Here is a 56,968-nt window from a genome sequence, read left to right on the forward strand (position 1 = left end):
GCGCGGTGATGGCCGCGACCGAATCCTCCGGCGGCGCCTCGCTCAAGGAAGTGGTGACGACGGCGCATGAACTGTCGCCGTCGTGAACGAACGGGAACCGACTGAATGTCCGCATTCGCCGAAGCAACGGTCCTGATCACCCACGCGGTGGGGCTGCATGCGCGCCCTTCGGTGAAGTTCACCAAGCTCGCCAAGACGTTCGCGGCCGAGGTGGAGATGGCGGTGGCCGCCAACGGCCCCTGGTTCGACGCCAAGAGCATCGTCAAAGTGATGGCAGCCAAGGCGCCGAAGGGGACGCTGCTGCACATCCGCGCCAAGGGCGACGGCGCGACCCAGGCGGTGAAAGCGCTGGTCGATCTGGTGCAGCGTGACTTCGACGAGGATGCGGATCATGCCCGATCCGCTTGAGACCGATCTGAATGTCACAAGGCCGGCAAGGAAAGCGGGTCATGCGGGTTGACGGTATCCCCGCCTCTCCCGGTTATGCCGAAGGCCCGCTGTTCGACCTCGACCAGTCTCCGGCCAGCTACAAAGCCAAGGCGAGCGCCGAGGAAGAACAAGCCGCACTGGCGAGCGCAATCGGCAAGGCCGTCGGCCGGCTGGCGGCGCTGATGGAAACCGCCGACGGCGATGCCGCCGGCATCCTCGAATTCCACATCGCCATGCTGGAGGACGACGCATTGAGCGGTCCGGCCCTGGCCGCGATCGACTCCGGACAGCCGGCGGACGCCGCGTGGCGGGCCGCGCTGGACAGTGAGATCGCCGGCTACGAAGCGTCGGACCAGGACTATTTCCGCGCCCGCGCCGCCGATCTGCGGGACATCCGCGACCAGGTGCTGCGAGCGCTGAGCGAGGAAAGCGAGGCCGCTGCGCCCCCGGGCGCGATCCTCTATGGCGAGGACATCGCGCCGATGCGCTTCCTCGAAACCAATTGGAGCGAAGGCGGCGGCATCGCGCTCAAGCGCGGCAGCACGGCTAGCCATGTCGCCATGCTGGCGCGGTCGCGCGGCGTGCCGATGGTTGTCGGCCTCGGCGTCGCATCCGCACCGATCATAGGCGACACGCTGCTCGATGCCGAACACGGCGCGATCATTTTCTCACCGTCGCCGGCCGAGACCGAAACCTTCCGGCAATCGGCCTCCTCCTTCGCCGACCGCCTGGGCTCGGCGAGGACATTCCTGACGGCGCCGGCCGTGACCAAGGCCGGCACCGCGGTGCGCGTGCAGGTCAATATCGCCTACCCTTCCGATGTCGAAGGCATCGATGTCGAGAGCTGCGACGGCGTCGGCCTGATGCGTACGGAATTCCTGTTCGGCAAGACACTGCCGGACGAGGAGACGCAATACCACGCCTACCGCAAGGTGCTGGAATGGGCCGGCGGCAAACCGGTGACCATCCGCACCGTGGACGCCGGCGGCGACAAGCCGGTGCCGGGCTTCACGGTCGAGGAGACCAATGCGTTTCTTGGCCTACGTGGCATCAGGCTGTCACTGGCGCGGCTCGATATCTTCCGCGTGCAGATCCGGGCATTGCTGCGTGCCGCCATCCACGGCAATCTGAAGGTGATGTTCCCGATGATCGCCACGCCTGACGAGTACAGCCAAGCGGCCGCGCTGTTCGCGCAGGAACAGGCCGCGCTTGCCACGCAAGGCGTCGCGCACAGGCTGCCGCCGCTCGGCATCATGGTCGAAGTGCCTTCCGTCGCGCTGGCGCCAGAGGATTTCGCCGACGTCGCCTTCTTCTCCATCGGCTCCAACGACCTGACGCAATATGTGATGGCGGCCGCACGGGATAACGCAGCCGTGGCGCATCTCAATTCCGTCCGTCACCCGGCGGTGCTGCGGCTGATCGAGGCGGTTGCCGGCTTCGGAAGGGAGAAGGGAATTCCGGTCAGCCTCTGCGGCGATGCCGGCGGCGACCCTGCAGCCATCCCGGCGCTGCTTGAGGCCGGCCTGCGCGACCTCTCGGTCGCCCCTGCTCAACTGGCGATGGCCAAGGCGGCCATCGCTGACGTTGCGGCGTAGGCGCGGCATGGGCAAGACTGCCAAGATACAAGAAGTCGGTTCCGAAGACGCGATCCGCGCCTATAAGACGATCCTTTCGCAGGTCATCGACCAGCGTCCCTCGGGCATGCGCCAGCGGCTTGCCGATGCGCTCGGCAAGCACCGCAGCTTCGTCACGCAGATTTCCAGCCCAGCCTATTCGATCCCGATCCCGTCAAAGCATCTGCCTTCGATCTTTTCCGTCTGCCACTTCAGCCAGGCCGAGCGCGACCAGTTCATGGCCGCCTATCATCGGGCCCATCCCGGCAAAGCGCCCGCGGCTTCGGGCCAGCGCAAGACGCGCCACGTTTCGCTCATTGTGCCGGATTTCGGCGACGACAAGCAGAACGCGGCGCTCGACCGGGCGATCAACGACTTCATCCAGAAAATAACCAGCATCGCCGGCAAGGGCAGCGGCTAAAGCGGGAGCATGGGAGGACTGCCATGAAGAAATTCATCAACTCTGTGGACACGGTGCTGACCGAAACCCTCGATGGCTTTGCGGCGGCTCATTCCGATATCCTCGTGCTTGGAGAGGGCCACAAATTCATTCGCCGCAAGGAACTGAAGCAGGGCAAGGTGGCGCTGATCTCCGGCGGCGGCTCGGGCCATGAGCCGCTGCATGGCGGCCTTGTCGGCCACGGAATGCTGGACGCCGCCTGCCCCGGCCAGGTCTTCACCTCGCCGACTCCGGACCAGATGCTGGCCGCCGTTGAGGCCGTCGACACCGGCGCCGGCTGCCTGTTCATCGTCAAGAATTACGAAGGCGATGTGATGAATTTCGACATGGCGGCTGAGATGGCGGATGGCGTGCTGCAGGTCGTGACCAATGACGACGTCGCGGTCGAGAACTCGTCCTACACGACCGGACGACGCGGCGTTGCCGGCACGCTGGTGGTAGAAAAGATCGTCGGCGCGGCGGCGGAGCAAGGCATGGCGCTGTCCGCGCTCAAAGCGCTGGGCGAACGTATCAACGCCGCGACGCGCTCGATGGGTGTGGCGTTGACCAGCGGCACGGTGCCCGCCGCCGGCAAGCCGACTTTCGAGATCGGCGACGGCGAGATGGAATTCGGTGTCGGCATCCATGGCGAGCCCGGCCGGCGGCGCGACGCGCTGAAGAGCGCCGACGCCATCGCCGAGGAGGTCTGCGCGGCGATCGCCGGCGATCTCGGCGACCGCGCCAAAGGGCCGGCGATGCTATTCGTCAACGGTTTCGGCGGCACGCCCTCGATGGAGCTCTATCTGATGTACAACAGCGCCCGCATAATCTTTGAAAAGCACGGGATAACGATCGTCCGCTCGCTGGTTGGGTCTTACGTGACGTCCCTAGACATGGCCGGCTGCTCGATCACGCTGACCATGCTGGACGATGAGATGACGAAGTTGTGGGACGCTCCTGTCCACACCGCAGCACTGCGCTGGGGCATTTAGGGGCGCAATGAAAGGCTGCGAACTTGGCTAGGCCGCTGGTTTTGAGGTGACGGCTACCACGGCGGACAGCTTGGCCGCCTTGCGCAGAACTGGCGCTTGATACTGCTTCTTGGTCATTTTCATGTCTCCGACTCCCGCTTTTGAGAATGCGGCAAAGCTATTCGCACTGTCAATTCATACGTGAGCTTCGCCCTCGCGCTGCTGGCGTCCCTGGTGCTTTTCTGCAACGATATCTGTGTTGATGACCGAATCCGACCAGAATGATGCTGCCGTCTCTTGTTCCTGCCGATGAAAAACTGCTGCTGAGCTTCGCCGACCCCGACGCATCGGTTGCCATTGGCATTGGCCTTGCGGCCGAGACCTTGCTGGCGCTGCTCGCCAATGCGGAGTTCCACGGCGTTCTGCCGATTATGCTGCGCAAGCTCCGGGAGATCGGCGACGCTCGACTGCCGCGGGACGCGGCTCTGCAGCTGAAATTGTCCGATTTGCGCGACGCTGCGACGATGGCAACCGGCCAGTCGATGTTGCTACAGTACCATGGCGACCGCATCATGAAAGCATTGGCCGCGAAAGGCGTGCCGGCCCGGATCGTCAAAGGACCGGTGTTCGCACGCAAGCTTTACAGCCAGATTGCGGACCGTCCCTTCACCGACATCGACATCCTCGTCGATCCCGCCGCAATCGACGAAGCCAACAAGATCATCGGCGAGTGCGGCTTCGTGCTCGGCAGCGGCGAAGCCGAGTCGCACGCGTTGCAGGAATTCAAATGGCTGGAGAAAGAGAACTCCAGCCTGCTCGTCGAATTGCACGGCAATCTGGTGCACGACACCGGCATGCGCAGACGCTTGTCGCTCGGCTTTCGCGAGCTGCAGGCGATCGACGGCGGCGAAACCGATACGCCGGCCGCACTTCTGACCATTGCCATCGTTCACGCGGCCGGCGGCCACAAGTTCCATCGGCTGCAGCTCTGCGTCGACGTGCTGCAAGGCGTGCGGGCGTTGAAATCGCCGGAAGACGAAGCGCGCCTGCTGGAGGCCGCCCGCATGACCGGCATCGAGCTCGAGCTTGCGACGGTCCTCAACGTGACCGGGCGCCTGTTCGGCGCGCAGCGCGCGATCGAGTTGGCGAGCCGCATCAAGCCGGACCTCTCGATAAGGCTGGCGAAATGGCTGATCACCGGCAATATGCTGCTTCAGGTCAATTCGCGAGAAAAGCTGCGCTCGCGCCTCAGCCGCGATGCCTTTCGATGGGTGCAGAGGCTGGCGCGGCCGCGGCCGTATCCAGCCTGAACCCGGCATGGAGAAACAGCTCTCGGCCGTATTCGTTACCGAGGTTTCTTCCGTCACCGCGCCCATGCTTGCGCGTTGGGCAGATCGCGGCCACCACATCGCCGCCGTCGTCGTGCCGGGCCCACGTGCCGGCAAACGCTTCAGCTTCAGTGTGATCCGCCGTCGCCTGCGGCGGAGGTTCGCGTTGAGGTCTCATCCTGGACACGCCACGCCCTCGCTGATCGAATTCGGCCCGCCCTATGACTGGGATACGCTCGGCACGCGGCTCGGCGCATCGGGCGCCGATCTTTTGATCTGTTTCGGTTATGGCAGACTGATTCCGCGAACCGTGCTGGAGTTGTTTCCAAACGGCGGCCTCAACCTGCATCCCGCGCTTCTGCCGCACTATCGCGGCCCGCATCCAATCCACCGGCTGGTCATCGACCAGATGCATGAAGCGCATGGCGGCGTGACCTTGCACAAGATGACGTCCTGCTTCGACGAGGGGGACATCCTTGCGCAGGTTGGTTTTACAGCGGAGAATTGGCGTTCGGCCGCAACCGTCAACAGGGCCTTGGCTGACGCGATTGCTGTGCTAGCGGCAGATGTTGCGCCCGAATATTGCCTGGGCAAACTTGCCGGAATGCCTCAGCCGGATGGGGCGTATGGGTGGGCGCAGATCGAGGGTGGTCCGCTGATCGTCGGGGCGCGATCGTCAAGCGAGCATGTCGCCCGGTTGTGCCGGATCGTCGGGTCGAGCGTTCCGGTCAGCGCCTTGATCAATGGAAGACCTATTCGGCTTGCTCATCCAATCCGTCGCCTGGGACCACCCACAGGCGAAGCGGCGAAACGCCGATGGGGACTGGTGGCGTTCGACTGCGCTGACGCGCGCGTCGTCTACCTGGCTTACAACAAGCTGTCACGGCTGCTGCTGCGATGGCAGTCGAAACCCCGCCAAGGCCGGCCGGAGCGGCGCTCCTTCGACATCCGGCGTTTCGGCGCAAAGGATTGAACGCGCCTCAGCCGTGCAGCGTAGCCTGAATCAACGCGGCCGCATCCGCCGGGCTTGCTCCGACTTCCAGCGTGAAGGTCGGCACCGTCTTGACCAATGCTGCGATCGTCGCCATTCGCCTTTTCTGCAGCGGCAACAAGCCGGTCGTGCCGGTCCTCACATTGTCGGCGGCCAAAGCCACCATGGCATCGGTCCTCGGCATGGACACGAGCCTTGTCTCGCCATCCGCCGAGCGGGCAAGATGAAGAAGAGCCGCGATCGGCCTGGCGCGAACATCCTCGACACGGATGATCTCGGCAAGGCGATCGAGCGACACGGCCTGCTCGCCCTCCGCATTCCATGTTTCGCCAAGGCAAGGCGACACGAAAGGCAGCATCGCTGCGGTGTTGCGATGGATCTTCACTTTGCGCGGCATGCCCCAGGCCGTTACACCATCCTGTGTCGCCCTGAGGATCATGACGTCGTCGGAACAGAGGCCGAAGCCCTGCGAGGCGAGCGCCAGCGACGTCGTGGACTTGCCCGTGCCGCTCGGCGCATGGACCAGGACGAGCGCCTCGCTGCCCGGCAACGTCAGGCCAGCCGTGTGCAGCATGTGCTGCCCTCCGGCATCGAGCGCTGCATCCAGTAACATCATCAGCAGCGTCCATTTGATCTTGGTGTCCGGATGAACGCGGATTTCGGCGCAGCCCTCCTTGTCGCGGATCGACAGCGTCTGCTGGCCTGGAAAGACGAGGTGGAAGACGTCTCCGGCGTCTATCATCCGGCAATGGCCATCGAAGGGCACTTCGCCGTCGAAAGCCAATACCCCTTCAGGGTTTTCCTGCAGATCAAGCGTTTCGATGATGTCGACACGAAAGCCAGGCTGGGCGGCCTCCTCCACGCGCAGGGTGCCGAGCATCAGGTCGAAGCTCGGCCAGAGGTCGGCGCGGGCGGTGGTCACGCTTAGGACCTGCCCTTTGAGGTCGTAGAAGAAAGTCTGGTCGCTCAAGCAGCGGACGCCTTCACGCTGGGCGGGTGGCGGTAGATTTCCACCATGCCGGGCTGACTGTCGCTGACCACCGGCTTGCCGTCGAGGCAGACCCAGCAATGCGCCGACAGGCGGGGCTCGTGCATCGATTTGACGTCGACGCCGAAACGCAGCTCCGGGTCGAGACCGGCCATGCGCAGAAAACGGAAGCCGAGCAGACCCTCGCGAAGACATCTGCGGTCGCGCATGAACCAGGGCCGCCGCACCGTTCGGTTGACGCGCTGGACGATGTAGGTCCAGGGCAAGTCACGATAGGGCGCGGGCGAGCGCAACGGCGCCAGTTTCAACACGCTTTCGAAATCGCGCCGGCCGACCAGCACCGGCAGCAGGCGGGCGCTGAGCCACAAATGGGCGCGGAACACGGCGCGCAGGACCGGTCCGTCGGTCATCACACGCCTGGGTCGGCGAGGATGCCTTCAGCCACCAACTCGGCGGCCAATTCGGCCATATCCTGGTCGAGCGTTGCCTTGTCGACCTCGAATTCGTCCGCCAGCAGGTCGACGATCTGGTTGAGATTGCGCGCGCCGTTCACCTTTTCGAGAAAAGCCTCGGTCGTGTCGTTGCAGGTGTAAAGCTGTCCGCTGCGCGCCAAAAGCACGACGGCGCCATCGCCGACATGCTGCACGGACGCATCGTCCGCCATCCGAAGCACCGTTTCAGAGCCGATTTCCGCCATCCGCCCGCTCCCTTCGCTGGAGAGCAATTAGCGCGGCGCCGCGAGACTGTCCATCGGCATGGATGGCGAAGGGGCCAACCGGCCCTGCAAGCATGACCGTCGCGGGCGAATATTAGCGAGATCTTGCCTTCCTGCCCTTGCGTAAGCTATGAGTCCGCCGGGCTTTGGGGAGTGATTGTATGCGTTACAATTGGGAACGGGCTCCGACGGCGTTCGAACGCCATCGGAAGGCGCTTGCGGCGGCTATCCTGATCGCCGGTGGCGTCGGATTGATGCTGGCGGCGCTGCCGCTCTAAGCCAGCTTATCTCACCGACGGTGACAGCGACGCCTCCACCGGAGGCGCCGAACAGGGACGTTTGCCGGCGATGTCGACCAAAATGCAGGAAGACATGGCCGCCACACGCGGCTTAGTCTATGGCAGGCTGCAGAACGTTTCTTGGGAGGAAGGCGGATGGCCTCACGCTATCACGAAGTCTATGAGGGCTGGAAACGCGACCCCGTAGGGTTTTGGGCCGAAGCGGCCAAGGCGATCGACTGGTACAAGCCGGCCGAGAAGGTCTTCGATCCGGCCCAAGGCGTCTATGGCCGTTGGTTCGTCGGCGCATCCTGCAACACCTGCTACAACGCAATCGACCGCCATGTCGCCGGCGGCCGCGCCGACCAGCTGGCGCTGATCCATGACAGCGCGATCACCGGAACGATTCGGAAATTCACCTATGCCGAATTGAAGCGCGAAGTCGTCGCGCTGGCCTCGGTGATGAGGCATCGCGGCGTCGGCAAGGGCGACCGCGTCATCATCTACATGCCGATGGTGGCTGAAGCGGCGGTTGCGATGCTGGCCTGCGCCCGCATCGGCGCCGTGCATTCGGTGGTGTTCGGCGGCTTCGCCTCGCATGAGCTCGCCACCCGTATCGACGACGCCAGGCCGAAGCTGATCGTCAGCGCTTCCTGTGGCCTGGAGCCCGGTCGCGTCGTCGCCTACAAGCCGCTGCTCGACAAGGCGATCGAGATGTCGAAGCACAAGCCCGACGCCTGCCTCATCCTGCAGCGCGAGCAACTGCGCTGCGAGATGAAGGACAATTACGATATCGACTATGCCGACGCGGTCGCCCGCGAGCGCGCCGCCGGCGCCAATGTCGACTGCGTGCCGGTGCTAGCCACCGACCCGCTCTACATCATCTACACCTCCGGCACGACCGGCCAGCCGAAGGGCATCGTGCGCGACAATGGCGGCCATATGGTGGCGCTGAAATGGACCATGGACAATGAGTTCGGCGTCAAGCCCGGCGAAGTGTTCTGGGCGGCTTCCGACGTCGGCTGGGTGGTCGGCCATTCCTACATCGTCTACGGGCCGCTTTTGCATGGCTGCACCAGCGTGCTGTTCGAGGGCAAGCCGATCGGCACGCCGGACGCCGGTACCTATTGGAGGGTGATCTCCGAGCATGGCGTGGTGGCGCTGTTCACGGCGCCGACCGCCTTCCGCGCCATCAAGGGGCAGGACCCCAAGGGCGAGTTCGTGCCGAAATACGACCTGTCGAGGTTCCGCACGCTGTTCCTCGCCGGCGAGCGCGCCGATCCCGAGACCATCAAATGGGCGGAACAGAAGCTCGACCGGCCGGTGGTCGACCATTGGTGGCAGACCGAGACCGGCTCGCCGATGACGATCAATCCGGCGGGCCTCGGGCTGTTGCCGGTGAAATACGGCTCGCCCGGCGTGCCGATGCCGGGCTACGACATCCGCATCCTCGACGATGCCGGCCATGAGGTGGCGCGCGGCACGCTCGGCAATGTCGTGGTCAAGCTGCCGCTGCCCGCCGGCTGCCTGCCAACGCTGTGGAATGCGGATGCCCGCTTCCGCCAAGCCTATCTCGAGGAGTTCCCAGGCTACTACAAGACGGCCGACGCCGGCATGATGGATGAGGACGGCTATCTCTATGTCATGGCCCGCACCGACGACATCATCAACGTCGCCGGCCACCGGCTCTCGACGGGCGCCATGGAAGAGGTGCTGGCCGCGCATCCCGATGTCGCCGAATGTGCGGTCATCGGCGTCGCCGATGCCATGAAGGGCCAGGTGCCGCTCGGCTTCGTCGTGCTCAATGCCGGTGTGGCGCGCGACAGCGGCGCGATCGAGAGCGAGGTGGTCGGGCTGGTGCGCGAGCGGATCGGCCCGGTTGCCGCCTTCAAGACCGTGGTGACGATCAAGCGGCTGCCCAAGACTCGTTCCGGCAAGATCCTGCGTGGCACGATGCAGAAGATCGCCGACAAGGAGGAATGGACGATGCCGGCGACCATCGACGACCCCTTGATCCTAGACGAAATCACGGCGGCGCTGAAGGGCCGCGGCATCGGCGTTTAGCCGCCCGGTGGCCCGACGCGTTAAGAAGAAATTAGCCAATTTCTCCCGCACTCCAATCGCTTGTTGTGCGATGCAGCATCAGTCTTTAAAGTTTGCGTGGGGGGCCATACCGAAGGCACGGCATGGCTCAGCTAGAGACGACATCCGGCGGCGTCGACGCCTTGCGTTTCCTGGCTGCCATCTGTCCGCTTTATCCGGTCCACGATGTCGTCTTTGCGGCGATGCTCGGAGCGATAACGCGCGCCGGCGTACCCCGATCTGGCCGCGATTGCCGTTGTTGGCGCTGTCGTTATCGCAGTGAGCTGGCTGGCCGCCGCAGAGGCCGAGCAGCGCATCAGACTGCTCTTCAACCACACCCTGTCCCGTTATCGATTGAAGGCCGCCTGAAGCGACTGCCGATCGCGCCGGTGTGGAATTGTTCGCATCCGGCATGATATCGAGGCGCAAATCAGTGCGAGTATCCGAGCCCCAATCCGTGAGAGTGTTCCAACGATCGAAACGCCCTCGACCCGCGCCGCGCGAGCGCCTTGTCATGGATATGCGCGACACGATCGTCTACGCGATCGGCGACGTGCATGGCTGTCATGACGAGTTGAGCGCGCTGGAACAGAAAATCGAGCTCGACGCACAGCAATTCCTCGGCCGCAAGATCATCATCATGCTGGGTGACTATATCGACCGCGGGCCGCATTCGCGGCGCGTGGTCGACCATCTGATGGCGCCGCCGCCGAGGGGTTTTCAGCGCGTCTGCCTCGTGGGAAACCATGAAGTCGCGCTGCTCCTCTATCTGGACGGACATCTCTCGCGTGAAACTTGGCTCGGCTATGGCGGCCGCGAAACCCTGTTCTCCTACGGGGTCGACCCCGACCGGCTGATAAGCCTCTACGGTTCGAGCGCCGAGGCGGACGCGCGCATACGCGAGGCCATTCCTGACAGCCATGTCGACTTCCTGCGCACGCTGCCGGCGATGGTCTGCTCCGACCAATTCGTCTTCGTGCATGCCGGCATCCGGCCCGGCATCGCGCTGGAGGCGCAGGATGAGGGCGACCTCCTCAACATCCGCGAGGAGTTCTTCGAAGCGGCGCACCAGCTCGACCGCTGGGTCGTGCACGGGCACACGATCGTCGACGTCCCGACGCTCGACGGGCGCCGGCTCGACATCGACACCGGCGCCTTCCAGACGGGGCGGCTGACCGCGCTCAGGATCGTCGGCAAATACGGCCGGCTGCTGTCGTCACGGGATTAGGCGGTTCGTCATTTGGGCTGAACCGCCAGATCCTGTCTCCGCCTCAAGCAGCCTGCTTGGCGCGCGCTTCCGACTTTTCCAGATAGTAGCTCGAGTAGCGGTCGAAGAACCGTTCCGAACCGCCGAGCGAGCCGTATTTGGCAAGCTTCTTCAGGTCGACCTTGTTGAGCACCGCCCCGATCACCTTGTTGGCGATATAGGGCTCCGATTCCAGCATCGAGCGCACCATGTTGCGCGGCGTGCGGCCCCATTCGGTGACCAGCACGAAGCCGTCGGCCAGCGGCGCGAAAGCCTTGGCGTCGACGACGGGTCCGAGCGGCGGCAGGTCGACGATGATGTACTCGAACGTCTCCTTGGCGTTCTCGATGAAGCGCCGCATGCCGGCCGAGCCCAGCAGTTCGCTGGTGTGCGAGAACTGGCCACGCAGCACGGCTGGAATGATAGCGAGCTTGGTCTGGCGGTCGACCTTGCCGACCGACTGCCAGGTCTGGCCATTCACCACCGCTTCCATCAGGCCCTGTTCGGCCTCCATGCCGAGGCTGCGGCTCAAGCCTGGATTGCGCAGGTCGCCGTCGACGAGCAAGGTCTTGGCGCCATTTGCGGCAAGCAGGCCGGCGAGGTTCGCGGCCACCGTCGATTTGCCTTCGCCCGGCAGTACCGAAATGACGCCGATGACCCGGCTGCTGCGGTCCTCCATGACGACGTCGAAGGCAATCTTGGCGTTGCGCAGCGTCTCGGCGAACATCGAAGCCGGAGCATCGATGCTGACGCGCATGCGCGCCCGCCTCTCGGCCGAGGAGAGGCTGGCCACCTTGCTGTCGGCCGGCAGGTCGTCGGCCTTGGAATCCTTGGCCCTGCCGCCGCCGATCGTCGGCAGATAGCCGAGGAATTTGAGGCCGGCGCGATCACGAATATCCTCGCCCGTCCTGAAGAAGCGCTCGTTGAACTCGTTGAGGCCGCCGAAGCCGGCGCCGAGCATCAGGCCGAGCACCAGCGACAGCGCCAGCACACGCATGGTGCGAGGCCCAGAGGCCGCCAGCGGCATAGTCGCATCGGAAATGATGCGGACCTTGCCGACCGGGAAGGACTGCTGCTGCGAGGCTTCCTCATAGCGGCTGAGGAAGGTCTGGTAGAGCGTGGTCAGCGCCTGCGCCTGCTGCTCGAGCTCCTTCAGCTTCACCTGCGACTGGTTATCGATCGAGCTCTTGCCGGCGGCGGTGGAAATCTTGTCGCGCAACGCCTGTTCGCGCGTCTGCGCGACTTCGAAGTCGTTGCGGTAGCTTTCGGTGATCTGCTTCAGCTGCCCGAAGATCTGCGCCGAGACATCGGCCTTCTCCTTGGCCAGCGCGACTGCCTGCGGGTGATCCTTGCCGAAATTGGTCTCGACGTCCTGCAGGCGCTTGGCAATCGCCAGATAGCGGGTCTTGAGCCCGATGATGACCGAGCTGCTCGGCTGATCAGCCGCTATGGCCGAATCGTTGAAGGCGCTTTCCGACCCGCTGTCGACGATCGCCTTGTACTGCTGGTAGCGGGCGCTGGCGCGAGCCGTATCGGCCTGCGCGACGATGAGCTGGGCGTTAAGGTCGGCGAGTTGCTTGTCGCTCAGCAACTGGCCGTCGCTGTTGGCGGAAAGGCCGTGCTCGGCCCTGAACTTCTCGACCGCCAGGGAAGCGGCCTGCGAGCTTTCGCGCAACTCGGTCAGCCGACCTTGCAGCCATACGGCCGCGCGCTCGGTGGCGTCGAAGCTGGCGTTGAGCTGGTCGGCGAGATAGGCGTCCGCGTAGGCCTTGGTGATGGCCGTGGCGAGTGCCGGGTTTGTCGCCTGGTAGCCGATGCTTATGACATTGGAGCGGCTGACGCGATCGGCCAACAATCCTGTCTGCAGCGTAAGAACCGCGTAGTCGTGGGTCGCGGTCTTGATCATGGCTTCGCGCGTGGCGGCATCGACATTCTCGATGCCGGGAAGTTGATCGGCGGCATTGCCGCGGAAATAGGCGACGATGCCGCGCACGAACCCGATGCCCTTGGCCAAAGCCGATTGGGGCGGGTTCATGAAATCCTGGTTCTGGTCGAGCTTCAACTTGTCGACCACCTCCGACGCCAGCCGCGCCGAGTTGAGGATTTCGATCTGGCTGAGGATCGTCGCGTCGGTCTGCTGCGTTGCGCTGGCAGCCGAGATGTCGTCCATGACCTTGTTCATGCCCTCGTCGATCAGGACGCTCGCCACGGACATATACTGCTTGGGCGTGGTCTGCAGATAGATCACGCCCAGGAACAGGCCGATGGCGGCGCAGACCGCCACCACCTTGGCTTGACGAGCGGCCATGCCAAGCAGACGCTCGACATCGATGAAGTCTTCACCCTTTTCCTGGTCGGCACTGGGCAACGGCACCCTCTTGTCGATAGGGAAGTTGGCATAGTTCATGTTCGGTCCAATTCCAGGTTGCAGGCGCTATCGGCCTTGGTAGATCGGCGTCGTGACCAGAAAAGACCGCGCAACGTTGGTGCCAGGATGCGCCGGGCCGGAAGGACCGGGCGCCTGAGTGGCTGTCGCGCCATCGCGAAACCGCATATGCACCCGAAAGATGGGCATTATGCGGCTACTTCCCGGCGCTCATGCGACCGGACGAATTGCTGCAGCATTTCGAGGACAGGGCCTTTCATGTCGTCGCGAGCCAAAGCAAAGGCGATGGTGGCCTCGATGAAGCCTTCCTTGGAGCCACAGTCGAACATGCGGCCGTCGAAAGGCTGGGCGTAGAAGGGCTGGCTCTGGGCGAGGCGCACCATGGCGTCGGTCAGCTGGATCTCGTTGCCGGCGCCGCGCTGCTGATTGCCGAGCAGCGCGAAGATTTCCGGCTGCAGCACATAGCGGCCATTGATGTAGAAATTCGACGGCGCCTTGGCGGGCGCGGGCTTTTCAACCATCTCCGTGACCTGGAAGCCGGAGCCGACCTCGTCGCCACGGCCGACAATGCCATATTTGCTCGTTTCGGCGGGATCGCAGCGCTCGACGGCGATCACATTGCCGCCGGTCCGTTGATAAAGATCGACGGTCTCGGCAAGGCAGCCGCGCGCGCCGAAGGACACCATGTCGGGAAGCAGCAGCGCGAAGGGCTCGTTGCCGATCACGTCGCGCGCGCACCAGACAGCATGGCCGAGGCCCTGCGGCGACTGCTGGCGGATGAAGGAGGTGGCGCCGGCAACCGGCAGCAGGCTTTCCAGCGATTCGAGCTGCGCCTTCTTGCCGGTCTGCTCCAGCGTGCCGATCAGTTCAGGATGCAGGTCGAAATAGTCCTCGATAACCGCCTTGTTGCGACCGGTGACGAAGACGATGTGCTCGATGCCGGCCTCGAACGCCTCGTCGACGGCATATTGCACGACGGGCTTGTCGACGACGGGAAGCATCTCCTTCGGCATGGACTTGGTCGCCGGCAGGAACCGTGTTCCGAGCCCCGCCACCGGGATGACTGCCTTCCTGACTTTCTGCATCTGGTCTTCCTTCTGAGAGAAAAAAATTTCTACCTGTCGCCGGCTATCAAATCGGCCGCATGCTTCATCTCCCCGCCCCGACGGCGAACTTGCGCCGCAACCCTTCTGAGCCGGACCGCGATCGGCATCGACATATGCCCGATCGCGGCCGGATCCCTGAGCGCCGTGCCTATCGCCTTGAGCGGCGCGCGCGCCTTGATGTGCTGGACCAGGGACAGGAAGGACGCAGCCTTGCGCAGGCTGCGGCTGCGCCTCGCGAAGGCCATCTGGGCGCCGCTGTCCATGGGGTATGCCGCCGCGAACGCGGCGTCGGCGCGCATCATCGCCTCGACGTGGTGCAATTCGAGCACGCGCGAGATCGAGCCGGTGCGGATATGGTAGACATAACCGACCGTCGGCTCGACAGCGCAACGGCCACCGGTGGCAAGCGCGCTTGCAAGCAGGATGTAGTCCTCACCGATGCGCAGCTTCTCGTCGTAGCGCAGCCGGTTCTCGTCGAGGAACCGCCGCTGGAAGGCCGGCTTGAGATAGCCGAGATTGAAGCGCGATTCGAAAACCAGATTGCCGTCGATGTAGTCGGCCAGCGAGATTTCGCGCAAAGCTTCGAGATAACCGGCCGGGAACATGGTGTCGTCGGGCGTGCCGTCCTCGCGCACGACCTGGACATTGTCGACAGCTATCTCGGCGCCGGCCGCTTCCGCCCGCGCGATCATCGCAGCCATACGGCCCGGGAGAACGGCGTCGTCGGAATCCAGCACCGCCACCCAGCGGCCGCGCGCGAAATCGAGACCGGCATTCCTGGCGCCGCCTGGGCCGCGATTCTCGGGTAGCGCCACCACCTTGACGATGTCTTCCGGGTAAGCTCGTGCCACACCCAGCGTGCCGTCGCGCGACTGGTCGTCGACGACAATGACCTCGACGGTGACGCCAAGCTGGGCGATCGCGCCGGCGATGGCGCGGTCGAGAGTGGTCTCCGCATTATAGGCGGCGATGACGAAGCTGACGTCAGGCTGCACGCTTGTTCCCTTGCTCTGGCGAAGTGAGGCCGTACTGGCGGATTTCACGGACGCCGACCAAACCGGAGACGACACCAACGTGCATAATGCCGCGCAGCACGCTGCGGTTCCGTCGCACAGGGCTGATCGCGGTCAAAACAGCCATGCCGAAGCAGTAAGCGGCCTTGGCTGAAGCCAGCCCGACCTGGCCGGCGCGGCGGATGCCGCCGGTGCCGCGCCCGATCAGGTGGCCGTGCGTCTGGCCGAAGCGGAAGCGGCGGCGGCGCAGCCAGTCGAACGCGGCCCTGGCGCGCGGCACGACCTCGTCGACAAAGGCTTGCGGCGCGAAGGCGATGCGGCCGCCGGCCTTGACCATGGCATCGAAGAACTCGGTATCCTCGCCGCCGGTCTGGCCGCGCGCCAGGCTGAAGCGCCGCCCGCGCAGGCTCGCATCGGTCATTCTGAGCAGGACGTTGCAGGTGTAGCCCGTGCGTATCTCGCCGCGCACCCAGACCGGCAAGGTCGAGTGGAAGTCGCCCTTTTGCATCCAATCCGGCGCGTCCTGGCGATAATGCGCCCGCACCGGCCCAAGCACCGCTGCGGCCCCGGTGGCATCGGCCGTCGCCATCAACTCGACCAGCCAGCCGGGCGATGCCGTCTCGTCATCGTCGATGAAGGCGGCGAAGTCCGACACGCTGGCGTCGAGGCAGGCGTTGCGGGCGATCGAGATGTTGCGCGCCGGCGCGTGGCGATAGCGGACCGGCAGCTTCAAATCCTCGGCCAGCGCCTTCACCAACTTCTGGGCGCTTGGTTCATCATCATTATCGGCAATGACTATGCCGACCTCCGAGCCTTCAGGCTTCTCCAGGGCGGCGACGGAGCGCAGCGTGTCGGCCAGTTCAGGCCGGCGGAAGGTGCAGATGCAGACGTCGATCGAGCGGCCGGCCATCACGCCACCTTGCGCTGCGAGCGCGGCGTCAAAAGCTGCTGCCAGAAACCGACAGACCAGCCGAAATGCATGACCATGGCCGAGACTCCGGCCAGCGCGATGCTGGCGTTGCGCTGGCGTACCGCCGTCGCCAGGCCGTAGCCGAGGCACACCGTCGCCCACAAAAGGAACGGCACCGCCGCCAGCCAGAGGACGAAGGAGAACAGGCCGAGCAGCACCACGGGCGCCACCAGCAGCGGGATCATCTGGCGGATCTTAGGCACCATGCGGTGCTTGAGCACATTCCGGGCGCGGCCGCGGCCATAGCCGAGATACTGGAAATAAAGGCTCTTCAGCGTCGAGCGCGGATAATAGACCATCTGCGTCCGGCCGCTCATCCAGATGCGATAGCCGGCCTTGCGCAAGCGGTAGTCGAGCTCGGCGTCCTCGTTGTGGCTGAAGCTCTCGTCATAGCCGCCGACATGCTTGAAGGCGGCGATGTGCATCAGCGCGTGGTGACCGTGGTCGACCCACTCGCCCTCGGACATGTGCCGGTGCTTCGAGCCGCCGGTGCCAAGTTTGGAATTCTGCGCCGCCGCCACGGCCTTCTGCACGGCCCCGGTGCCGGCGGTCAGCATCGAAACGACGACCGAATCGGCGCCGGTCGCAAGCGCCTCCTCGACCAGCCGATCGCAGTAATCGTCCGGATAGCCGCCATGCGCGTCGATGCGGATGAGATAATCCGCGCCTTCACCGAGGCGCGCGACCGCCAGATTGATGGCAGCGCTTTGCAGGCGCTTCGGATTGGCGAGCAGGACAACCCGGGGATCCTTCGCCACGATCTTTTCGACGATGGCCTGCGTGCCGTCGGTGCTGCCGCCGTCCGCGACGACGATGCGGCCGCCGAGCCGTGCCGCCGCGGGCCGCAACTGGCCGAGCAGGCCGCCGATATGGTCCGCCTCGTTGAGGCAGGGAATGACGATTAGGATCGATTGATTTGCCTGCGTCACCGGTCTTTGCGCGTCCTTTGCCATCATGCCGCCGCCGCAAAAGCCGAAGGCATGGCGGTGAGGCCGCGCAGCTTTTCGACAAAGACCGCACAGTCGCTGCGGTCGTAGCTCCAGGTCCGAGGATTGCGCGCCAATACCCCCGACTTCAGGGCGCGGTATCTGTCCTGATCCATTCGGCCGAGCATCGCCTCAAGTTCCTCGGCCGTCGCCTCGGACAGAAGCACGCCGATATCCTGCCCTTTGAGGAACCGGCCGGTCTCGGTGCCGGCCATCGAGATCGGCACGGCGCCGAAGCGGCAGCCCTCGTAGAGGCGGTTGGGAAGCAGCCATTCGGAATTCTGGCCGGCTTCGAAGAAATCGATCGCCCAGGAGAAGTGCACTTGCCCGTAGATTGCCGCCATATCCTCCGGATTGCGGTAGGGCCCCTCGAACGAAAGCCACGGCTCGGCCTCAACGAAACCATGAAAATCCGGAAACTCGGACAGTGCCGGGCGGCCCCTGAGCACGACCTCAAAACGCCCCGCCTGCCGGCGGGTGAAGTCCGCCAGCAGTTCCAGCGAGCGGCGGCAGCGCAGGGCGCCGAACCAGCCGATCCGCCAGGGTGGCGTCGCCGGGCTGTCGTCCTCGAAAGAGTGCGCTGCGACAACGGATGCCGCCTCGAAATATTTGTTTTCGATCAGCTCGACTGGTGCGCCGATCTGGCCGAAGGGCTCGAAATAATTGGCGATGAAGGCTGGCGAGCTGGTCACCAGAAGCTTCACGTCGCGGGCGAGATGACGCTCGGCGCCGCGCAATGTCCGGCCGACAAAATCGTCGCGCAGCACCAGGCGATGGATGTCGAGGCATTCATAGACGATGGGCACGTTCGCTCCGAGGGCGGCATTGGCGCGGCGGGCAAGAGCCAGCATTTCGAGGTTGCGCGCGATTATGAGATCGGGCCTGAGCATGGCGCCCAGCTTCGCGCCGATCGACATGGCCGCCTTGGCGACCGCCCCGAGACGCTGCGCGAATCGGCCGTCGCGTGTCGCGCCGAGGTCGACAGGCTTGATACCCTCGATCTCAGCGACCGGACTGGTGGTGCGGCGGAAGCCCGCCAGGGTTACCCTGGCGCCGCCTGCCTTGAGCATCTGGACCCTCCGGCGCACTGCCGGGTCGGATACGTCATGCACAAGGTACAAGACATGCAGCATGAAACTCGACCGATGTTCGGCCCACCCATTCGGGATGCTAGTACAGCTTTTGCTGCATCGCAACAATTTTGGTGCGGCGTAGCAGACGCGCGCACATTTTTTGTTGCACTGCAAAAATGATAGGCTACTCTCAACGCTGCCTGGCGTCGATCTGGGTTCGACGTTGGTTACGAGCGTGGTGCGGCACGCCAGGATCGCGACGCGGATCGCGTGGCAGCACTTCGGCAAAACATGCCGTTTTAACCGCCGCTGGCCTGGCCACGGACGCGAAACGAGGGTCCCCATGAAAGTCGTGATCGAAAACACAGTGTGTCTGAACACTGGCGATGCCGCGATTCTTTTGGCCATCCGCCATATTCTCAGATCGGTCGTCGGCGGCGATGTGCGGTTCCTGGTTTTCGACAGTCAGCCAGACGTCGCGGCCAGGCTTTACCCGAAGAAAGATTACCCGGATCTCGAATTTCACAAGCTGTTGTCGGAATCCCTGCTCAAGGATCGGCGCGGCGGCGGGATAAAGGGCCGTCTCAAGTCGCTCTACAACCGGGCAGTCTGGCGCGCCTTGCGGCGCTTCGCGCAAAACGGCGCCGCCAGCAGCTTTTTCTTCAACCAGGACGACCGCCGCGGCCTTGAAGCCTATGCGAGCGCCGACCTGGTGGTGACGACAGGCGGAACTTATCTCGTCGAGAATTACGATCTCGAAAAGCGGCTCAATCAATTCCGCATCGATGCGATCCTGGGGAAGGACCCGATCTTCTTCACGCAATCGCTCGGCCCGTTCAAGAAAAACTACAATCGCCAGGAGCTCGGTCCGATCTTCGATCGGGCTCCGCTCATCCTGCTGCGTGACGAGCGGTCCAGAAATCACATACTGGATCTGGTGAAGGACCCGGGCAAATGCCATGTGGTCGCCGATGCCGTGTTTGCCCTGGCCGATACCGACAGGATCAAGAAACATCTCGGCAGCGCGCCGGCGCAGACGGGTCGCGTCGCTATTTCCGTCCGTCACTGGAGCTTCGTCAGCGACGGTGAGGACGGCATGCGCCGCTATCTCGATTCGATCCGGGAGATCGCCACAATTCTCGTCAGGGACCATGCCAAGGAGGTGACCTTCGTTTCGACGTGCCAGGGCGTGCCGGAATATGCCCATGACGACGCCAAAACCGCGCGGGCGATCGTGGCCGAACTCGACCCGGAAATCGCCGAGCACGTCAATGTCGACGCCACATTTCATACGCCCGATCAACTGATGGCGGTGGTGAAGGATTGCGACTTCGTCGTCGCGACGCGCATGCATATGATGATCATGTCGCTTTGCGTTGGCACGCCGGTTCTGCCGATCGCCTATGAATTCAAGACCAAGGAAGTCGCAAAGCATATCGGCGTCGCCGACCTTCTCCTCGACATCGATACCGTGACGCCCACGGAAGCGGCCGAAAAAATCGGCAGATTCATCGGCAGCCTTGGCCACTATCGCCGGGCAAGCCTCGAGGCCGTGCTGGAAGAGCATGCGTCGGCAATGTCGGCAACCGGGCCGTTGTCGTCCTTGATCGGCAGCCGCCGCTCACCCAATGTTGCTGGCGACGTTGGCAAGAGTGGCGAGCAACGCCCTGCGCGACTGCGGAACAGCAAGCATGAGGGCCAGGGCGAACCCGTAATTTAGGGCAATCGCTACAAGGATCGCGAGCAGGTCCGACTGGCTGGTCAGCAATGCCGGCAACGACAGATACGAGAGCCAGGCAAGCAGGGACGAGACGATGAAGAGCCCCTGTATGCCCAGGAAATCGCCCGCGGTCACCGGGCCGACGCGATGGATCAGGGCGGCAAGCACCGGGACACGCAGCACATAGCCGCTGATGGCATAGGCAGCCGCGACGCCGATGGCGCCCCAATGCAAGCCGACGATGAAGGAGGCGACGGTCGTCAGCGACGAATAGATGCCCCAATGGAACATCGTCTTCGTCTTGCCCTGGCAGATGAATATCCATCCCGTGGTGCTCGATACGGACTGCATCAGGCCGGCGATGCCCAGCCAGGCGAAAATCGGCGCCACAGCCATCCAGCGCTCACCGAAGAGAAGCCTGACCACCTGCTCCGAAGTCAGTGTCAACGTCGCAATGCCGGGCATGGTGATGACGGCCAGCAGCCAGTTTGTCCGGACATAGATGTCGCGAAAGCGCTGCTTGTCCTCATGGATGCGGCTGAGCAGCGGCACCATGATGCGCGTCAGCGGCTGGTTGATGTTTTGCAGCGGAAAGAGCAGCAGCTTGTAGGCGCGATCATAGTAGCCCAGCTCGGTCGCGCCGGAATATTTTCCGATTAGAATGTTGTCGAGGTTGCGAGAGAGAAAGTTGACCAGGTTGAAGCCGGTGAGATTCGCGCCGAACCTGAATATGTCGCCATCGATCTTCAGATTCGGCCAGGACGGCGTCCAGCGCGTCACCAACCAGCCGGCGACCAGCGCTACGACGGCTGAAACGGCCGGCCCCAAAACCAGCGACCAATAGCCAAGCCCCAAATACGCCGCGGTTGCGGTGGCGAGCAGCCCGACGGCCGCGGTGATCGTGTCGTTGAGCGCAAGCTGGCCGAATTGCAGATGGCGGTTCATCAAGGCAATCGGCACAGCGGCAAGACTGCCAAAAAGCAGCGGCACGGCGGAAGCAAGTGTTATTCCCCACATGCGCTGGTCGCCGTAGAAAGCGGCAATGGCGGGGGCCAGGCAAGCCACGACCGCGCCGGCGCACAGGCCGACAACCGCGGTCAGCCAGAAGACCTGGTTGAGCTGCCGTTGATCGATCTCCTTGCGCTGGATGACCGCCTGCTGGAGGCCGAGGTCCTGGAGCAGGCCGACAAAGGCCACGATCGGTCCCACAGAAGCCACGAGGCCGAAATCCTCGGGAACAAGTAGCCGGGCAAGGATGACGACCGAAAGGAACTGGATCGCTATCTTGAAGCCTTGGGCGCCAGCAGTGACCAGCCCGCCGCGCAAGGCAACGCGACCGAATTGAGGGGGCGGCGGATTGGCATTCATGTGACGGATCCGGTCTCCCCCAGCCGCGCGATGATCTGCGCAAAGCGTTCGTTCAAGATATCGGCATTGAAATCCGCCTCGACCTTCCTCCGGGCGGCAAGCGCAACCTGCTCGCACAGGCCTGGATTCTCGGCGATCCAGGTGAGCTTGCCGGCAAGCGCGGCGACGTCCCGTTCGGGTACGAGGAAGCCTGTCTTATGATCCTCGATCAGCTCGGGAATCCCCGAATGATAGGTGCTCACGGCAATCAGGCCGCCGGCCATCGCCTCCATGAGCGCAACCGGTATTCCTTCCAGATCGCCGTCTCGCCCGGCGACGCTTGGCAGAAGAAAGACATCCGCGTCACGCAGACGCTGCTTCACCTCGCCGTGCGGACGCGGTCCAAGGAAAGTCACCCTGTCGGCAATACCGAGATCGATGGCGATGCGCTTCAACTGCTCCAGCAATTCTCCGCCGCCGATCACCGAATAGATCCAGTCGCGATGCGGCAGGCCGGCGAGCGCACGAAGCGCATATTCGGTCCCCTTCTTCTCGGTCAGCCGGCACACCGAGATGAAAGACAGCGTACGTCCCTGCCAGGAGCGCCAGCGATATTCGATCTCGCCAGGGCGAATGCCCATGTGGTGGACCGCGACCTGCGCCGGCTCGGCGCCGGCATCGATCAGGGCCTGGCGGAAGAACGCATTCACAGGCAGCTGGAGAGCCCCTTTTTCGAAAACGGGCCTGTAGCAGCCGAGTGTGTTGTCGTGCATCGGCCTGCCGACATCGGTGCCGTGGAATATGGTCACCAAGGGCGCGGAAATCCTGCGCCGCTTCATGATGCGGGCGACGCGCAGGCCGTTATGGCCAAAATGCGCCACGATCACATCGGCGTTCCGCAGCTTGTGCGCGTTGGCGAGGTCGATAGCGGTGGAGAGCTTATCCCAAAACCTGCCCGACCATTTCACCAGCAGCGAACGGTAGCGACCGAGGCCGCCCCACCAGGAAACGACCGGCCCAGGCAATGACCGCCAACGTGCATCGTCGACATTGCTGTCCTTGCCAAAGGCCATCTCATTGCAGACGACACCGACTTTCATCCCTCTTTCAAGGCATCCGGCAATCTGATCGAGCACGAATGTCTCGGACAGAGTGGGAAATTTGTCGACGACGAAACAAATCCTCATCGGCAGGATGTTCTCGCCCGGCTCAGTCTGGAAACGTCGGCAAGGCATGACACATGCGGCATGAACTTTGACTCCTGTCGGCGCAAACTAATGTAGGAATTGCTGCATCGCAACATTTTAGGTGCAATGCAGCAAAGCAGCTCCTTCCCAACTCGGCAAGCTAGGCAGCGCGGCGAACGCCCTGCCGGGCCGCTCTTTCGAGCAGTTGGAGAAACACGACCAATTGCCGCGCCGGGTCGAGCTCCGGACGTTTGGAGAAGGCGAGCGCCGCGGCTGAGGCCCGTTCGTATTCCTGGCGGTCATTCCACAGGCGCCTTACCGCCGCGGCCCATTCTTCGACCGGGGCATCATAGTCGAGCACCACGCCGCCGGGACCGATGGCTTCGGGCAGGCCGCCACGCCTTGAGCCCAGGACGGGGATGCCGCTGCAATGCGCCTCGGACGCGACGCGCCCCCAGGCTTCTTCCCATTTGCTCGGCGCAAGCAGGATTCTGGTGCGGCCGTAGACCGTCTTCATGTCGTTGGTGCGGTTCTCAAGCGTGACATTCGAGAGCGGAGCGATGGTCTTCTCTATTCGCGCGCGATGGTCGTCCTCGAGCTTCCAGCTTTCCACGAACAGGAACGGGATTTCCGGGCAGGCGGCCGCAATCTTCACCGCAAGATCGAAACCCTTCTCCTCATAGGGGTTGATCATGGTGACGTATTCGCCGGTCGTGTGGGTGCAGTAGAGGGCGTCGTTGATGGTCGGCGGCAGCACGATGGAATCGATGCCGAACTTTTCCTTGTAGGTGCGCGCGGTGAACTCCGAATTGGCGATGTAGAGGGCCGATGTGAGGTCGCGCGGATCGCCGGCGAGTTCATGGAATTCGACGTTGTGAAGATAGACCACCAGCGGCACCCCTTCGGCGAGAAGCGCCTTTCCGAGCAGGACGGATTTGTGGCACTGCACGACGGCAACGTCAGGCTTGGTTTTCCCGACGGCGAAGCCGGCAGCCTCCCAAGGGAACCAGGCACGCATCACCGGGTAGCCGGGAAAATTGTCGACCACCGCGGGCTGCCGCAACAGCTTCATCTTGGCGCGCGCCTTGAAGCCGAACATGCCGTCGCCGAACAGCGAGGCGAGGACCGAAGCCTGGTGGCCGTGCTCGATCAGTTGTTCGACCAGATGGTGAGTGTTGGACTGCACGCCGCCGGTGAACTCGGGAATATATCCGTTGCCGCTTGCAAAAAGCACTTTCATCGTTCGGCTCCTAATCTGGCCCGGCGGGCGAGCATGCGCAACCCAGGGCTCGTCAGCTTGCGCCGCGCGCCGATGGAAGCTTCGACGTCATTGCCTGGCACAAGCGGCTGACCGAGGCCGAGAGCGACAATGTCGAATACTCCCGCAACAACTTCGATGCCGGGATCACCTTTCCCGCCTTCAGGTCCCGCGCCAGATAGTGTGGGAATGAATGCATGTATTCCCTGACGATGTCGGCCTTCAGCGGTCCCGATTTCCATGCCTTCACCGCCGAGACGAATTCGTCGGCCGGGGCGGATGACAGCCCCGTATCGTAGGCTTCGAACGTACGTCGTACGATGGCGCGTTCCTTGTCGCTGAGCGAGGTCTTTCCGGCCCGTTCGGCAAGCTGGGCGTAGCGGCGGATGTCCGCGGCCGCATGGTGCCATAGACCCTTCCTGGCCATGATGCTCGAACGCTGCAGCAGTGCCTGCATCTCGAGATCGGCCGTCTTCGGCAAGGCCTGCTCCGAGCGATCGAGATACTCATGCAGATCGACGGACTTGTAGATCTCTTCCATGATCGCCCGATCATACGAGCCCCATGCCTTTATCCTGTTGGCATAGGAAATGACGACCTTTGTGCTGCCGCGAACCATGTCGTGCTGGCGCTGGAAGAACATGAGGCCGTCGACCCTGATGCCCTTGAAGCGGCGCGCGAGCCTGAGCATCATCTCGTAGTCCTGCGACCGGACCAGTGTCTCGTTGAAGCCTCCCACCTTTTCGTAGCATTCGCGGCGCACCAGGAGACCCGGCTGATGGACGTGGCAATATTCGAGATGAGACGGGAAAAAATTATCCTGGCTGACATGGCCGAAGGCGACGATTTGGTAATTCTGCTCTTCGATCTGGGCTGATTGCTGGAAACGCGCATATTCGCCGAAAGCGAAATCGGCTTCCGGCTCCCGCTCGAAGGCGGCGAGGAACCGTTCAAGCGCTGTCGGATGCGCGACATCGTCGTCGTCGAATATCCAGACGAAATCCCCCGTGCAGCGCTTCAGGGCGAAGTTCAGCGCGGTCGACTTGCCGCCGTTCTCCTTCCGGTAATATTCCACCGGTGCTGGAAAGGAGCTCGCCACCATGCCAGTGCCGTCCGTCGAGCCATCGTCCACGATCAGGATCTGATCCGGCACCACAGTCTGCCGGAGCAGGCTGTCGATGGCCTCGGGCAGGAATTTTTCGCGATTGAAGGTGGGGACGATGACGGTGACCGTCGGTTTCTGCCGGGCAGCCATTGGTGACCTCATACCGTTGCCGACGCGCCGTTCGCTGGCGTGTGTCCGCAGCCCTGGCCACGGCCATTGTCCTTGAGGCAGACAGCAGTCATGCCGCCATCCTGCCGATCGAGAAATATTCGATGCCGTAGCGCGCGATCACCTTGGGATCGTAGAGGTTGCGGCCGTCGAAGATGACCGGCGTCGTCAACGCATCCTTGAGCGCGTCGAAGGAGGGCGCGCGGAAGCTCTTCCATTCGGTGCAGATCAAAAGCGCATCGGCGCCGCGCAACGCCGCCTCCTTGGTGCCGCACAAAAGCAGATCCTCGCGCAGGCCGTAGATCGACTGGCACTCCTGCATGGCCTCGGGATCGTAGGCCTGCACCTTGGCGCCGGCCGCCCACAGCGCTTCCATCAGCGTGCGTGACGGCGCCTCGCGCATGTCGTCGGTGTTGGGCTTGAAGGCGAGCCCCCAGACGGCGAAGGTCTTTCCACTGAGCGCGCCCTTGAAATAGTGATTGACCTTGTCGAACAGCACCGACTTTTGCGCATTGTTGCGCTCCTCGACGGCGCGCAGCAATTTGGCGTCGAACTTGACGCCCTCGGCGGTCTTGATCAGCGCGCGCACGTCCTTCGGGAAGCACGAGCCGCCATAGCCGAGGCCGGGATAGATGAAGTGGTAACCTATGCGCGGATCCGAGCCGATGCCCTTGCGCACCTCCTCGATGTCGGCGCCCAGCTGTTCGGCGAGATTGGCCATCTCGTTCATGAAGCTGATCTTCGTCGCCAGCATGCAATTGGCGGCGTATTTGGTGAATTCGGCGCTGCGCACGTCCATCACGATCATCTTCTCGTGGTTGCGGTTGAACGGCGCGTAGAGCTCGCGCATCACCATCTCGGTATCCTCGCTGGAGGTGCCGACGATGATGCGGTCCGGCTTCATGCAATCCGCGACCGCCGAGCCCTCCTTGAGGAATTCGGGATTCGAGGCAACGTCGAAGGCGAGGTCCTCGCGGCCGCGTTTCTTGAGCGTTTCGGCGATCCTGGCCTTCACCTTTTCGCAAGTGCCGACCGGGACGGTCGACTTGCCGACGACAATCTTGACGCTGTCCATCTCGCGGCCGATGGTCTCGGCGACGGCGAGCACATATTTCAGATCGGCCGAGCCGTCCTCGCCGGGCGGCGTGCCGACCGCGATCATCTGGATCTGGCCATGCCTGACCGCCGCTGCCGCGTCCGTGGTGAAGCGGATGCGACCGGCCGCGTGGTTTTCCTTGACGAGACTTTCGAGGCCCGGTTCGAAAATCGGGATCAAGCCCTGGTTTAGGCGCTCCACCTTCTTCTCGTCGACATCGACGCAGACGACCTCGTGGCCGACCTCGGCAAGGACCGCGGCCTGGACGAGACCGACATAGCCAATCCCAAACACCGTCAAATTCATTTGGTTCTATTCCTGTCAAAGGCCGGGCCACAAAGCGGCCCGGCCGGTTCAGATGTCCCCAGGCCCAACGGCCCGGTTAGTTCGGCATGATCTTACCCCGAAACCGGGTCCCACTTTCGGGGATCATGCTCAGTTGCTGTTACTTATGCTGCATGCCAGCGATTCCGGAAACTGGCATGGCTGGCCCAAAGCGGTGAAAGCGACGCGCTTGACCTGCATGGTGACCTTGCTGCCGGGATCTGTGAAGGCGCCCATCCAGTTGGTCAGCTTGTCGCTGCCCCAGAGGCTGAAGAAGATTTTCTGCGGATGCGTCGGCAATTCGTTCGGGTTGGTCACCTCATGGACAAGCTTGCCGTTGACGTACCAGCGCAGCCGATCCTTCTCCCAGACGAAGCCGTAATCGTTGAAGCCCTTGTCGGCGCCGCCCTCAACGTCGACCAGCTTGCCGTTCTTCGGCTTGCCCTGGATGTAGCTGTTGACCTGCACTTTCGACGGATCCTTGGTGAGGACCTCGAAGTCGATCTCGTCCCAGGGCTGCTTGTCCTGCGGGCCGATATAGGAGAAGAAGGCGGCGTTGAGGCCGGAGCCGGTGCCGGTCTTCATGCGCGCCTCGTAGACGCCATAGCCGTAACGCTGCTTTGTCTGGATCTCGGCGCAGGCGAACTCGCGGTCCTTCAGCTTGCGCTTTTCGAAGCTCAGCGACAGCACGCCGTCGGAAAGCCGCACGAGATCCTTGGACCAGGTGCAGTTCTGATGGGCTCCGTTGGTCCATCCGTCCGAGACGAACCAGCGGGACTGGTTGAAATTGGAGAAATTGTCGACGAAAGACGGCGCGCTTTGCAGTTCTTGCTGAGCCTCTTGCGCGTGCGCGGAATGCAGGCCTGCCGCAAGTGCCACTGTAAGTGCAAACAGGGCGCCGACGGCGCCGAGTCGTAGGCTGGTTAATCCGCCCCTTGGCGCCTGCGGCATCGCGCAAGCCGCCACGGTGGAGGTATTGTCCAGATCTGCGTTCATAACAAACTCACCTTGTGTTGTCCGCCCAACCCAAGTCATCCTCGGTTCGCATGAGCGAGCCGCTTCTGATCCTCCGCCCTTTGAACTCCTCTAGTGTCTCGTACCGATGACGGCGCTTGCGGGCGCCGTCATCCTCTTGCCGCGAACTGCGAAGGAGACCGATCGGCGCCATCCTCGACAATCGCGTCGAGCGAACGGCGCAGTTCCCTCACCAGGCCTTTTTGGCGAGCGAGCTCCGCAATGCGCCGCTCGTAGTTCAGGATCGAATTGGTCATCACGCTGACATCCGACTCCTTACTGGCCGATGCCGAACCATTCTCCATCGCCTCGACCAGAAAGGCCGCATTGGCTGCCGTCGACCTGTAGCGATTCTCCAAACCCGTTTTCTCCGTCTCGATCTCGGCCGCGATCTGGTCGAACAGCTTCGCCAACCGGTCGAAACGCTGGAGATCGGTCTGCCGGTCGCGAGCCGGATCCCGGGATCTGAAGCCAAAAATCGAAGCCATCTTGCCGGCCTTTCGAAATTGCTGCATTGCAGCATAGACTGCCACCCTCGCGGCGACTAGGCAACATCATAGTTTTGCGAATGCGGATTTTTTGAGGGCCGGGGATTCCGGGACGATACGGAATCATTCGCCTGCGGCGCTGCTTGCTGCCATCAGGAAGCGCATCGGCGGCACTTGCTGTCTTGCAGCAATGCCGGTGCGGCGGAAAAGCGCCTCGAGCTTGTCGGTGGCGACGCCGCGAACGATCGGGATCAGGTTCGACTGGCTGGCGAAAGCGTAAGCCGCGGCCGACGCCAGGCCGCGCTCGGCCTTCACGTCGAGGAAGTTGCGCAGCCGGTATTTGTCGCGGACATGGCGCTCATGGCGCCGCAACGCCGCCTTCGAGCGTTCGGGAAGGTTGTCGATTTGAAGCAACGCCAGATCGGCATCGGCAAGGCGCTTCAGGTCCTGCGTCTTGTGGCGGCCGCTCAGCGAATCGGCGCGCACGATCGCGCCATAGCCACAGGACTTGATGATCTTGAATCGCGCCCCGCGGGCGACCGCGCGCGCATAGAGTTCGTAGTCCTCGCCAAGACGCAGGTTCTCATCGTAAGTCAGTCCATGCCGTTCCAGGAAAGCCCGGCTGATCACCGGCTTGAGAAAGCCGAGCTCGCCGCGCAGGACGCGGCGCCGCGAGATATTGCCGTCGATGAAGCGCTCGAAATCGAGGAATTCCGGATCGGCGGCGAAAGGCGGCGCGGCGACCCCGGCGAGGTCGGTCGCGGCGTCGTCGCGGATCAGCATGATGTTGTCGGCGGCGAAATCCCAGTCGGCGGCGGCGAAAAGCCGGCGAAAGCGGCCTTCGAGGAAGAAATCGTCAGCGTCGAGGATGCTGATGAAGGGAGATCTGGAGGCCTGGATAGCGACGTTACGCGCGGAGGAAGGACCGCGATTGACGTCGAGGCGGATGACGGCAAGCCGGCCGCTTCCGTCGTCAGCGGCCAAAGCCACATCGCGGGTGTTGTCGGTGGAAGCGTCGTCAACCACGACGACTTCGGCGACTTCCGACTCGCGCAGCGCCGAGGCGATGGCGACGGGAATCGTCCGCGCCGCATTGCGCGCGGCAATGATGACGCAAACCGCCGGGCTCGTCACAGGCGTCGTCACCGGCATGGGTTCACCTTTCGCTTGCATGAGTGGCTGTGCCGCCCGCGATCTTGATCGTGCCGGCCGGCGCCGGCGCGACACCGGCCGGCCGCTCGAAGATGCGCCGGCTGAGGTCGGCAGAGGCGGCCCAGCCGGCCTCGGCCAGGTAACGGACGGGCTCATGGCCGCACAGTTCCCACAGCACATGGCGGCGCTGCGGCCAGCGCAGCGACGCGAGCCAGGGCGCGATCACCATGTGGAAGAGGTCGGCGTTGTCGATACGCGCCAGGATGCGGGTGGCGCGGTCCGACAGCAGCGTGCGGCTGGCGCCGAGCAGCACGTCAGCAGCGCGAAGCCCCAGAAGCAGCGTGTCGGCAAGGCCCTGCTCGGCGGCATGATCGAGCACCGTCTGCTGCTCGGCCTCACTCAGCCGGCTGGCGCTCGCCCTGACATCACAGACATAGCCGGCGCAAGGCTCGCGATTGAAAAAAGCCTTGGCGACGCTGATCGACGACAACAGCAAGGTATCGGCCGCAGAGATGATCGGCATAGCCGCGCCGGCCACCTCGACTTCGCGCTTACGGTGCAGGAAGCCGTCTATGTCGCGCGGACTCGGCGAACCCGGCTGCTGCAGCCGATGATGGAGGTCCACCGTCGAGGCTCTGGCGCCATCCTCGCGGACCATGTGCTGCTCGCCGAGGAAGCGCACCCACCAGACCGAGCGCGACTTGCCGGCAACCTCGTAGCCGATGGTCCGCAACGCCGCGCGCGCCTCGGCGAAGCTCGCCGGCGAAACCAGTATGTCGACATCGCCGGAAGGCTTCATGAAGTGATCGAGATAGAGAGTGTGCTGCTGGAGCGGTCCCTTGAGGAAGACGAAATCGACCCGCCTGTCGCGAAGCACGCGATCGATGGCCACCGAATCACCAATGCAGGCGGCGTTCATCGACATGGTGCGCCGCCGATAGCCGTCGAGCCAGTCAAGCAAACCGGGAGGCGCCGCGCCGGCGGGAGCACGCGCGAGCGCCTTGAGCATGAATACGGCGACCTTGTTCAGCCTTGCGATGTCGGCGACCTGAGCCGCCGAGATTGTCGGCGCGGCCATATTGGCCTGACCGTCGGCGGCGTCGACGCCAGGTGCAAAAAACAGCCTCAGACAGGCTTGCACATAGGCGACTTCGTCGGCAAAGCCGGCGGCACGCAGCCTTTCATACGAGCCATCCTGCATCGCCATGCCCGATGTCGCTCTCCACTAAATGCCGCCCGATCGATCTATACCGCACTTGCGAAGAAAAAAACCGCGAAATTTACTCCACCGCCCAAGAGGCGGCCGAAGTCGCTTCAACTTCACAACCTAAGCGTTTAAAGCAGACACATTCAATCACTTTTGAAGACAACCCTCCGGGATGATGCTGCGATCCGAAAAGCGATGACTTCTTTGCAGCAATTTCTTCACTCCCGTCGGACGGATCTGCCGCTCAAGAAATTATTATAAATAAATCAGTCTCTTATATAATCGGCGAGGTCACGCGGTTGAAATCCTGGGCGATTGAGGATTACGATGACGATGCTCATGGCCTGATCACCATGCAAGGCAGACGCAACCAAGAATTGATTAATGCTTGGTAAATCACGCTTGACTCATGAATGTTGCCATGCAGCAATCGCATTGCAGCATAGCGATATGCTGGCGGCATTCTGCGGCCGCTTCCAGTCCTTAATTGGAGAGTAAAATGGAACAGAATGTTGAGAAGCATGAGTACGAAACCCCCAGCTTGACGGTTCATGGCTCGATTGAAACCATCACGCAGGGCGGCGCTGGCTCGACGGCGCTCGACGTGAGCTTTCCCGCACACACGCCGGTCGGCGAGCTGACTTTCTCGTAAGCTTACACCGCTCCGCGAGTCTAAGTTGGGGCTCCGGATATCCACCAACAGGTGAACCGGGGGGCTTTTGTCCCCCGGCTTCGGCCGAGGATCGCAGGCAACCGATCCCTGGCTATGGTCCAAGGGCGCGGCGGGCCAGCAACGAGGTTTTAGGATGCACTGGAACCCTTCGGACCATGACCGCGTGGTCGCGACAAGCGAGGCGGTAGCTTGTGAATTCGGCGCCGGATTGGCGCTGCTCCACCTCAAATCCAACGTCTATTACAGCCTGAACAGCGTCGGCGCCTTCATCTGGGAGCAGATCCAGGAGCCGCGATCGATCCTCGATATCCGCGGCGCCGTGCTTGCGCGCTACAATGTCGATGCCGAGCGCTGCAAGGCCGATGTCGAGGGCTTGCTGAAGGGGCTGACCGAAGCAGGGCTTGCGAGGCTCCACAGTGAGGAACTGGTCTAGGCTCCGCTCGCTGAGCGGCCGGGAGATGCTGTTTCTGGCGCGCTGCCTGGCGGTGGTGAGCGTCGTGCGGCTTGCGCTGACGCTTTCCTCCTACAACCGCGTGCGCGGCCTGGTCACGCGGCTTGATGCGAGGCGCGATGCCGGCATCGCCGACCTGCGGCGCGTCGCCTGGGGCGTTGCTGCCGCCGCGCGGCTGGTGCCGGGCGCCAGCTGCCTCACCCAGGCGCTGGCCGGGCAATATCTCCTCGCGCGCCAGGGCAACGCCTCGAAGATCAGCATCGGCATCGAAAAGGGGACGGGCAGCGAGCTCAAGGCGCATGCCTGGTTAATGAGCGGCAACCACATCGTGCTTGGCGGCTCGATCAACGGATTTACCCACCTTGTCGACCATGGGTCGTGACCGATGAGCGGCGTGGCCGGCATCATGCATATCGACAATGGCAGGCCCGCCGCCGGGGGCGATATCCAGCAGATGCTTTCGCGCATGCGCCATCGTGCTCGCGACGGGAACTCATGGCGGACGGAGGGCAGCGTGGCGCTCGGCCACGCCTGGCTCGACACGACCGGCGAGGACGGGCCCGGTCCGCTGGCGATGGCCGGCGGCAAGCTCGCCATCACCGCCGATTGCCGGCTGGACAACCGCGATGAGCTTCTGGCGCGGCTGAGCCTGCGCGACGGGTCAATTGCCGACGCGATGCTCATCATGCTGGCCTACTTCAAATGGGGTGAGGCTTGCCCGACCTACCTGCAAGGCGACTTCGCCTTCGCGATATGGGACCGCGATCGTCAGGCGCTGTTTTGCGCGCGCGACCATTTCGGCGTCAAACCCTTCTACTATCATTCGACCGGGAGGCGCTTTGCTTTCGCCTCCGAGATCGGACCGATCCTGGCGCTGGATGGCGTCGGCAGGCGCCTCAGCGAGCACCAGATTTCCGGTTTTCTCGCCGGCCTGCCGGATGATCCGCAGGCCACGCCCTACGCCGAAATCTTCCGCTTGCCGGCGCGACACAGCATGATGGTGGCGAGCCACGGTGTTGCGCTGCGGCGCTACTGGCAGATAGAGCCGTCACAGCGGCCGCCGCGCCCCGACGCGGCCGAAGAGTTCAGGCACCTCTTGGCGCAATCGGTGGCGAACCGGATGCGCGGCACGCCGGCTGTCGGCGCCATGCTGAGCGGCGGACTCGATTCATCCTCGATCACCTGCCTTGCAAGCCTCAGGGCAGCGGCGACAGGCAACCCGAAGCTCAAGACCTTCTCGCTGGTGTTCGACAAGGGCTCGTCCATGGACGAGAAGCCGTTCATCGACGCGGTGCTCGACGGCACTCCGCTCGACGCCACGCTGATTGCCGTCGGCAATTACGCGCCCTTCGCCGAATTCGAGCGCATCCTGGAGGAACAGGAAGGCACGTTCCTGGCGCCCGGCCTGTCCTTGACACGCGACCTTTACCGGACGGCAGGCGCAAAGGGCGTCAAGGTGCTGCTCGACGGGCACGGCGGCGACGAGGTCGTCTCGCAGGGCCACGGACACCTCCACGAGCTCGCCAACGCCGGCAGGTGGCTGGAGCTTTGGCGCGAGTTGCGCAGTGCGGCCAACACCTATGGCGAGGGAATGCTTCCCCTCTATTTCAAATTCCTGACCATCTATGGCCCGGCCTGGCGGATCGCCAGGATGAGGGCGGCGGCCAAACGCCTTGTCCGCAAAGTGCGGCGCGGGCCGACGCAGGCTCCACGCGCCGCCTGGGCGGGTCTGGTCAATCCAGGTCTTGCCGGGCGTACCGATCTTGCCGAGCGCTTTCATCGCAGCGGCTACATGCCCGCCGCCGTCCGCGCCAGCGAAGCGCTGACGCATCGCTGGCTTCTGTCGACAGGGCTGGTGCCGCACGCTTTCGAAGTGCTCGACAAGGCAGCCGCCAATTTCGGCGTAGAGCCGCGCTATCCGTTCTGGGACAAGCCCCTCGTCGAATTCTGCCTGGCGCTGCCCGGCGAGGAAAAGCTCAAGGACGGTTTTGGCCGCCACGCGCTGCGCCGGGCCATGCAAGGCGTTCTGCCGCCGGCGGTGCAATGGCGGCGCGACAAGATCGATTTCACCGCCAATCTGGTCAATGGAATGCTCGGCAACCACCGCGAGCTTCTGGACAGGCTGCTTGGACCGGACAGCGAGCGGATCGCGCCCTATGTGAACCTGCCTGCAGTGGCCGCGGTCTATGATCGGATGCTGCGCCAGCCCGAGCGGGCGACCCTGCCGGATGTCCAGCATGTCTGGCGCGCGGTTTCGCTGTCGCTGTGGCTGCGGCAAATTCAAGGAAGTCCCGCATGAACCCTCCGATCGCTTCCCTTGCGCGGCCCGAGCCGCAAATGGCGGCTGCGAGCGAGCGTGTCCGCCATTTCTACAAGGCCTACGGGCTGGTGATCGGCTCCGAGGTGGCCTTGCCGGAGCTGGAGCCGACGGCCCCGGCGACACCGGATCTGGAGATCGCGGTCGGGCGGGTTGATTTTCCCGGCCGGTCATCCGGCGACGCCAGCTCCTTCCGTTTTGAGCCGTCGCGCCAGTATCTTTCCTGGCAGGCGGTCGGCACGTTCATGATAAGCAGCGCCAACCGCATCGATGTCGATCCGGCGCCAGGTATCGAAGATCCGCTGCTCGCCTTTCCGCTGCTCGGGCCGGTGATGGCGCTCGCCCTGCACCAGCGCGGGCTGCTCGTCCTGCATGCCAGCGCCATTGCCGTCGACGGCAAAAGCGTGATCTTCATGGGCGACAAGGGCGCTGGCAAATCGACGACGGCCGGCGCGATGATCGGCGCCGGCCATCGACTGCTCACCGACGATGTCGTCGCTCTGGATTTGTCCGACCCGGACCGGCCGATGATCCTTCCCGGATTTCCGCAGCTCAAGCTTGCAGCGGACGCGGCTAGCGCCATCCGCCTCGAACAGGCGGACGTACGCCCGCAAGTGCATCCGCAGATCGGCAAGGCGCAACATCGCCTGCGTGACGGATTTGCGGCCGAGGCGTTGCCGGTATCGCGCATCTATGTGCTCGAGCGGGGCGTGCGAGCGGCGATCTTCCCGCTGATCGGTGCGGCCGCGCTGCCGGCAATCATCAAATTCTCCTATGTCACGCGCTTCGGCCGGCAGGCGTTGCCGGGCGGCTTCGCCGCCCTTCACCTGCGCCAATGCGCGCAGATCGCCGGGCGAATCGGAGTCAGCCGGCTGGAAGTGCCGGCTGGGCTCGCCCGCATCGATGAGGCGGTCGCCGCGATCGAAGCCGACCTGGCGTCCGGGACAAGGTGAGCCGGGGCATGGGCTGGTCCTCGAAGTTTCGCCTGTCGCTGTTGCGGGACATCACCGGCTTCGGCGCCATGGTTGCGCATGTCGGCGGATGGCGCATGGCGACGGCGCTGACCTTCCTGATCCTGGGCAGCCTGACGGAAGGCATCTCGATCCTGCTGCTCGTTCCGCTGCTGCGCCTGATCGGCAAGGCCGATCAGGATTACGCGGTGCGGGTGCCCGAGGCTTTGCAAGGGCTGGTGCCCGGCGGAACGCTGTCGCTGGCGACGGTGCTCTGCCTGCTTGTCGCGCTGGTGGCGCTGCAGGCGATTTTCAACCGCTTCAAGTCGGTCTACATGGCGCGACTGCTCTACGATTTCGTGAACCGCGTGCGCATGAAGCTGTTCGAAAGCATCGGCAGGGCGCGCTGGGGCGTTTTCACCCGCATCCGCAGCTCCGACCTCGACCACGCCCTGAACGGCGACGTCGACCGGGTGCAGGTGGCTGCCTTCTCGCTGCTGATGCTCACCCAGGCCACATTGCTTCTCACCGGCTATCTCGTGGTCTCGCTGTTCATCTCGCCGGTGATGACGTCCTTCGCCATTCTCATCGGCCTTGTTCTGCTGGTTGCGCTGCAGCCGTTCCGGGCACGCGCCAGCGCCTATGGCCGCACGCTGACCGGCAACCGCCAGGACCAATATCGCACAGTCTCCGAGTTCCTCGGCGGCATCAAGGTCGCCAAGAGCCTCAATGTGGAGGCGAGCTATTCCGCCGAACTCGGCGCGACGCTGGACAGGATGAAGGCCCACAACATCGCCTTCGTCCGCAACTCTTCGCTGGGCACCGCCCTGTTCCAAATGGCCAGCGTGATCGGGCTCAGCCTGTTCATCTATATTGCGCTGGTCCGTTTCCACCTGTCGCTTGCCGAGATCGTTGTGCTGGTCCTGGTCTTCATGCGGGTCGCGCCGCGCTTCATGGATATGCAGCTTCAAACCCAGCAGGTGCTGATCAACCTGCCGGCCTACGCTTCGATGCAAGCCCTTCAGGCCCGCTTCGACGCCGAGCGCGAGCCGACCCAAAGCATGGCCGAGCGAGGCGCGAGACTGTCGCTCGAGACCGGCCTCAACATCCGCGATGTTTCCTTTGCCTATAGCGAGGGTGACGGAAGACCGGTGGTCAGCGACATCACCTTCGGCCTGCCTGCCGGCAAGGTGACGGCGCTGATCGGCCCTTCCGGTTCCGGCAAGAGCACGATCGCCGACATGCTGCTCGGCCTGCTCGAACCCACCAGCGGCCGGATCCTGGCCGACGGCGTGGAGATCACCACGCAAAATCGCAGAGCCTGGCGCGATCAGGTCGCCTATGTGCCGCAAGATGTGTTCCTGCTGCACGACACGATCGCCGCCAATCTGCGCCTTGCCGCGCCAGGAGCCAGCGACGAAGAGCTCTGGGCGGCTCTGCGCAATGCCCATGCGGCCGATTTCGTGGAACGGCTGGCATCGCGGCTCGATACGGTGGTGGGCGACCGCGGTGTCCGGCTCTCCGGCGGCGAGCGGCAGCGCATCGCATTGGCGCGGGCGCTGCTGCGCAAGCCGTCGCTGCTCATCCTCGACGAGGCGACGAGCGCCCTCGACTGGCGGAACCAGTCGCTGATCGCGCAATCGATCGAGGCTCTGCGCGGCCGGATGACGATTTTGACCATCGCGCACCGGCCGTCGATGATCGCCTTCGCCGACTGGGTCGTGGCCATCGAGAACGGGTGCATCGTCGAGGTCGGACAATATCGGCGGCTGAAGGCGAAAGCCGGCAGCCGGTTGGCCAGGATGCTATCCGGCGAGCAGTCTGGGCATGAAAACACGCCATCGGTCGATGTCGCGCAAGCCCCTCAGTCCGAACGATCAGTGGAGACTGCGTCTGGCGCTTAGCTTTTCGCTGTCGGCGACCTTGTTCAGGATTGCCCCGCGGTCGGCTTCGCGGATCTTGCCGGCCGAAGTCGGCGTTGCCTTGCCAATCATGGCAAAGACCAGAAGGAAATAACCCGCCTGGATGACGACCGCACAGACGACGGCACGAAGGGCGATGGTGCCCAGCGATGAGCCGTCGAAATAAGACCAGCCGATGACGATCGCCAGCGCGAACATCATGCCTATGATGAATTTTGGCAGAGACATGTTCGCCGGCCTCTCAACCGAGACGAGCATGCAGAAGCTGCGACTTACCCACCCGCGTAACTCCCCGTTGCGCCAAAGAGCTCTTTCTGGCTGCCCAATCCGGCCGGTTGCTTCCGGCCTTCCTTACCCATACAGACTATGACAGGAACAATTTGCGACTCTATTAAGGCGGGCTGACCGTAGCAAGGCCCGGCAGGTATGGTTTCCAATGATTTTACGAGATCGACTCTGCCATGCTGCGTCGCACACTGCGGCTTGACCGGCTATTCAATGCCGCTCTTTTCGCCTTAGTAAAACCCGCGACTTTGAATAGTATTTTACCTGAATAACTTACCATCGCGAGTGCTTCCAGGCGCACGCAACCCCCTTTCTGCTGCAGCAAAGAACGCACTGTCCAAAAAAGGCCCAAAAGGCGGACTACATTCTCCTGGTTTTCTGTCACCTTGTCATAAACGTGCCACAAAGGTGAAAATTTGGGCAAGGCAGGTTTATTATTTGGTCAATTCATGACGTGAACATTTCAGCGCGATGGGAAATTGTGTGTTGCGCTGCAGCATTTTTTTGATATCTTGCCGTAAACCATCCGTTCAACGTATGGAGCTTCTGCATGAGGGATGTCGCCAAGTCGGCTAATGCGGGTTTTGCGCAGGTCGGCGTTGATTTTCCACCCCCCATCGGCGGTCTAATCAAACGCAGTTTCGATATCGTCGGTTCCCTGTCCGGACTGGTTCTGCTCAGCCCGCTTTTCCTGATGGTCGCCTTGCTGGTCAAGCTTTCGGACAACGGTCCGATCTTCTACGGCCACAAGCGAATCGGCCGCGGCGGCAGGATTTTCTCGTGCCTCAAATTCCGCACCATGGTGCCGGACGGCGAGCGCGTGCTTGCCGCCTATCTGGCGGCCAATCCGGAGGCCAACGCCGAATGGATCGCGACGCGCAAGCTGAAGAACGACCCGCGCGTCACCCGCGTCGGCGCGGTGCTTCGCAAGCTCAGCCTCGACGAGCTGCCGCAGATCCTCAACATCCTGCAGGGCGACATGAGTCTTGTCGGCCCGCGCCCGGTCGTGCGTGACGAGCTGGAAATCTACGGCAGCGCTGCGGTCTATTACCTCAAGTCACGTCCGGGTCTCACCGGGCTGTGGCAGGTGAGCGGCCGCAACGACGTGTCCTATGACACGCGGGTCGCCTTCGACCGTCATTATGTCGAGAACTGGTCGTTGTTCGAGGACATTCGTATCATCTTCAAGACAGTTCCTGCCGTGTGGATGTCGCGCGGCAGCTATTGACCGGAACTATCGACCAACAGGCCTGCCCCGCGGCAACCGGGCAGGCATCCGGCAGTGATCTCATCGGGCGGATGGGGCCAAAGCGGATCGGAAACGTTCATTTGACAAAAGACCTCTTCGGGCTGTCTTTCGCCTGCAGTCTCATGCCCAGGACACTAGCCCGCTTCGCGGGCGCTTTGCTTGCAGCCTCGCTTGCCATGCCGCAATTGGCTGCCGCCGGCGACTATCAACTCGGCCCCCAGGACAAGCTCCACATCCGCGTCGCCGAATGGCAGACGGTCGACGGCACGTTCCGCGACTGGTCGGCTATCAATGGCGAATATTCGGTCGGTCCGGCGGGGACGCTCTCGGTGCCGTTCGTCGGCGACATGCAGGCCGCCGGCAAGACGACGGCGGAGATCGCTTCGTCGATCGGGCTGGCCCTGCAGCGCAAGCTAGCGCTGCCCGATAAGCCGGAAGCTTCGGTCGAGATGGCGCAGTTCCGGCCATTCTACATTTCAGGCGAAGTCCAGAACCCGGGCCAGTTTCCCTTCGTGCCCGATCTGACGGTGCTCAAGGCAATCAGCATCGCCGGCGGTATAAGGCGCAGTGCCGATTACGGTCCTCAGCTCGAAAAGGATCTGATCACCGCCAAGGGCAGCTATGACATCTATGACGACCAGCGCTTACGGCTGATGGTCAAGCGAGCCCGCATCGACGCCGACCTGGCGGGGAAAACGACCTTCGAGGTGCCTCAGGAAATCCAGGGCGATTCGAGATTGCCGACCATCGTCGCCGACGAGACGGCGATCCTGGTCTCCGACCAGAAGTCGCTGAAGCTGAAACTCGATGCGCTCGACGCGTTGAAGGGTGTTCTACAGTCGGAGATCGAATCGCTGCAAAAGAAGATCGCCAACCAGCAAAAGCAGGTCGACCTGGCGGAGCAGCAGGCAAACAGTATCGGTCCGCTGGCGCAGAAAGGCCTGATTGCCAATGCGCGATTGCTTTCCTCGCAGCAGACGGTCACCGATCTGCAAGGCAAGATCCTGGACTATGAGACGGCTATCCTCACGGCCAAGCAGTCGATCAGCAAGGCAGAGCAGGACGCCATCGACGCCCGTAACACACTGGGCTCGAGCCTCACTGCCGATCGGCAGCAAACGGAGGCGAACCTGAACGAGGCAGCCTTGAGGGTCGGCATGCAGAAGGGCTTGATCGCTCAGGCATCGGATCCGGCAACGACCGCCGCCCTCACCGGCAGCCAAGAACCGCCCCTGCTCTATTCGCTGCTGCGGGTCGCCGACGGCAAGACGACCGAGATCGAGGCCAAGGAAGACACGCCTGTGCTGCCGGGCGACGTGATCAAGGTGAAGCTCGCGCCGACGGCCAGCCAGTAGCGTCGCCGGCCCGGGCTTGCCCGCAGCGAACCGAGGAACGGAGGCGGGAGGAACAAGTCAGGCTCGTTCGCGCACGGCGCGGGCGGGCGATCTGTTTTGGACCGCTTGAAGGCATAACATGCAACCCGCAGCCCCGCGTCACGTGTATCTGAACCTCGACGCCATCCGCGGCGTGGCGGCGGTCAGCGTCATGCTCTATCACTTCTCGCCGTTCCTGGCCGACGGCAAGGTGCTGCCGTCGAGCTATCTCGCGGTCGACCTTTTCTTCCTGCTGAGCGGCTTCGTCATAGCCCATGCCTATGACCGCAAGATCGAGAGCGGCATGGGTTTCGGCTCGTTCGTGGCGATCCGCCTGATCCGTCTTTATCCGCTTTATCTCGCCGGCACGCTGCTCGGCTTCTCCTATCTCCTGGTCAAGAACAGGCTGATGCCGGCCGAATACATGCCGCTGTCCGAGATCGGCCTGCAACTGACGACAGGCATGTTCTTCATCCCGCTGGTCAGCGATGCCTATCACACGATCTTCCCGCTCAATCCCGCTTCGTGGTCGCTGTTCTTCGAACTCGTCGTCAACATCGCCTATGTCGCGGTCTTCGTGCTCCTGTCGGGGCGCGTGCTGACGGGAATCGTCGCCGTCAGCCTGGCGCTGCTCGTCGTCGCTTCGATCCTCGCAGGCACGCTGGATTTCGGCATGACCGGCAACACTATCCTCAACGGACTGCCGCGCGTGACCTTCTCGTTCTTCCTCGGGGTGCTGCTTTGCCGCTCCATGGCGCGCTGGCAGGGCAGCCTCGGCTTCCTGCGGCGCGGCTTGTGGGTGGAAGGCGCGATCCTGCTCACGCTCGCCGTCTTCGCCATCGCACCGGCCGGCAGTGCGCGCGTTGCCTACGACCTCGCCGCAATCGTCATCGTGTTTCCGATCATGGTGGCGACCGGCGCGGTGGCGCCGACCGCGCCGCTTCTGTCAGGCTTCTACGGCTGGCTAGGGCGGATTTCCTACCCTATCTACATCATCCACACGCCGATGCTGATGATCATCGCCGGAGCCGGCAAGGCTTTCTCGATCGATCCGTTCGCCCACCATCCCTGGTTCGGTATCGCCATGGCGGCCTCGGTCGTCGTCATCGCGGACATCGCCACGCGCGTCTATGACGAGCCGGTGCGGCGCTTCCTGCAGCGGCAGATGCAGCGCGCGCGAGCCGTGGCTTAGCGCGGCTCACTCAAGAAGGACTGAACGGACAAGATCCGGTATGAAGATTCCGAAATCCATTCTGATCGATCCCGATCGCAACGAGACCTACGGGGCCTTCGCCGTCGCGGTTTCCGTAATCGCCTTCGCCTATTCGCCCAATTTCGGCCAGATCCTGATCCTCGCCTACTATGCAGTCTGGCTGCCGCTCCTGTTCGTCGACTACCGGCGCTTCACCTGGAGGCTTTCCACCGCCTGGCTGCCCATTACGCTTGCGCTCTATGTCTGCCTCTCGGTGTTCTGGTCCCAGGCGGCGGGCATCAGCGCGCGCGCGGCGGTACAATATTCCTCGCACATAGTCTGCGCCTATGTCGCGGCGCGCACCATCAGCGTGCGCACGCTGATGGTGGGTTCGCTGATCGGTATCTTCGTCGTTCTGCTCTATTCAATGAAAGTCGGCGCTTATGCGCTCGATATCATGGACGGCACAGTCAATTTCGTCGGTGCCTTTGGTTCCAAGAACCAGGTCGGCTTCTTCGCCTCGCTGGGCATCTTCTTTTGCCTTGCGTTCCTAATCTTCTATCGACGCAATTGGCTTGGCTTCGCGTGGACCGCGCCAATCATGCTTTTGTCGGTCTACATGCTGGCAATCGCCCATTCGGCGACGTCCGTGGCTTCGCTGCCTGCCGTGATCGGCGTCGTGTCGCTGCTCACCATGAGCAAGGTGCTGGCGCTGCGGTACCGCCGCGTGCTGTTCGTTATTGGCGCCGGCGCGCTGGTGATGTCCGTCGTGGCAGCGCTCAACATGGGCTTGCTGGATGTCGTGCTCGGCATCTTCGGCAAGGATTCGACGCTCACCGGCCGCACCTATCTGTGGGAGCAGGGCTGGGAGGCGGCGCAGCAGCATCCGCTGCTCGGCTATGGCTACGCCGCCTACTGGGTGCAGGGCTTTGCCGATCCGGAGCGGCTGTGGGCGGAATTCTATATCTCGACCCGCTCTGGCTTCCACTTCCACAACACCTATATCGAGACGCTGGTGGAAATTGGCTTCATCGGCGTCACCCTGCTGGCGCTTGTCATCCTGCGCGCTTTCTACGGCCATGTGTCGAAAGTGGTGTTCGGCGACTGGAGCGCCGATTCGGTGGTGCTTGCCGGCGCGATCGGACTGATGCTGATCCGCTCCTTCTTCGAGGTCGAGATGCTCGGCCCCTACTTCATGGCGTCCTTCATCGTCTATTACGGCCTGTTCAGGCTGACCCCGTTGCCGGCTTTCCGGCGCCGCAGGGTGGCCGTTCCGGCCGAGGGCGAGAGGCCTGCCAATAGCAGGGTACCCGCACCGGTCTGATCACAATAGCCAAGGACAAATCCGAACGGAAAACCGCTGCGTTCTTTCAGAATTGCTTTGGCAGCTACCATAAAGCACCACCGGTGATCTGGATATTTTCCATGGTGATCCCCCTGGCGAGGTCCGAGCAGAGGAAGACGGCGAGCGCCGCGATTTCCGCCGGCTGCATCATACGCCCCTGGGGATTGCCTTTCCTGAACTCGTCCATCAGCTCCTCGGCGCTGCGGCCCTTGCCCTCGCGCTCGACGACCTGCGCCACGTTGCGGCGCATCAGCTCGGTTTCCACCCAGGTCGGACTGATCATGACGCAGGTGACGCCATGCGGCGCACCTTCGAGCGCCACGCAGCGCGTCAGGCCGAGCAGTCCGGACTTGGAGGCGCAATAGGCGGGATTGTCCTTCCAGCCGACTGACGCCGCAGTCGAGCCGATGTTGACGATGCGGCCCCAGCCGCGTTCGATCATCCCGGGCAGGACCGCGCGGGTCGTACGGAAGGCGCCGGTGAGATTGGTGTCGACGATCTTGTCCCAGAGCTCGTCGGAATGGCCGCAGACCGGCTGCTCGGCCGTGGTGCCGGCGGCGTTGACCAGGACGTCGGCCGGGCCGATGACCGCTTGGGCTTCCGCGAAGAAGTCGTTGGTGAGCGCGCTGTCGCGCACGTCGAGATGGGCAGCATGCACCCTGGTGCCGTGGGCGGCAAGCGCGGCGCGAACGCGGTCGATCTCTTCCGTCCCTGGATAATAGGCGGCGTCCGCCCTGCCCGGCTGCGTCTGCGCCACATAGGAGCCGACAGCGACGTTTGCGCCGGCCTTCGCGAGCGCCGTGGCGATGGCAAAGCCCATGCCGGAAAAACCGCCGGTGACAATGGCGCCGCGGCCGCTAAGGTTTGTCATTGCCAGCGGTCTCCATGCCGGGCTGCGCAATAGCCTTCATCCGCCACCATTTAGAAGCCGCGATCGAATCTTGATGAGCCGAAACACAAGAACGCATCAACCTCCCCTGATCAACGGCTCCAGCGGTTTGCCCAGCCAATCACGGTAAAACCCTTCGAGGTCGGGTTGGAAATCGTGCACGATCGGGTAGCCCGGCGCGGCTGCCTCCACCTCATGCAGCGTGCCGCATTCAGGGCAGATGAATTCGCGGATTTCCATCCAGTCCGGATCCGGCAGGTCGCTGTTGGGATAAATCTCGCGCAGCGTCTCCTCGCTGTCGCGCACGATGATCGAGGCGTTCAGCTTCCAGTTCTTGCGGTAGTCGCCGAAGGAATGGCCGCATTCGCATTTCGTCACCCGCTCGTCGCCGCTCTGACAGATGAAGAGGTGGTCGCCGACCGGGAGCAGGATCGGATCCTTCCAGCCGACGCGGTCCTGCAGCACCGCGACATATTTGAAGAAGCGGTCATCGTCCTTGTAGGCGCTCATGATGCGGCGCGTCTGCGGCCAGGGCAGCGTGCCGGCAACCAGATCGGAGATGACTTCCTTGCTGTATGAGGTCATGGTTCTTACTCCACGCCGAAGGTCGATTTGGCGTCGACATTCCAGAAGGTCGAAAAATCCCTGGAGAAGCGCGGCGACAGCTTGATCGCGCTGGCGTACATCTTCTTCACCTCCGGCGCGAAATCCGCCGCCTTCACTCTATCACGCTCGTTGGCGATCCACTCCGAAACCGGCTTTGCACGAGCCAGTCGCCGCGCCCGCATCTCGGCGCGATGACGCTTGGTGGCGTCCAGATTGGCGACCGGGAAGCCTTCCTCATCCTCGTCGAGGACGATGCCGAAGATGCCTTCGGCGGCCTCCTTAGTGAGGAAACCGTTCTCGACATCCCAGGCGGTTTTCACCGGATCGCGCTCCAGCACGTCGCCGTAGCCGCCGCCGCCATTGTAGGAATGGGTGAAGACATCGCCGGTCTTATGGGGTGCTGTGATGTAGGGCCCTTCCAGCGTCACATGCTCGCCTTCCAGGCGTACCTCCAGCTCCGAGCGATACGGATTTGTGCCGGTGTGATGCGCCAGCGGCGCGCCTTTTTCGGCCAGTTCGAAGATGTTCGAGTTGCGCACCGCGCGATGCTTCTGGCAGGTCGGCGCCGGATAGCCGCCGCACAGGCCGCCATTGTCGAAGACGCGCGATGAATGCTCTGACGTCACCAGTCGCAGATGATCGGTCTTGGAGACCAGCCAGGTCGACAGGAAGGAACAGCCGCCGCGATATTTGCCGGCGCCGCCGGAATTGGGGACGATGGAGCGGCCGATATAGAGCATCGGCATATTTTGCTCCCAGATCTCGATATTGCCCATGTCGGACTCAGGATTCCAGCCGACATAGGCGGTGTCCAGTCCGTCCTTGATGGCCAGCGCGCCGGAGCCGGCGGCGGCGCATTCGAAATGCGCCATGCCGAAGGGCGTCCCGTACTGGCTCTGGCCGCCCATCTCGATCATCGGGCTGTTGACCTGGCCGACAAAGGCCTCCTCGACGAAGCCGCGTGCGATGAAGGAGCGCGACAACAGCCGCTGGAAGACGCCGTAAGCGGGAAGTAGCAGAGCCCAGGAGGTGGCCGTCGCCACCATTTCGTTGTCGGGGTTGGTCCAGGTGCCGGCGGGCAGCTTGAGTTCGGTCGCCATCCAGGCGCCGTCATTGACCAGGCCCTCGAAGTTCATGTGCTGGGTCAGCGTCACGAACATGCCGCCGTCCATGCCGGCCGGCGTGCAGTTCATCGAATGGTAGCCCCAGGGCTGCGTGCCCTCGAAGTCCATGATGATCTTGCCGTCGCTGGTGATCTCCATCTCAATCGGCATGTTGTAGAGCCAGTCCGGGTCGCCGAGCGGCTGGTAGCCCGGCTTGCCGGCGGTGACGTGGCCGTAAAAAGTGTGGCCGCGATAGATGCCGGGCACGGTGAGCTGGCGGGTGCGGGCGAGCTGGGCGCGGCGACCCTCCTCGATGAACTCCTTCGAGATCTGCATCCAGTAGTCGAGACCGATCTCGTCGATCAGCGCCTTGACGCTTTCGCGCATGTCGATGCAGGAAGCAACCTTGGCTTTCTCGTCCAACACCCAGTAGATCGGCATCCGTAGATTGCGCTCGCAGCGGATGACGTAGTCGCGCCTGAGCTCATCATTCTCGCCGACCTTTTCGGCGCAGACGAACAGGCCCTCGGTGAAGCGCTCCTGCGCTAGCGCCACATCGCCGCCGGGCGTGATACCGCCGGCCTCAAGCTCGTGGCAGACCGCGCCGGCCCAGCCGACCAGCTTGCCGGAGTGGAAGATCGGCACCACGTCCATGACGTCCGGCACCTGCACGGTGCCGATGAAGGCGTCGTTGTTGACGAAGATGTCGCCGTCGCGGATCTGCGGGTTCTCCTCGTAGCCGTTGCGGATCATCCATTTAATGAAACGGCTCATCGTGTGCACATGCACCATGATGCCGTTGGAAAGCGCGATGGCATCGCCTTCCGGCGTGTAGATCGCGACGACCATCTCGCCGACCTCGCGCACGCCGGGAGAAGCCGAGATGCGGCGGGCCATCTCGCGAGCCGAGACGCAATAGGCGCGCAATTTGGTGTGCAGCGTCTCGAACTTCAGCGGGTCCTGGTTGCGCAGCTTGAGCTCGGTGATGCCGTCATAGCAGCCGGTCTCGTCCATCAGCCGTTCGGATTCGATCAGCCGTTCGCGGATGCGCAGCGCGGAGGCGGGTTTGTCCAGCATGGCGTTCGCCCTTCTCAAGCGTGGGTGTAGTGCAGCAGCGTCCATTCATCGACATGGACGCGGTCCTGCGGGTGGACGACGAGCGTGGTCGCCGGATGTTCGATGATGGCCGGGCCGATAACCTCGTGTCCGGGCTGGAGCAGATCCATCTCGTAGAGATTGGCCTTGTGCCAGCGGCCGCTAATATAGGCCTCGCGTATCCCCTTGTGAGCGGATGCGGGATCGGTTTTGCCGAGCGGCCGCTTGACCAGCATCGGCTTGACCTTGTCGGCGGTCGCGATCAGCCCAAGCTCGGTGATCGAGAAACCGGCCTCGCCATAGCGCGAGACGCGATGGTTGACCTTGGCGTAGACCGCCTCGAATTCGGCGATGACCGTCCGCATGGCGTCAGCCGAACGAACCGCCGACAGCGGTGCCATGACCTCGACGTCCTCGAGCTGGCCGGTGTAGCGCATCATCAGGAACGGCACGGTCTTGATCTTATCAAGCGCATGGCCGTCCGTGACCATTTCGTCGACCGCGACTTTGGTCAGGTCGTCCCAGATAGCGGTGACCTTCGCGCCGAAGGCCTGCAATTCGTCGTCGCTGGCGCGCGCGCCGATGTCGATCTGCGTCGACACCGAATGGCGGCGCATGAAGTCGGCCGTGGTGCAGCCGAAAGCCGAAAAGGCGGCGGCGAACTGGAAGGTGATGATGTCCTTGAAGCCGATGCCACGTGAGCAGCCGGCGAGATGCAGCGGGCCGGAGCCGCCATAGGAGAGCAGCGTGAATTCCGATGGATGGATGCCCTGGCCGGAGATGACGCGGCGGAGCGCATTGTTGGCGTCGGCCTCCAGCATGTCGATCATGCCTTCGGCGGCTTCCTCGACGCCGACGCCGAGCACGCGGGCGCATTTCTCCTCGAAGGCTTTCCTTGCTTTTTCGACCTGCAGCACGACCTTGCCGCCGAGGAAGTAATGCGGGTTCAAGCGGCCCAGGATGGCGTCGCAGTCGGCGATCGTCGGCTCGGTGCCGCCCTTGGCGAAGCAGATCGGGCCGGGATCGGAGCCGGCGCTCTCCGGCCCGAGCGAGACTTTTCGGGTCAGCGGGTCGACCTTGAGGATCATGCCGGCGCCGGCGCCGATCGTGTCGAGATGCAGCGTCGGGACGTTGAGCTTGAAGCGGTCCATCAGCGGCTCGTTCTCGATTCGAGTCTGGCCGCGCGTGATGACGCCCATGTCGAAGGAGGTGCCCCCCATATCCGAGCAGATCAGCGAGTCGTTGCCGATCAGCTTGCCGACATAGGCCGCGCCCAGGATGCCGCCGATCGGACCGGAGATCATCGTCTCGTGCAGGCGCGGATGGTCGATGGACGTCAGGCCGCCGAAGGAAAGCAGCGTCTGCACGCCATATTTGAAGCCGTATTTCTTCGAGATGTCCTCGATGCCCTTGAGCTGCTTGCGGCCGCGCGAGGTGGCATAGGCCTCGATCAGCACCGAGTTCAGCCGCGACTGCTCGCGGATGACCGGACGCACCTCGTGGCTGGTGTAGACGAGGATGTCGGCGCCGGCGGCGGCGATCTCGTCCCGGCAGATCTCGGCGATGCGCTTCTCATGCGCCGGATTGACGTGGGAGAAGACGGTCATGATGCAGATCGCCTCGACCTTGTCGGCGATCAGCTTCCTGGCCGCCGCATGCACCTCGTGCTCGTAGAGCGGCAGGATGATATCGCCGAACTGGTCGATGCGCTCGGTGACGCCATGGGTACGGCGGCGCGGCACCAGCGGATCGGGATGATGATGGGTGACCGCGTGCAGGCGGTCGGCATAGGAATAGTCGGCCCATGCCTGCAGGCCGCGGCCCATCAGGATCATGTCCTCGAGGCCCTTGGTGGTGATCAGCCCGAGCTTGCGGCCGGTGCGCGACAGAAGCGTGTTGAGCATGCCGGTGCCGGAATAGAGCACGACATTGACGCCCGAGAACAGGTCCTGCAGCGAGAGACCCCAGGCGTCCGCCGCGTCCTCGGCCGAAGCCAGGAAGCCTTCGGCCTCGTTCTTCGGCGTGGTCGCCGACTTGCCGATCTTGAAGTGACCGTCCTGATCGACAAGGATCGTGTCGGTCATGGTGCCGCCGGCGTCGATGCCGATGACGATGGGGTTGGTGGTGATCTGGTCCACGGGTCGCCTTCCCTTGCCGAGAGTGACCACAGGCTAGATTCGATCGCGCGGATCGCGCCATATGCCTAAAGACACAATGACCGCGCGGCGCGGTTCGCCGAGAAAAGGGCATGCGCATGGGCACTATCTGGGCGCCGCTGGCCAAGGCGATCGCCGCCACCGGCACCGACCGGCACGTCGACTGCCTGATCGACCTGATCGGGGCCGACATCGCGCATGATTTGGTGACGGTGACGCGCTATTCGGCGACCAGGACGCCGGAGTTTGTCAAGCACCGGCGCTTCTCGGATGAGATGGTGCGGCGCTATCTCGACAATTACTACGTCTTCGACCCGTTCTATGCGTCCTGGCGGCGCGAGCGCCGACTCGGCATCATGCCGCTGAAAGGTCTGGCCGACGAGGAAGCGAAGCGCGGGCAGTACATAGCCGGCTTCCTGGCGCAGTCTGAGATCTGCGACGAGGTCGGCATCATGCTGGCCGACGGCGGCGACTGGTGTCTCGGCATCTTCCTCGACCGCTCGACCGTGTCCTTCAAGGATAGCGAGATCGCGCTGCTCAGCGAGCGGCTGCCGGTGTTCGAGGCCCTGCATGCGCTGGACATCAAGGCGCGCGGCTCAGACTTTTCACGCACCTCGGCACCGAGCGGTCCCGGGGCCTCGCCGCAGCAGAAGCCGAGCATTCCGGCAGGTCTTTGGCCGGAGCTTTCATCGCGCGAGCGCGAGCTGGTGCAGTTGATCCTGGCCGGCCACCCGACGGCCAACATCGCCGAGCGGCTCGGCATCACCGTCGGCACGGTGAAGAACCACCGCCGGCGGATCTATGAAAAGCTCGACATCACCACGGAGCGCGAGCTGTTCCTGCAGTTCTTCCAGCACCGGACGGAAAGCTAGCCCGCAAAACAACGCGTCGGGCTGGATGGTTCTCAACGAATGGCTTGACGACCGAGCTGTTGGCTAACGAAGATCGGCCGTGGGTTTGATAGGGCTAAAACTGGCGCATGCAGCCTGAGGTGCTGACCGATTATGCTTTGCGGCTGCGGGAGCGTGGCTATATATGCCTACCGCTTCGTGCGGGCGGCAAGCATCTCGACCTTGCGGCGATGGAGTATGATCCCCTGCATCTGCGGACACTGCGCAAGGATCTGAAGGAACTGGCCTTTAATTCCATCACCTTCCAGCTGGCGCAAAAGCCGCCGGACGGTAGCGACATTGCGCGCTGGTTTCGCGACTTTGCCGGCAATGTCGGCATATTGGGAGGGTTCTCCAACCTGATGATCCTCGATTTCGATGACGAGGCCGGCTACCGTGCCTGGCGCGGCGACCACAAGGCAATCGCGAACGGCACGCCGACAGCAAAATCGCCGGGCGGATTTCACGTCTATCTGAGAACGCGCGAACCAATGGTCTCTTCCAGCCTGCATTTCGGCCACCGTCGGGTCGGCCACGTCAAGGCCCTCGGCGGCTATGTGGTGGGCTCTCCTTCGGTGCTCAGGAACGGCTCTTCCTACGGCTGGCTCGAAAACCAGTCGCCGTTCAACATCGAGCCGCAACTCGTCGAGGACCTTGGCAGCCTCTCGCTGCGTCCGGTGTCGCTGCTAAAGCACCACTACGACCGCCTGTTCAAGCGCGGCTTCTTCGAATGGCAATGAATGATTGAGCGTGTGGCGGCCAACATAACCGTCGTCATCCCGGCAAGGAATGCAGCCGCGACCCTGGACGCGGCGATCGGCAGCCTGACCGCCGACAGACCGGTCATCCGCGAGATCCTGGTAATAGACGACGGCTCGGACGACCGCACGGCCGAGGTGGCGATGGAGAGCGCGCGCCGCCTTGGCTTGCCGCTGGATGTGGTGAGCGTTCGCCTTGGCAGCGCGGGCGCCGCGCGCAATGTCGGGATCGAGCGGGCGAGCGGCACATCCATCTTCTTTCTCGACGCCGACGACCAGGTGATGCCCGGCAGCCTGTCGCAGTTGGGTTCGGCGCTCGCAGGCCAGCCTGGCGCCGGCCTTGCCGTCGGGGCCACCATACGGCGCGCGAAGGGCCGGCCGGACAAGCTCAAGACGCCGCAAGGCTATGGCCCCGACAGGAGGCAGAACACAAGCCGGTACCTGCGCAACGAGTTGTGGCCGATCGCGATGGGGAGCGCGCTGGTGGCCGATTGGGCGACAGCCGGCATTCGCTTTCCCGAAACGATCGGGCTCGACGAGGACACCTGCTACTGGGCAGCGCTGCTGGCAAACGCCGAAATCGTCGCCATCGACACGCCGGTGCTGCTTTACCACCACGACGAAGAGCGGATGGCGCGCCGTTTCATCACCGAGCCGCGCAAGACGTTCCTCGCTATAGCACGCGAACTCGACAGCCTTGCGGCCGCCGGCGCCAAACGGGACGCGTTGCAATGGCGAAAGGCCTGGATAGCGCAACGCATTGCCCGCCAGCTCATCAAGCACGGGATGTTCGCGGACGCCGCCGGCATGATGCGCGCGGTCAAGGCGCATCGAGAACTTGGCCAAAGTTGGAAAGCGGCCCAATACCTGGCCAGGATCCGGTTCGGGCGACTGGCCGGGACCGGGCCGGCCGCCGGCTTGGCGGCGCCACGGCGCACGCTGATCGTTAGCTTCGACCCGGCCTACCCGCCCACCTCTGGCGCCGATCTCAGGACCTTCGGCAATGCCGTCGCGGCCGCCGAAGTCGGTCCTGTCCGCCTTGCCTCGGTAAGACCTGCCGGCTCGACGCGACCACCCGGCCGCGACATCCGCGTGGTTTCACTGACCACGGAAGCCGACAAACGATCGCATTCGCTCGGCTGGCGACGGATCAAGGGCGAGAACCGGATTCCGCGTCCGGCGCTCGCCCGCCTCAAGGCCCTGGCGCGCGAGTTCCGCCCGGACACGATCGTCGTCGAGAGCATTCCGCTGTTCAAGCTGCTGCAGCCTCTTAGGCCGCTGACCAGGCAGCTCATTCTCGACATGCACAATGTCGAGTCCGATCTCGCCGCCCAGACGACTTGCAATGCCCAGTCGGCCGTGTCGCCCGGAATAAGGCAGCTGGAGCGAAGAGCGGCGGCGATCGTCGACCGCATCTGGGTCTGCTCGAAGCTGGACCGCGAGCGGCTCAAGGCAATCATTGACCACAAAACACCGGTCGATGTCGTGCCGAACGGGATACCGCGCGCCAAAGGGACGTCCGAGCTGCTGCCTGTGTCGCCCGGTACGTCCGATGGATTTCCGGTGATACTCTTTGCCGGCCACCTCGGCTACCATCCCAACATCGATGCCGCGGAGCGCCTGGCCGGCGTCATCCTGCCGCGGGTCCGGCAGGCGCTGCCAGCCACGCAGCTCGTCCTAGCCGGTCGTTCACCCGATCCGGCCGTCCGTATCCTGGCCAAACTCGACGGCGTCGTCCTGATCGAAAACCCTGACGATGTTGGTCCCCTGCTGTCGGCAGCGCATCTCTGCATCGTCCCGCTCAGGATCGGCGGCGGCACGCGCATCAAGATCCTGGAGGCGATGGCCTCGGGCGTGCCGGTGATCGCAACGCCGCTGGCGGCGGAAGGGCTCGACCTCGCCGGCGGCGAAGACCTGCTCCTGTCCGACTCCGACGAGGGACTGGCCGACCTGGCGGTCGCACTCTGTTCCGACCCGGCCCGCATGGCGAGATTGCGTGCCCGCGCCCATGATACCGCATGGTCATGCTTCGGACCTCAGGCAATCCGCGAAGCCGTTCGCCGCGGCCTGGGACTGGACGGGACCAGCCGATGAACCGCCGCACAACGGGCCTTACATGATCCCCAAGATCCTGCACCAGACCTGGAAGACCGACCAGATCCCGATCCGGTTCCAGGCTTATATCGAGAGCTGGAAGCGGCACCATCCGGACTGGACGATGATGTTCTGGAACGATCGTCAGCTGCTCGAGTTCGTCGCGCGGCATTATCCCGACTTCCTGCCGACCTTTTGCAGTTACCAGAGCGGCGTGCTGAGGGCGGATGCCGGACGGTACCTGCTTCTGCATCATTTCGGCGGGGTCTACGCCGATATCGACTGCGAATGCGTGGCGCCGTTCGATCAACTGGCCAGCGAGGATCGGATCGTTTTCTGCAAGGAACCGGACACGCATGCACGCGTGCAGGCCGATTTCCGCCGGCTGCCCTATCTTCTGTTCAACGGCACGATCGCCAGTCCGGCCGGCCATCCCTTCTGGCTTCACCTCCTGTCCTTCCTGCCGGGGCTCGCCCGTGCCAAGGAAACCATCGACGCGACGGGCCCCTGCGTGTTGACCTCGGCCCAGCTCAGCTATGGCGACCAATCCGCCTTCGCCATCCACCCTTCGGCGCTGTTCGCACCGGTCGACTCGGCTGGGCGCGGGGGCGGTGATGGGACGCCGACCCTCTCCATCCACCATTGGGCCGGCACATGGTGGACACGCGCTCCGGCGCCGGGCTGGCGAGACAAGATTCGCACGCATGCCTACCGGTCCTGGCACCATCTGACACGCGGCGCCTATCTAAGCGAAGCAGCCGCCAGGCAGGGCGTGAGCCAGGCGGCCCTCGCGGCGCCGATCCCGTCAGGCCGCAACGTCGCCATCCTGGTGCCGCTGCGTGACGCGGCCGATCATATCGAGCCCTTCCTCGATGCCGTCGGCGCGCTCGACTACCCCAAGGACAGAATCAAGCTGGTTTTTTGCGAGGGCGACAGCGTGGACAGAAGCTGGGAGCGGTTGCAGCAAACCGTGGCGCCGCTGGCCCGCATTTATCGGGACGTGATTCTGCTGCAGAAGCAGACAGGCCTTCGGCTCGACCGGACGGAGCGCGCCAAGCGAGGCCTGCAGCGCATGAGGCGCGGCGCCATCGCGAAGGTGCGAAACCACCTGATCGAGCACGGTCTCGATGCGAGCGATGATTGGGCCTTGTGGGTCGATATCGACGTGTGGGGATTTGCCTGCGATATCCTAAGCCGGCTTATCGAAAGCAAGAATCGCATCGTGGTCCCAAACTGCGTCAAGATCGCCGGCGGCGGCAGTTTCGACCTCAACAGCTTCATCACCGTACGCAAGCAGAAAGACTATCACTACTATCGCCAGATACGCGGCGGCATCTATCAACCGCCGGCCCATTCCTACGGCCGCCTGCATCTCAGCGACGTCAGGCATCTCGACAGCATCGGCCTCGACGGGGTCGGCGGCACCATGCTCCTTGTCGACGCCGCCTTGCATCGCGGCGGGCTCCGCTTTCCGGAAATCCCCTATCGCGACCTGATCGAGACGGAGGCCTTTGGTGCGCTCGCCAACGATCTGGGAATCCGGCCTACGGGCCTGCCCAAGCTCGAAATCCTGCACGTACCATGGTGACGGCCCTACGCGTCGCTCAGTCGTGCAGACCCCTTGAAATCGCCGGCCCAATCGTGAAGCCTGAAAAGGTCGCTTCAAAACCTTCGCGCTGCGGCGAGCAGCACATCATGCCGACTTCGACCATTTTCGAGATCGGGAAATAGGCGAGCCGCACCGGCTTCCAATGGCCGTCGGCGGCATCCAGATATTGGATGCGAATCGCTTCGGCGTGACGGGTCAGGCGGATCCTGACACCGTCCTTGCCGGCGGCGATGGCGACCAGCGACCAGTCGGAGGTGTCGTTGGTGACGACGACCGAGAAATAGGCCAGGCCGTCGGTGTATTCGATACCGGCCTTGACCCAGTGCGTTTCGCTCTGGCGCAGCATCAGACCCGCCTGATCGTACAGCACCTTGTAGTCGCCCTTGACGGTGACCTCGGCGGTGAAGTCACCTTCGACCGGACGGTAGAGGAAATGACCGTTGTCGCGCCAGAAGCCGTAAAAAGTCTCGCGCCAGAAATCCGTATCCTTGCCGGTGCGGACGGTGAGCGTGCCGTCGCCGACCACGTGGTGCGGCGGCGGATTGAGCCATGTCATGTCGGCCACGCTCATCGATCCCCTCCCGGACTGGATTAGCCGGCGAATGTATAGGCGGTCTTTACCGTGGTGTAGAACTCCATGGCATAACGGCCCTGCTCGCGCGGACCGTAGCTCGAGCCCTTGCGTCCGCCGAACGGCACGTGGAAGTCGACACCCGCCGTCGGCAGGTTGACCATCACCATGCCGGCTTCGGAATTGCGCTTGAAATGCGTCGCATGCTTCAGGCTGGTCGTGCAGATGCCGGAGGTGAGGCCGAACGGCGTGTCGTTGGCCACAGCCAGCGCCTCGTCATAGTCCTTGACGCGGATGACATTGGCGACCGGGCCGAAGATTTCCTCGCGCGAGATGCGCATCGCATTGTTGGAGCCGACGAACAGCGCCGGCTGCAGGTAGAAGCCCGGCGTGCCGCGCTCCAGACGGTCGCCGCCGAAGGCAAGCTCGGCGCCTTCCTGGCGGCCGATCGCGATATAGTCTTCATCCTGCTTGAGTTGGGTCTGGTCGACGACCGGACCGATCTGGGTCTTGGCGTCCAGCGCGTCGCCGATGACGAGCTTGTCCAGGCGCTCTTTCACGGCGTCGACGAAACGGTCGTGGATGCCGTCGGTGACGATCAGGCGCGACGACGCCGTGCATCGCTGCCCGGTCGAGAAATAGGCACCGTTGACGGCGCAGTCGACGGCCACCGCTAGGTCGGCATCGTCGAGCACGACCAGCGGGTTCTTGCCGCCCATTTCGAGCTGGAACTTGCGCATGTGCTCGACGCTTGCCGCGGCGACGCGCTTGCCCGTTCCGACCGAGCCGGTGAAGGAGATGGCGTTGACGTCGGGGCTGTCAAGCATCGCCTGGCCAACCACCGAGCCCTTGCCCATGACGAGGTTGAGCACGCCCTTGGGCAGGCCGGCGCGATGCAGGATGTCGACGATGGTCCAGGCGCTTTCGGGCACCAGCTCAGCCGGCTTGAACACGATGGTGTTGCCGTAGGCCAACGCCGGCGCGATCTTCCAGGCGGGAATGGCGATCGGGAAATTCCATGGCGTGATGATGCCGACGACGCCGACACCCTCGCGGGTCATCTCGACGCCGACGCCTGGCCGCACACTCGGCACCATCTCGCCCGACAGGCGCAGCGTCTCGCCGGCGAAGAAGTCGAAGATCTGCGCCGCGCGGATCGTCTCGCCGACGCCCTCGGCCAGTGTCTTGCCCTCCTCGCGGGCGAGCGACCGGCCGATCTCGTCCTTGCGCGCCATGATCTCGTCGGAAGTCTTCTTCAGCACTGCATGGCGGGCCAGCGGGCCCGAGCGCGACCAGGCCGGAAAGGCCGCCTTGGCGGCGGCGATTGCCTGCTTGGCCTCGTCCGGGCCGGCGGAAGCGTACTCGCCGACGACATCGTTGGTATTCGAGGGGTTGATGTTGCGTGAGCCGGCCTCGCCAAGCCACTCGCCGTCGATCAGGTTTTTGCGGTGCAGGGTCATATTGTTTTTCCTTGAGTTTTGGTCGCGGCGGCCTTCGGCCGGGATCAATTGTCAGACAAATGATATAGCCATTGTCCGGGAGGAGGTCTACTCGCGATCTTAAACCTAGAGCGTTCACCGTTTCAGGGAAACGGCGAACCGCTCTATCCCTTGTTTGACGCAATTGCGGGGTGAAAACCGCTCGCACTTTCCTGCAATTGCTCTGAAGGCGCCTCGCGTCAGGTCGAGAACGACCAGAACAGGCAGGCGAGCGTGACCGCGCCGAACGCGACGAAGACCAGGCTTCTGAGCAGAATGTTGCGGCGAAGCTCGTTCATGGTGAGATGCGCGGCCACAATCGCCGCGACGAACAGAAAGCGCCAGTTGAAAAGCGTCCAAAGCACCTCGCGCTGGCCGAAAGCCCATCTGGCGAGCAGCGAGCCGACGATGGTCGCGAACAGCATGATCGTCGCCCAGAAGATCGCGTCGGCGGCATGGGTCAGCACGATGCCGGCGGCGCGGATCGGCAGGATCATCATCAGCATCGCGCCGAAGAAATAGACGGCGGCAATCGCCAGGAAGGAGCCGGCGTCGGCAATGCCGTCGAGGCGCTTCACGCCGAATGCGCCGTAGGGATAGCCGTGCCTCGCAACCGCCAAAGAGAGCGCCATCAGCAAGGCGCTCAGAACCGTGATCAGTGCGAATGTGCCGAGGGCCTTGCTCATGCCGTTTCCTGTCGAGACGAATCAACAGGAACGATCTTAGCCTACGAGAAAGCCTTGCATCGACCCGTCGCTAGCCGATCCGCGTGCCGCTCGCCGGATCGAACAGATGCAATGCCGCGGGATCGGCTGCGAGGCGGACGAAATCTCCCGGCCGCACCTCGCTGCGGCCCATGACGAAGACGCAGATCTGCTGATTGGCAAGCCTGACGTAGAACTGCGTCGACAGGCCGAGCGGCTCGACCACCTCGACCTCGGCCTTCAACGCGCCGTCGTCGACCAGCTTGATGTGCTCAGGCCGCAGGCCGATGGTGATAGCATCGCCGTCGCTCAGCGGCAGGCCATCCGGGAGCCGCAACTTCTGGCCGTCGGCGAGCACGGCATCGACCGTGCCGCCCTTGGCGACCTTGGCCGGGAGGAAATTCATGCCGGGCGAGCCGATGAAGCCGGCGACGAAGGTGTTGACCGGCCGGTCGTAAAGCTCGAGCGGGCGGCCGACCTGCTGCACATAGCCGTCATGCATGACGACGATTCGGTCGGCCATGGTCATGGCCTCGATCTGGTCGTGCGTGACATAGACCGACGTGGTCTTGAGCTGC

Annotated in this window: 50 protein-coding genes and 1 pseudogene (2 of these 51 cut by a window edge); 24 read left to right on the top strand and 27 right to left on the bottom strand. The window is 63.5% G+C overall.

What is annotated here, in order from left to right:
• The 7 genes from dhaM to P9272_RS11900 form a co-directional block, all read left to right on the top strand.
• A protein-coding gene (gene dhaM / locus P9272_RS11870) for a dihydroxyacetone kinase phosphoryl donor subunit DhaM (RefSeq protein WP_278160688.1) crosses the window boundary here: on the top strand, nt 1–86 show its 3' portion. 304 nt of this gene lie to the left of the window's left edge; only the last 86 of its 390 coding nucleotides appear in the window; the start codon falls outside the window, past its left edge; it ends in the stop codon at nt 84–86.
• A 19-nt stretch (nt 87–105) separates the two neighbouring features.
• A complete protein-coding gene (locus P9272_RS11875; RefSeq protein ID WP_278160689.1) occupies nt 106–408 on the top strand; it encodes an HPr family phosphocarrier protein in 303 nt (100 codons plus the stop codon).
• Nucleotides 409–449: 41 nt separating this feature from the next.
• Complete coding sequence (gene ptsP / locus P9272_RS11880; RefSeq protein WP_278160690.1) at nt 450–2,024, top strand: phosphoenolpyruvate--protein phosphotransferase; 1,575 nt, start codon at nt 450–452, stop codon at nt 2,022–2,024.
• A gap of 7 nt (nt 2,025–2,031) precedes the next feature.
• Nucleotides 2,032–2,463 carry a hypothetical protein gene (locus P9272_RS11885; RefSeq protein WP_128257073.1) on the top strand — a complete coding sequence of 144 codons (432 nt, stop codon included), beginning with the start codon at nt 2,032–2,034 and terminating at the stop codon, nt 2,461–2,463.
• 23 nt (nt 2,464–2,486) lie between these two features.
• Nucleotides 2,487–3,473, top strand: coding sequence for a dihydroxyacetone kinase subunit DhaK (gene dhaK, locus P9272_RS11890; RefSeq protein ID WP_278160691.1), 987 nt, complete (start codon nt 2,487–2,489; stop codon nt 3,471–3,473).
• Between the two features lie 263 nt (nt 3,474–3,736).
• On the top strand, nt 3,737–4,762 hold the full coding sequence (locus P9272_RS11895; RefSeq protein WP_278160769.1) for a nucleotidyltransferase family protein: 1,026 nt from the start codon (nt 3,737–3,739) through the stop codon (nt 4,760–4,762).
• A 7-nt stretch (nt 4,763–4,769) separates the two neighbouring features.
• On the top strand, nt 4,770–5,753 hold the full coding sequence (locus P9272_RS11900; protein WP_278160692.1) for a formyltransferase family protein: 984 nt from the start codon (nt 4,770–4,772) through the stop codon (nt 5,751–5,753).
• 7 nt (nt 5,754–5,760) lie between these two features.
• On the opposite strand, the gene P9272_RS11905 is transcribed toward P9272_RS11900, so the two are convergent.
• Genes P9272_RS11905 through P9272_RS11915 form a run of 3 tightly spaced genes read right to left on the bottom strand, consistent with a single transcriptional unit; the run spans nt 5,761 to nt 7,456 of the window.
• A complete protein-coding gene (locus P9272_RS11905) occupies nt 5,761–6,741 on the bottom strand; it encodes a serine kinase (protein WP_278160693.1) in 981 nt (326 codons plus the stop codon).
• On the bottom strand, nt 6,738–7,169 hold the full coding sequence (locus P9272_RS11910) for a lasso peptide biosynthesis B2 protein (protein ID WP_128257077.1): 432 nt from the start codon (nt 7,167–7,169) through the stop codon (nt 6,738–6,740). The genes P9272_RS11905 and P9272_RS11910 overlap by 4 nt, the downstream gene beginning before the upstream one ends.
• The gene (locus P9272_RS11915; RefSeq protein ID WP_278160694.1) at nt 7,169–7,456 is read right to left on the bottom strand and encodes a PqqD family protein; all 288 of its coding nucleotides are present in this window, start codon (nt 7,454–7,456) and stop codon (nt 7,169–7,171) included. Before P9272_RS11915 ends, P9272_RS11910 begins: the two co-directional genes overlap by 1 nt.
• A 452-nt stretch (nt 7,457–7,908) precedes the next feature.
• Here P9272_RS11915 and P9272_RS11920 point away from each other — a divergent pair, with 452 nt between their 5' ends.
• Together P9272_RS11920 and P9272_RS11925 are read left to right on the top strand one after the other, a co-directional pair.
• Nucleotides 7,909–9,816 carry a propionyl-CoA synthetase gene (locus tag P9272_RS11920; RefSeq protein ID WP_278160695.1) on the top strand — a complete coding sequence of 636 codons (1,908 nt, stop codon included), beginning with the start codon at nt 7,909–7,911 and terminating at the stop codon, nt 9,814–9,816.
• Nucleotides 9,817–10,348: 532 nt separating this feature from the next.
• Nucleotides 10,349–11,062: a metallophosphoesterase family protein gene (locus P9272_RS11925; protein ID WP_278160696.1), complete on the top strand. Its 714-nt coding sequence runs from the start codon at nt 10,349–10,351 to the stop codon at nt 11,060–11,062.
• A gap of 43 nt (nt 11,063–11,105) precedes the next feature.
• Here P9272_RS11925 and P9272_RS11930 read toward each other — a convergent pair whose 3' ends face one another.
• The 6 genes and pseudogenes from P9272_RS11930 to P9272_RS11955 all read right to left on the bottom strand — a co-directional run bounded on the left by P9272_RS11930 (nt 11,106) and on the right by P9272_RS11955 (nt 18,674).
• Entirely contained in the window at nt 11,106–13,487 is a 2,382-nt protein-coding gene (locus tag P9272_RS11930) for a polysaccharide biosynthesis tyrosine autokinase (RefSeq protein WP_278160697.1), read from the bottom strand.
• Between the two features lie 167 nt (nt 13,488–13,654).
• Nucleotides 13,655–14,551, bottom strand: a complete 897-nt coding sequence (gene galU, locus P9272_RS11935) for a UTP--glucose-1-phosphate uridylyltransferase GalU (RefSeq protein ID WP_128257082.1) — start codon at nt 14,549–14,551, stop codon at nt 13,655–13,657.
• A gap of 64 nt (nt 14,552–14,615) precedes the next feature.
• Nucleotides 14,616–15,567: pseudogene (locus tag P9272_RS11940) on the bottom strand (glycosyltransferase family 2 protein).
• The gene (locus tag P9272_RS11945; protein ID WP_278160698.1) at nt 15,557–16,495 is read right to left on the bottom strand and encodes a glycosyltransferase; all 939 of its coding nucleotides are present in this window, start codon (nt 16,493–16,495) and stop codon (nt 15,557–15,559) included. Before P9272_RS11945 ends, P9272_RS11940 begins: the two are co-directional and overlap by 11 nt.
• Entirely contained in the window at nt 16,495–17,511 is a 1,017-nt protein-coding gene (locus P9272_RS11950; RefSeq protein ID WP_278160699.1) for a glycosyltransferase family 2 protein, read from the bottom strand. Before P9272_RS11950 ends, P9272_RS11945 begins: the two co-directional genes overlap by 1 nt.
• Nucleotides 17,508–18,674 carry a glycosyltransferase gene (locus tag P9272_RS11955; RefSeq protein ID WP_278160700.1) on the bottom strand — a complete coding sequence of 389 codons (1,167 nt, stop codon included), beginning with the start codon at nt 18,672–18,674 and terminating at the stop codon, nt 17,508–17,510. The genes P9272_RS11950 and P9272_RS11955 overlap by 4 nt, the downstream gene beginning before the upstream one ends.
• A 283-nt stretch (nt 18,675–18,957) precedes the next feature.
• Between P9272_RS11955 and P9272_RS11960 the strand changes: the two genes are divergently transcribed.
• The gene (locus tag P9272_RS11960) at nt 18,958–20,334 is read left to right on the top strand and encodes a polysaccharide pyruvyl transferase family protein (protein ID WP_278160701.1); all 1,377 of its coding nucleotides are present in this window, start codon (nt 18,958–18,960) and stop codon (nt 20,332–20,334) included.
• Here P9272_RS11960 and P9272_RS11965 read toward each other — a convergent pair.
• The 9 genes from P9272_RS11965 to P9272_RS12005 all read right to left on the bottom strand — a co-directional run bounded on the left by P9272_RS11965 (nt 20,236) and on the right by P9272_RS12005 (nt 30,680).
• Complete coding sequence (locus P9272_RS11965; protein ID WP_278160702.1) at nt 20,236–21,702, bottom strand: lipopolysaccharide biosynthesis protein; 1,467 nt, start codon at nt 21,700–21,702, stop codon at nt 20,236–20,238. The two genes, P9272_RS11960 and P9272_RS11965, sit on opposite strands and share 99 nt — an antisense overlap.
• The gene (locus P9272_RS11970) at nt 21,699–22,916 is read right to left on the bottom strand and encodes a glycosyltransferase (protein WP_347404050.1); all 1,218 of its coding nucleotides are present in this window, start codon (nt 22,914–22,916) and stop codon (nt 21,699–21,701) included. The genes P9272_RS11965 and P9272_RS11970 overlap by 4 nt, the downstream gene beginning before the upstream one ends.
• Before the next feature lie 112 nt (nt 22,917–23,028).
• Nucleotides 23,029–24,108, bottom strand: a complete 1,080-nt coding sequence (locus P9272_RS11975; RefSeq protein WP_128257089.1) for a glycosyltransferase — start codon at nt 24,106–24,108, stop codon at nt 23,029–23,031.
• Nucleotides 24,109–24,160: 52 nt separating this feature from the next.
• The gene (locus tag P9272_RS11980) at nt 24,161–25,381 is read right to left on the bottom strand and encodes a glycosyltransferase family A protein (RefSeq protein WP_278160703.1); all 1,221 of its coding nucleotides are present in this window, start codon (nt 25,379–25,381) and stop codon (nt 24,161–24,163) included.
• An 88-nt stretch (nt 25,382–25,469) separates the two neighbouring features.
• On the bottom strand, nt 25,470–26,801 hold the full coding sequence (locus tag P9272_RS11985) for a UDP-glucose/GDP-mannose dehydrogenase family protein (RefSeq protein WP_278160704.1): 1,332 nt from the start codon (nt 26,799–26,801) through the stop codon (nt 25,470–25,472).
• A gap of 129 nt (nt 26,802–26,930) precedes the next feature.
• Nucleotides 26,931–27,815 (bottom strand): glycoside hydrolase family 16 protein, encoded by an 885-nt coding sequence (locus P9272_RS11990; RefSeq protein ID WP_128257092.1) that lies wholly within the window; start codon nt 27,813–27,815, stop codon nt 26,931–26,933.
• A gap of 128 nt (nt 27,816–27,943) precedes the next feature.
• Nucleotides 27,944–28,321, bottom strand: coding sequence for a hypothetical protein (locus tag P9272_RS11995; RefSeq protein ID WP_128257093.1), 378 nt, complete (start codon nt 28,319–28,321; stop codon nt 27,944–27,946).
• Between the two features lie 123 nt (nt 28,322–28,444).
• A complete protein-coding gene (locus tag P9272_RS12000; RefSeq protein ID WP_278160705.1) occupies nt 28,445–29,473 on the bottom strand; it encodes a glycosyltransferase family 2 protein in 1,029 nt (342 codons plus the stop codon).
• A gap of 4 nt (nt 29,474–29,477) precedes the next feature.
• Nucleotides 29,478–30,680 carry a nucleotidyltransferase family protein gene (locus tag P9272_RS12005; protein WP_278160706.1) on the bottom strand — a complete coding sequence of 401 codons (1,203 nt, stop codon included), beginning with the start codon at nt 30,678–30,680 and terminating at the stop codon, nt 29,478–29,480.
• A gap of 499 nt (nt 30,681–31,179) precedes the next feature.
• Here P9272_RS12005 and P9272_RS12010 point away from each other — a divergent pair, with 499 nt between their 5' ends.
• From P9272_RS12010 to P9272_RS12035, 6 genes are all read left to right on the top strand, one after another.
• Nucleotides 31,180–31,332: a lasso peptide gene (locus P9272_RS12010; protein WP_126063040.1), complete on the top strand. Its 153-nt coding sequence runs from the start codon at nt 31,180–31,182 to the stop codon at nt 31,330–31,332.
• 154 nt (nt 31,333–31,486) lie between these two features.
• On the top strand, nt 31,487–31,786 hold the full coding sequence (locus tag P9272_RS12015) for a PqqD family protein (protein ID WP_128257096.1): 300 nt from the start codon (nt 31,487–31,489) through the stop codon (nt 31,784–31,786).
• Between the two features lie 25 nt (nt 31,787–31,811).
• Nucleotides 31,812–32,186 (top strand): lasso peptide biosynthesis B2 protein, encoded by a 375-nt coding sequence (locus tag P9272_RS12020; RefSeq protein ID WP_128257097.1) that lies wholly within the window; start codon nt 31,812–31,814, stop codon nt 32,184–32,186.
• A gap of 3 nt (nt 32,187–32,189) precedes the next feature.
• Nucleotides 32,190–34,103 (top strand): lasso peptide isopeptide bond-forming cyclase, encoded by a 1,914-nt coding sequence (locus P9272_RS12025; RefSeq protein ID WP_278160708.1) that lies wholly within the window; start codon nt 32,190–32,192, stop codon nt 34,101–34,103.
• Nucleotides 34,100–35,074 carry a serine kinase gene (locus tag P9272_RS12030; RefSeq protein ID WP_278160709.1) on the top strand — a complete coding sequence of 325 codons (975 nt, stop codon included), beginning with the start codon at nt 34,100–34,102 and terminating at the stop codon, nt 35,072–35,074. The genes P9272_RS12025 and P9272_RS12030 overlap by 4 nt, the downstream gene beginning before the upstream one ends.
• Nucleotides 35,075–35,082: 8 nt before the next feature.
• Nucleotides 35,083–36,975: an ABC transporter ATP-binding protein gene (locus P9272_RS12035; protein ID WP_278160710.1), complete on the top strand. Its 1,893-nt coding sequence runs from the start codon at nt 35,083–35,085 to the stop codon at nt 36,973–36,975.
• Here P9272_RS12035 and P9272_RS12040 read toward each other — a convergent pair.
• Nucleotides 36,949–37,221, bottom strand: a complete 273-nt coding sequence (locus P9272_RS12040; protein WP_128257101.1) for an exopolysaccharide production repressor exox — start codon at nt 37,219–37,221, stop codon at nt 36,949–36,951. The two genes, P9272_RS12035 and P9272_RS12040, sit on opposite strands and share 27 nt — an antisense overlap.
• Before the next feature lie 607 nt (nt 37,222–37,828).
• Here P9272_RS12040 and P9272_RS12045 point away from each other — a divergent pair.
• From P9272_RS12045 to P9272_RS12060, 4 genes are all read left to right on the top strand, one after another.
• Nucleotides 37,829–38,506 (top strand): sugar transferase, encoded by a 678-nt coding sequence (locus P9272_RS12045; protein WP_128257102.1) that lies wholly within the window; start codon nt 37,829–37,831, stop codon nt 38,504–38,506.
• A 143-nt stretch (nt 38,507–38,649) separates the two neighbouring features.
• On the top strand, nt 38,650–39,882 hold the full coding sequence (locus P9272_RS12050; RefSeq protein WP_278160771.1) for a polysaccharide biosynthesis/export family protein: 1,233 nt from the start codon (nt 38,650–38,652) through the stop codon (nt 39,880–39,882).
• Nucleotides 39,883–40,000: 118 nt separating this feature from the next.
• Entirely contained in the window at nt 40,001–41,092 is a 1,092-nt protein-coding gene (locus P9272_RS12055; protein WP_278160711.1) for an acyltransferase, read from the top strand.
• A gap of 40 nt (nt 41,093–41,132) precedes the next feature.
• Entirely contained in the window at nt 41,133–42,416 is a 1,284-nt protein-coding gene (locus tag P9272_RS12060; RefSeq protein WP_128257104.1) for an O-antigen ligase, read from the top strand.
• A gap of 64 nt (nt 42,417–42,480) precedes the next feature.
• Here P9272_RS12060 and P9272_RS12065 read toward each other — a convergent pair whose 3' ends face one another.
• The 4 genes from P9272_RS12065 to P9272_RS12080 form a co-directional block, all read right to left on the bottom strand.
• Nucleotides 42,481–43,308, bottom strand: coding sequence for an SDR family oxidoreductase (locus P9272_RS12065; protein ID WP_278160712.1), 828 nt, complete (start codon nt 43,306–43,308; stop codon nt 42,481–42,483).
• A gap of 96 nt (nt 43,309–43,404) precedes the next feature.
• Nucleotides 43,405–43,911, bottom strand: coding sequence for an acetone carboxylase subunit gamma (locus P9272_RS12070; protein ID WP_278160713.1), 507 nt, complete (start codon nt 43,909–43,911; stop codon nt 43,405–43,407).
• 5 nt (nt 43,912–43,916) lie between these two features.
• The gene (locus P9272_RS12075; RefSeq protein ID WP_278160714.1) at nt 43,917–46,112 is read right to left on the bottom strand and encodes a hydantoinase B/oxoprolinase family protein; all 2,196 of its coding nucleotides are present in this window, start codon (nt 46,110–46,112) and stop codon (nt 43,917–43,919) included.
• 14 nt (nt 46,113–46,126) lie between these two features.
• Nucleotides 46,127–48,268 (bottom strand): hydantoinase/oxoprolinase family protein, encoded by a 2,142-nt coding sequence (locus P9272_RS12080; protein WP_278160715.1) that lies wholly within the window; start codon nt 48,266–48,268, stop codon nt 46,127–46,129.
• Between the two features lie 110 nt (nt 48,269–48,378).
• Between P9272_RS12080 and P9272_RS12085 the strand changes: the two genes are divergently transcribed.
• The 4 genes from P9272_RS12085 (at nt 48,379) to P9272_RS12100 (ending at nt 53,616) form a co-directional block, all read left to right on the top strand.
• A complete protein-coding gene (locus P9272_RS12085) occupies nt 48,379–49,158 on the top strand; it encodes a helix-turn-helix transcriptional regulator (protein WP_128257109.1) in 780 nt (259 codons plus the stop codon).
• A 119-nt stretch (nt 49,159–49,277) separates the two neighbouring features.
• On the top strand, nt 49,278–49,916 hold the full coding sequence (locus P9272_RS12090; protein ID WP_278160716.1) for a bifunctional DNA primase/polymerase: 639 nt from the start codon (nt 49,278–49,280) through the stop codon (nt 49,914–49,916).
• Nucleotides 49,917–52,028: a glycosyltransferase gene (locus tag P9272_RS12095; RefSeq protein ID WP_278160717.1), complete on the top strand. Its 2,112-nt coding sequence runs from the start codon at nt 49,917–49,919 to the stop codon at nt 52,026–52,028. It begins immediately after the preceding gene.
• 22 nt (nt 52,029–52,050) lie between these two features.
• Nucleotides 52,051–53,616 (top strand): glycosyltransferase, encoded by a 1,566-nt coding sequence (locus P9272_RS12100; protein WP_278160718.1) that lies wholly within the window; start codon nt 52,051–52,053, stop codon nt 53,614–53,616.
• Nucleotides 53,617–53,632: 16 nt separating this feature from the next.
• Here P9272_RS12100 and P9272_RS12105 read toward each other — a convergent pair whose 3' ends face one another.
• The 4 genes from P9272_RS12105 to ugpC form a co-directional block, all read right to left on the bottom strand.
• On the bottom strand, nt 53,633–54,208 hold the full coding sequence (locus tag P9272_RS12105; RefSeq protein ID WP_278160719.1) for a DUF1349 domain-containing protein: 576 nt from the start codon (nt 54,206–54,208) through the stop codon (nt 53,633–53,635).
• 20 nt (nt 54,209–54,228) lie between these two features.
• Complete coding sequence (locus P9272_RS12110; protein WP_278160720.1) at nt 54,229–55,668, bottom strand: aldehyde dehydrogenase family protein; 1,440 nt, start codon at nt 55,666–55,668, stop codon at nt 54,229–54,231.
• 218 nt (nt 55,669–55,886) lie between these two features.
• The gene (locus P9272_RS12115) at nt 55,887–56,372 is read right to left on the bottom strand and encodes a hypothetical protein (protein ID WP_128257115.1); all 486 of its coding nucleotides are present in this window, start codon (nt 56,370–56,372) and stop codon (nt 55,887–55,889) included.
• Between the two features lie 70 nt (nt 56,373–56,442).
• Nucleotides 56,443–56,968, bottom strand: the 3' end of a protein-coding gene (gene ugpC / locus P9272_RS12120) for a sn-glycerol-3-phosphate ABC transporter ATP-binding protein UgpC (protein ID WP_278160721.1). The gene runs 542 nt beyond the window's last position; 526 of the gene's 1,068 nt are visible here — the last part of the coding sequence; its start codon lies beyond the right edge, outside the window; its stop codon occupies nt 56,443–56,445.

The organism is Mesorhizobium sp. WSM4976 (assembly GCF_029625685.1).
Taxonomy (GTDB): Bacteria; Pseudomonadota; Alphaproteobacteria; order Rhizobiales; family Rhizobiaceae; genus Mesorhizobium.

Excerpts from the sequence above, each read along its gene's own strand:
- P9272_RS11875 (WP_278160689.1), top strand. The coding sequence starts at position 106 with ATGTCCGCATTCGCCGAAGCAACGGTCCTGATCACCCACGCGGTGGGG.
- ptsP (WP_278160690.1), top strand. The coding sequence starts at position 450 with ATGCGGGTTGACGGTATCCCCGCCTCTCCCGGTTATGCCGAAGGCCCG.
- P9272_RS11885 (WP_128257073.1), top strand. The coding sequence starts at position 2,032 with ATGGGCAAGACTGCCAAGATACAAGAAGTCGGTTCCGAAGACGCGATC.
- dhaK (WP_278160691.1), top strand. The coding sequence starts at position 2,487 with ATGAAGAAATTCATCAACTCTGTGGACACGGTGCTGACCGAAACCCTC.
- P9272_RS11895 (WP_278160769.1), top strand. The coding sequence starts at position 3,737 with ATGCTGCCGTCTCTTGTTCCTGCCGATGAAAAACTGCTGCTGAGCTTC.
- P9272_RS11900 (WP_278160692.1), top strand. The coding sequence starts at position 4,770 with ATGGAGAAACAGCTCTCGGCCGTATTCGTTACCGAGGTTTCTTCCGTC.
- P9272_RS11910 (WP_128257077.1), bottom strand. The coding sequence starts at position 7,169 with ATGACCGACGGACCGGTCCTGCGCGCCGTGTTCCGCGCCCATTTGTGG.
- P9272_RS11915 (WP_278160694.1), bottom strand. The coding sequence starts at position 7,456 with ATGGCGGAAATCGGCTCTGAAACGGTGCTTCGGATGGCGGACGATGCG.
- P9272_RS11920 (WP_278160695.1), top strand. The coding sequence starts at position 7,909 with ATGGCCTCACGCTATCACGAAGTCTATGAGGGCTGGAAACGCGACCCC.
- P9272_RS11925 (WP_278160696.1), top strand. The coding sequence starts at position 10,349 with ATGGATATGCGCGACACGATCGTCTACGCGATCGGCGACGTGCATGGC.
- P9272_RS11930 (WP_278160697.1), bottom strand. The coding sequence starts at position 13,487 with ATGAACTATGCCAACTTCCCTATCGACAAGAGGGTGCCGTTGCCCAGT.
- galU (WP_128257082.1), bottom strand. The coding sequence starts at position 14,551 with ATGCAGAAAGTCAGGAAGGCAGTCATCCCGGTGGCGGGGCTCGGAACA.
- P9272_RS11945 (WP_278160698.1), bottom strand. The coding sequence starts at position 16,495 with ATGGCCGGCCGCTCGATCGACGTCTGCATCTGCACCTTCCGCCGGCCT.
- P9272_RS11950 (WP_278160699.1), bottom strand. The coding sequence starts at position 17,511 with ATGATGGCAAAGGACGCGCAAAGACCGGTGACGCAGGCAAATCAATCG.
- P9272_RS11955 (WP_278160700.1), bottom strand. The coding sequence starts at position 18,674 with ATGCTGCATGTCTTGTACCTTGTGCATGACGTATCCGACCCGGCAGTG.
- P9272_RS11960 (WP_278160701.1), top strand. The coding sequence starts at position 18,958 with ATGAAAGTCGTGATCGAAAACACAGTGTGTCTGAACACTGGCGATGCC.
- P9272_RS11965 (WP_278160702.1), bottom strand. The coding sequence starts at position 21,702 with ATGAATGCCAATCCGCCGCCCCCTCAATTCGGTCGCGTTGCCTTGCGC.
- P9272_RS11970 (WP_347404050.1), bottom strand. The coding sequence starts at position 22,916 with ATGCCTTGCCGACGTTTCCAGACTGAGCCGGGCGAGAACATCCTGCCG.
- P9272_RS11975 (WP_128257089.1), bottom strand. The coding sequence starts at position 24,108 with ATGAAAGTGCTTTTTGCAAGCGGCAACGGATATATTCCCGAGTTCACC.
- P9272_RS11980 (WP_278160703.1), bottom strand. The coding sequence starts at position 25,381 with ATGGCTGCCCGGCAGAAACCGACGGTCACCGTCATCGTCCCCACCTTC.
- P9272_RS11985 (WP_278160704.1), bottom strand. The coding sequence starts at position 26,801 with ATGAATTTGACGGTGTTTGGGATTGGCTATGTCGGTCTCGTCCAGGCC.
- P9272_RS11990 (WP_128257092.1), bottom strand. The coding sequence starts at position 27,815 with ATGAACGCAGATCTGGACAATACCTCCACCGTGGCGGCTTGCGCGATG.
- P9272_RS11995 (WP_128257093.1), bottom strand. The coding sequence starts at position 28,321 with ATGGCTTCGATTTTTGGCTTCAGATCCCGGGATCCGGCTCGCGACCGG.
- P9272_RS12000 (WP_278160705.1), bottom strand. The coding sequence starts at position 29,473 with ATGCCGGTGACGACGCCTGTGACGAGCCCGGCGGTTTGCGTCATCATT.
- P9272_RS12005 (WP_278160706.1), bottom strand. The coding sequence starts at position 30,680 with ATGGCGATGCAGGATGGCTCGTATGAAAGGCTGCGTGCCGCCGGCTTT.
- P9272_RS12010 (WP_126063040.1), top strand. The coding sequence starts at position 31,180 with ATGGAACAGAATGTTGAGAAGCATGAGTACGAAACCCCCAGCTTGACG.
- P9272_RS12015 (WP_128257096.1), top strand. The coding sequence starts at position 31,487 with ATGCACTGGAACCCTTCGGACCATGACCGCGTGGTCGCGACAAGCGAG.
- P9272_RS12020 (WP_128257097.1), top strand. The coding sequence starts at position 31,812 with ATGCTGTTTCTGGCGCGCTGCCTGGCGGTGGTGAGCGTCGTGCGGCTT.
- P9272_RS12025 (WP_278160708.1), top strand. The coding sequence starts at position 32,190 with ATGAGCGGCGTGGCCGGCATCATGCATATCGACAATGGCAGGCCCGCC.
- P9272_RS12030 (WP_278160709.1), top strand. The coding sequence starts at position 34,100 with ATGAACCCTCCGATCGCTTCCCTTGCGCGGCCCGAGCCGCAAATGGCG.
- P9272_RS12035 (WP_278160710.1), top strand. The coding sequence starts at position 35,083 with ATGGGCTGGTCCTCGAAGTTTCGCCTGTCGCTGTTGCGGGACATCACC.
- P9272_RS12040 (WP_128257101.1), bottom strand. The coding sequence starts at position 37,221 with ATGTCTCTGCCAAAATTCATCATAGGCATGATGTTCGCGCTGGCGATC.
- P9272_RS12045 (WP_128257102.1), top strand. The coding sequence starts at position 37,829 with ATGAGGGATGTCGCCAAGTCGGCTAATGCGGGTTTTGCGCAGGTCGGC.
- P9272_RS12050 (WP_278160771.1), top strand. The coding sequence starts at position 38,650 with ATGCCCAGGACACTAGCCCGCTTCGCGGGCGCTTTGCTTGCAGCCTCG.
- P9272_RS12055 (WP_278160711.1), top strand. The coding sequence starts at position 40,001 with ATGCAACCCGCAGCCCCGCGTCACGTGTATCTGAACCTCGACGCCATC.
- P9272_RS12060 (WP_128257104.1), top strand. The coding sequence starts at position 41,133 with ATGAAGATTCCGAAATCCATTCTGATCGATCCCGATCGCAACGAGACC.
- P9272_RS12065 (WP_278160712.1), bottom strand. The coding sequence starts at position 43,308 with ATGACAAACCTTAGCGGCCGCGGCGCCATTGTCACCGGCGGTTTTTCC.
- P9272_RS12070 (WP_278160713.1), bottom strand. The coding sequence starts at position 43,911 with ATGACCTCATACAGCAAGGAAGTCATCTCCGATCTGGTTGCCGGCACG.
- P9272_RS12075 (WP_278160714.1), bottom strand. The coding sequence starts at position 46,112 with ATGCTGGACAAACCCGCCTCCGCGCTGCGCATCCGCGAACGGCTGATC.
- P9272_RS12085 (WP_128257109.1), top strand. The coding sequence starts at position 48,379 with ATGCGCATGGGCACTATCTGGGCGCCGCTGGCCAAGGCGATCGCCGCC.
- P9272_RS12095 (WP_278160717.1), top strand. The coding sequence starts at position 49,917 with ATGATTGAGCGTGTGGCGGCCAACATAACCGTCGTCATCCCGGCAAGG.
- P9272_RS12100 (WP_278160718.1), top strand. The coding sequence starts at position 52,051 with ATGATCCCCAAGATCCTGCACCAGACCTGGAAGACCGACCAGATCCCG.
- P9272_RS12105 (WP_278160719.1), bottom strand. The coding sequence starts at position 54,208 with ATGAGCGTGGCCGACATGACATGGCTCAATCCGCCGCCGCACCACGTG.
- P9272_RS12110 (WP_278160720.1), bottom strand. The coding sequence starts at position 55,668 with ATGACCCTGCACCGCAAAAACCTGATCGACGGCGAGTGGCTTGGCGAG.
- P9272_RS12115 (WP_128257115.1), bottom strand. The coding sequence starts at position 56,372 with ATGAGCAAGGCCCTCGGCACATTCGCACTGATCACGGTTCTGAGCGCC.